The organism is Chroococcidiopsis sp. CCALA 051 (assembly GCF_003015105.1).
Lineage (GTDB): Bacteria > Cyanobacteriota > Cyanobacteriia > Cyanobacteriales > Chroococcidiopsidaceae > Chroococcidiopsis > Chroococcidiopsis thermalis.
The window spans coordinates 1-41,016 of sequence record NZ_PYCI01000052.1 but is presented as its reverse complement, the minus strand read 5'-3'; the positions used below and the strand labels follow the sequence as shown (position 1 = coordinate 41,016).

Genomic DNA, 41,016 nt, shown 5'->3' with positions numbered 1-41,016 from the left:
GTTTGAGCCAGTGGCAGAGGCGATCGAAGGTGTAGTGCAGATGATTACTATTCCCATTCAAAAGGTAAGACCCAAGAAGGCGACGGTGAAGTTTGGCATGGAGATGGCGGTTGAGTCTGGACAACTGGCAGCAGTGATTGTCAAAGGCTCCGGCAAAGCAAATCTCGAAATCACATTGGAATGGGAACCACAGGATAAGATTGAATTATGAGCCAGCTAGAGGATCTGTTGCGACAATGCACGGTCAAGATCGCCCTCTCCGAGCGATGGAGTATAGGTACAGGTTTCTTTGTGGCTCCTGAATGGATTCTCACATGCGCTCATGTGGTGCGAGAGGCGAACGGTGAAGCCGTCCAGGTACGGTGGCAAAACCAAGAGAACTGGATGCAAGCGGTGGTAGAGCGATCGCTACCCGATCCGCATGACTTAGCCCTACTGCGAGTGACGGACTCGACCGATGCCAACCTCCCTTGTGTTTATTTGGATGCAGCGATTCAATCCCGCGACCACCTTTATCTGTTTGGTTATCCCGATGACTTTCCCAATGGGTGTCCCGCGACGTTTGACTGTGAAGGTTTAACAGGGGACAATCCTGCATACATCAAATTTGCACTGGGGCAGGTGCGACCAGGAATGAGTGGTTCGCCGCTATTGAATCAGCGAACGGGTAAAGTGTGCGGCATCGTCAAGTTTACCCGCGATCGTTCGAGCGACCTAGGTGGAGGAGCAGTGCCTACCGCCGCGATTTTAACTCTGTTTCCAGATCTGGTGGAACGGCAGCGAAACTTCCATCAAAGCGATCGACGGTGGAGCGAACTGTTGAACTCGACTATTGTTGACGAGCGAATTCCACAGAATTTACCCTCAAATGGAACCTCAGCGTTTGTGGGACGCGAGGCAGATATGTCAGCACTGCATGAACAGTTCCAGCAACGTGAAAGGGTTGCCATTGCCTCAATTCATGGCATGGGAGGAATTGGGAAAACAGAATTAGCTTTACAGTATGCGTTGCGTCATTTAGCAAGGAAAGTCTATGTTGGGGGCGTGTGTTGGTTGCGCTCTCGCGAAGAAGTGGGAACGCAAATTGTATCGTTTGCGCGATCGCAGCTCGGTTTGGAGCTGCCAGAAAAAAGGGAGTTGCCAGAGCAAGTGAAATGGTGCTGGCGCAATTGGCAGGCAGGTGAAATTTTAGTAGTGTTTGATGACGTGCAGCAGTACGCTGATATCGAGCCGTATCTACCTCCGCCTGGAGAACCCCGCTTCAAGGTGTTAGTAACGACGCGCCTGTTCAAAATTGCGAAATCGGTTTGGAGTTTTGAAATTGAGGTACTGGACGAACTATCAGCGCTGAATTTGTTAAGAGCGATTGTCTCGGATGGACGAATTGATCGAGAATTAGAGATGGCAAAGCGTCTTTGTAAGTGGTTAGGCTATTTACCACTTGGATTGGAGTTAGTGGGTGAATATTTAGAGAACGATGCTGATGTAAAGTTATGGAGTGAAGATGAAGATTGTCTTGGTCTATGGCAGCGATTGCAAAAAGCGCGTCTAGACGCGATTGCTTTGAAAGAAACTTACTCAGGAATGACGGCAACCGAGGGAGTTGCAACGGCGTTTGAGTTGAGCTGGAAGCAACTAAGAGAATCAGAACGGCAACTTGCCGTACTTCTGAGTTTATTTGCGCTGGCAGAGATTCCGTGGGGACATGTCCGAGCGTGTTTGCCGGATTTGAGTTCGGATGAATTGGAGATTTTGCGGAAAAAGTTGTTAGGATTGCACTTGCTGCAACGGACGGGTGAGGGGTTGTACCAACTTCATCAATTACTGAAAGAGTTCTTTGCATCAAAGCGAGAGCAACGGGCAGATGCAGCGCAATTGAAGCGGAAGTTTTATGAAGTAGCGATCGCTGAGGCAGAAAAAGTTATCAATAAGCCAAGGCAATCGTTGTTGAAAGAATCAACTATGACGATTGCTCATTTGAAAGAAGCAGTCGAATTTCTAAAAGTACTGGAGCAAGAGATTGATGTAGCAACCTGCTTATTGTGGATAGGTGCGCTCTTTCACGCTCAGGGACAATATAGAGAAGCAGAGCCTTACTCGTTTCAAGCTTTCACAATTCGCCAACGGCTGTTAGGCAACGAACACCTTGATGTTGCAGAGAGCCTGAGCGATTTAGGAATCATCTATTGGTCGCAAGGACGATATAGCGAGGCAGAATCCCACATGCTCAAAGCTCTCAAAATTCGCCAACGGCGCTTAGGCGACGACGATCTCTTGGTAGCATCTAGTCTCAACAATCTAGCAGAAGTTTACAAATCGCAAAAGTGCTACAACCAGGCAGAACCTTGCTTGCATCAAGCTTTGCAAATCCGACAACGGAAATTAGCTAGCGACCATCCTCTAGTAGCACTCAGCCTCCACAATCTGGCGCAACTTTACTCTAAGCAAAAGCGCTACAACGAGGCAGAACCACTCTACCAACAAGCTTTTACGATTCGTCAACAGAAGTTGGGCGAAGAGCATCTCGATGTCGCACGCAGTCTCAACGATCTCGGCTTACTCTACTATTCGCAACAACGCCACAATGATGCAGAATCCCACTTGCTCAAAGCCCTTGCAATTCGTCAACAGAAGTTGGGCGAAGAGCATCCCGATGTCGCACCTACTCTTCACAATCTCGGCTTACTCTACTGTGCGCTACAACGCTACAATGATGCAGAATCGTACTACCTCAAAGCATTACAAATTTCCTTAAACAAGCTGGGAGAAGATCATGATTCCACGCAAAAGGTTAGAGGAAGCTTTCGGTCGCTCCTGCAAAAAGCCATTCAAGAGAATCGAACGGAAGGACTTTCAGACGATCCAATGACGCGATCTCTCCTCGACCAAATTCGATATGAAACAGACTAGAGGAACAGCAACAGTTTGGAGCAGGCGTAGCAGTAATAGGTGTGACTTGCAAGCTTATCCCTCTTTAATCACTTTAGTGATAGCAAATCCTGGAACCTGCTTTAGATAAGGATTTTGATAAAACTCCTACAAATAATGGGAAGTGTTAGGAAATCACGCACAAAAGCTCTACACAGCAAATGTTTCCAAGTTTTAGCAATATTTTTCCTTGTCTAGAGTGATATGAGAGGGATATGTAATTCTCAATGGGGTGAGCCGAGATATATGCAGGCATAGTACCACTGACATTGCAGACATTATGGGGGAACAGTAGCGACGCTGTTATGAGCCACCACTCTTGCGCTATTCAACCTTGTTATATCGGGCTGCCAGAAAAATTTTTCCTAACCTCAAACGAGTTTTCAATTGTAGGAGTTTGATGGCTAGAATCCATATCAGATATAGGTTTCAGTCTTAAGTGGCTCCAGGAGTGCAATGCACGCTACCCTTACGCCATGCACAAAGGTTTCTAACTAATCTTCACAATTCACCTCCAACCAAACCAATTGAAGCCAACAAAACACACCCTAGTGGCTCTGTGTGGTCGGTCGTGGGTCACTGAGTTTGCACAAAAGCACTATCGCTGCTTTGGTGCGCTTGTACAAGGCGTGACTGCTTGCCTACCCTCAGCCCTGAAAGAATGCGCTCGCGTACAGCTTCAAGGGAAGGCTGCTGCCCGTGCTGTTGCCTGAGATCGGAGTTTTCCGCACGAGAGGCGTTGGACTCCCCCAACAATTGGGTCTCCAGTTTTGTAAGACGCTGCAACACAGTATCTCGCACAAGATGAGATAACTATTCGACAGAATTTTCTAGCGCGGTAACAGTTTCCCTTGTCTCCATTAAATATAGAATCTAGTTTTTTGTGACACAGTTGCCGCAGGTTATCTGTAACTCTTAATCGTTCTAAGCAGATAAATAATTGCTAATTTATATTTAGTATAATTTCAAAAAATCAACTGAGTGCTACTGCAAATACTCCAATGGCTAACATAACTAATCTCAGCTTTGGAGAAGATTTTAGAGGTGGAAACAGTCCAAATGCTGGGACGATTGAAACCAAAGCTAATTCTGGTCTACCAACCATAAAATTGAGTAATGCTAGCAGAAGGAAGAAAGTGCTAAGCGCCCAATTTATTGCTATGTCAAACTGTTTATAATGATTCATAAAAATTAAGTATTTTAGCCGTACTAGTTATAGTAATACGGCTAACAGGTGCAAAAAGCAAGGGCTTGTTTAAAGCTACACCCTAAATCGATTCAATAGCTCCTCGCGGGATGATTGCAAAAGCAGGCGAGTAAATTCTTCTGGCTGTAACTCAAGCAGTTGGGTGATGATGGCGGATAGTTCATCATCTAAAGAACCAAAGCGGACTCTAAGCAGGTTTTCTATAGTAGCGCGGCGTTCTGTCTGTATGCCCTCCTGCCGAGCTTCTTCCATTCGTTGCAAAAAAGCTGGTGACAAGTCCATGATGTATAGTTAAGTATCTTTTAGAAAGTGTGCCAGCAGCTCATCAAACAAAAGTTCAAGTATTACTTATTAACTGGGGATTAGTAGGCTCGTAATGCAGAACGATTAGCTGAGCAGCGAGCAGAGGCAACATAGCATAAGTGCGTCCGTCGTCATCGCTGAATTCAACTAGAAAAGTATCCTCATCAAGCTTTTCGACAACAGTACCCACCTGACCGCGTGATAATCCCCGTTCAGACAAATTCTCACTCAACGCTACGACATCTAGCAGATTAATTGTATTGTTCATAGTTTCAGTCTCCCTTAGAGGACATAACAACTTGTTAATCGGGGAAAATCTTCGCCATGACGAACGATCCAACTACTGCGAACTATTACCTGTCCAGTAGATCCAATCATGGGAAAGTCTAGCACGTATAATTGACCGAATTCAGTTTCGTCAGTCGGTGTTGCGTCATAGCTTTGAGCAGCGTTTAACAAAGTAGCTTGGAGTTGTTCTGCATCTTCAGCAGTTAGACCAAGAGCTGCTGCAAAGACACGCGCTTTATGCCGACCGCGATGATGCGTTGTATTTAGGCAATAGTCTCTTAATTTCGCTATGTCTACGATAGCGCGATCGGAATTGGGAAGCTTCATTCGACAAATCTCTATATATTCTTGCCATGCTTAAAAGTTTGCGAGAGAGGAAAGCGCTCCTGGCTCGTACCAGTTTTCAAAGTTTTTTACGATCCACATCGAAAGTGACAAAAATGCTAGCATAAGTTGCTACAGAAACTCTTCATGGTAAGAGCTGGCGTTAGCCAGAAAATGTACTCAGTTGTGTAGCAGGCTATGGCGAGAGGTATTATTTTAGAGCTGTCAAATTATTTTGATTTTGACAATACATTCCCTTTGCAGCGTCATTTACAGAGCAAATAAGTGTTAATCTCCCTGCTCAATTTCTTTCTTCATCTTTTGTCTAATAGATTCATCAGACTGCTGGCTCAATAATCGCTCCTGCTGCTTTCGTTGTTGCATGGATGACTGTTGTAGAAACCCCCCTTTCTCGTCTTGGTTGAATTCGCAGATAGTAGCTTTATCTCCCTTTTTAGCTTTGTACAACGTGCCACGGTGGTTGTTTTCATCGACGATATGAAGAGTTTCAGTAGGGGCGTGGTAGATAGCTCTAAAGTTGGCATTAGCGAATGTAGCTGTTTGAATTTCTTCTGACATATTAGTAGAGCTAGCTTGCAGGCTTTGGAATGCCAGGGAAAGCATTTTCTGTTCCCAAGGTTGTCGTATTGCGGTTGAGGGTGATGTTGCAGTAGTGTCAAGCACTCGGACATTTTCAGGAATGCATTGCAAAAAGCCATCTTTGGGTTCAAACTGATAGCCGTTCTCGGCAAGAAATTGTTGAACGAGCCGATCCGTACCTCTAGCATCACCGACTACAAACGATGCACCAGCTGCTACAGCGCGTTCTAGCAGGGGGATGTATTGCTGGGCAAAGACTTCTTTAATCTTTTCTTCGGACGCGCCACGCCAGGGACCAGAACCACTGACCATAATCGTGTCGTTAGCCGAATACTCTCCTGTATTGGCGCGATCGCCCCAAGCTGTTTGATAATTGCGAGTAGAAGATGGTGTATCTGGTGGTGCGGCTGAAATACCGATGAATTGGGTTGCCACTTCTGCCATTGCGATATCTTTTGTCATGTGAGCGGCAACGGCAGAGTTGATTGGCGTTAACCCATCTAGTGGGTTTTTCGACTGTGTGAGTGGAGTTTTTGATTCTTCAGCGATCGGGAGTTTTCCCTGAGCGATCGCGGTCTTTGGCGTTGTTTGGTTGTCAACTGATACTGTAGTGCCATCGTTAGGAGCGATCGCGTTCTCTGGCTGGGTTGCCTGGTTGGATTGAGTCCACTTTTCGGGATACCTAACTGTTTGTGGATCGACAACTATATGGGCAATAGTGGCAGGGTTGTCTTTGAGAGTGGCAGTAAATTGGAATCCTTGAACTGGCACTCCTGTGGCTGTTAGCTTTTCCTTGAGGGCAGCGAATGATTCTTGAGCGATCGCCCCCAATACTTTGCCATCAACTAGAGCAATTGGAGTAGGCGATCTGCGCCCATTGGAGTTGCTCTTGAAGCCGATAGTTACTTTTACAGAGTCGTCGTTCCAACTATAACCAGCAAAGGCGTGTTTTTGGATTTGGGTAATTTTGAGTTGATTTCCCTTACTACTGGTGGCGATGGCGCTGGCACTGGGAGGGGAAGTAATTGTTGCTAGCGCCTCTGTCCCTGTTGGTAACTGCGGGGATTCGCTGCGAAACATAGCTAACTGCTTGCCCTCAACGAAGACGAATCGCTCTATCGAGTTAGAGTCTGTAGGGTGGGGCTGCTGTTGAATGCTGATGGGTACTGTCTCCCCCTGCCACTGTCTTCCCAGGTATTCGTTACTGGAGAAGTGCATCCCGACTACAGTAAGTGAGGTAAATTGTAATTCTTTGAGTTGTTCTATAACTCGTTCTGGAAAGGCAGCAAACGCGACGCTGGCTTTGCGCTTGCCTTGATAATTTTGATTCTCCTCAGTGTGGGTAATGTCGTGTAAAGCAGCTGCTAGCGGTAGCTCCTGGTCTTCTGGGGTAGACTGCCTCACGGTTTCTAAATACTCGCTGGCTTTGGCAAATGCTGCTTCGACCATGCTCTTGCTGACTCCTGGTTGGAATGCAACTTTGCCTTGCTTGATTGTCATTCCTGCCTGGAGATTGTGTTCTGTAACCGACGCTGTGCTAACCGTGCCAATAGTTTGACTAACTTTTTCACCTGTTTTTGGATCTACAAAGATGACGTTAGCTGCCACAGTGTAAGGCATCTTTTTACTAGGCTTGTGTCCTGTCAACTCAAGATCTAGCTCTTTAGCCTGCCAAAATTGTAGATTTTTAGACCCATCAAATTCATTTAAGTTAGTAATTTCTATCGAGCGTCCGCTTCTAGGCGAAGTCACAATTAAACTCAGTCCTGGTTCAGTTTGTCTTTTTTTCTCTAACCCAATAGCTTCTTTAATTAATTCGTTATAAGTATTCTTGATAGCAACTGCCTGGTTTTTCTGTTCTGCTGTAAACTCAATCCCAGGATACAAAGCCCTAAACTGCTCGGCAGGACGAGCGACGAGTTTATTTTCCTCAAAGTGTTGGTTAGTCTGCTTAATCATCAGATCGACGGAACTATAATTAGCAGTCTTCATCCCCCGCTCTAAAAAAGCTTCTTTACTTTTTTTGTCAACCAGCCAAGCTACAGATTTGTAGCTACTAATTTCCTGACAATATTTGAGGATAGATTCGTCAGGACGCAAGGCGCTTTTGGGACCATCCGCTGCTACTTGCAGTTCGTTAGATAGTTCGCCCATACAGCAGCGCAGTAGCTCTTTAACTTGTTCTAGCCCTCGTTCGACCTGTATTTCCCTCAGTTTTGCTGGCAGCAGGTTAGCAATAGAATTGACTTGCTCCAACACTTTTTCTGGTAGCCTTAGTTCGCCCTTATCGTGCCGAGCAGCTACTTCTTTCATATGTGCGGATATGCGTTTGAGATATCCAAATTTCTCTTCTTTGGGGATTAACTGGGTTTCCCATTGCAGTGCCACATTCTTCTGAATTTCGTTAGCAATAATGCCAATTTTATTTTCCATTGCACCCACAGCAATTTCTTCAAACGTGCCTGTATATGGAATTTTGGCTTTTTTGACGACATCAGGATAGCGATTTTCTGGTAGGTTGTATTCCTTAACTTCAACTGCCAGAGTGGGAAAATCTTTAGCAGGGGCAAATGCGAGGCGATCGCCATCAAAGTCGCATTGCATATTGTCCATCGCCGTTTTGGGATGGATGTGAACGCACCCTCGCAGCTTCATCGCTTCGGGTAAGTGGCGATTGGTAAGGACGATGACCCCGTTGGAGTTGATTAGGGGAGAGCGGGTGACGATGACTTCTTCACCTTCGGGAATGAAGGGGACGCAGATTTCATTTTCCCCAAGCTTGAGACTAGGTTGAGCTAGTCCTGCTGTAAATTTGATCGCGCGTCCGGTGGCTATGTCTACCCATTCGGAGCGGACGAACTCTTGCAACTCGGCAATAATTTTGGGGTGTTCTAGAATTTGATAGTGTCCTTCCAAGTCAGCTTTGAGCAGGCGATACACCAATTGGTCTTGCTGCTGGTGCTGTTGAGGGATCTCACCCTGCATCAGTTGGTCGAAAACAGCATCAAAATCTGCTAGGTCTTCTGCTGAAGAGGACTCTTGGGAATTCAGCAGTGCTTTGCGTCGTTCGTAAGTTTCTACATAATGCTGTGCGAGTTTGCGCGGGTCTGATTGAATAGAAGCTAGGATCAGCGCGTCCATTTCTAGCCGAGGCAGCACGTCAGCTTCCACCGCACGGGGGTAATTGACGAGAATTTGAGTACCAAGACTATGCTCCCCATACTCTGCCAGTGTTTTGACACCTAACCCGACTGTGAGGTTATGTTCCCCTGGCGCGATTGCGCTTTCGCCCTTCCTACCTTTAAATGAAGACGTGGCAAGGATCATGTCGTATCCAATCTTGCCATCGCGCAACAGTGCTTCTCCTACCTTGTCCAAAGCAGCAGGGGCTAGCGTACCTTTGGCAATCCGCGCTACGGGACTTTCCTCTTGTTCTTTAATGCCCAGCCGAAACTGGAAGGGTGTATTGATGCTAAGTGTAAGATCGGACGCTATGTCTAAATCGATTAAGCCTTTGCAATCCCCTACCAAATTTTTAGCCGTATCTTTAGGCAAGACTCCACCGTTTTCGCCCGTGACATCATCTATGACTAAAATTCGTAGATTTTGGAGTTCTCTAAAATCGCGACATGAAGTGAATAGTAAACTACCATAGGCTGCTCCATCAGATGCATTTGGATAGACTCGCTCTTTTGCATTGGTGTCGGAGGCGAAGAACATTCTTTCGCCAGAAGCAAACTGCAATGTTTTGCCTTCATGCTCGCCTAAGTCAGTAGCGGTAGTGATGCCAGGATAAACCGTACCAATGGCAAACTCGACATCTGGATATAAATATTCTGCTAGTGTATTATTTAGCTTTTCTTCCGCGCCTGTATTTTGCTTCAGCTTGGAATCAAAGTGCTTAAGTATTATGGTCACGCTTAATATACGAGATAAAATCTAATTTGGCTCTCCTCAATTCTTGAGCTATATTGATTGAATTAGGTTTTGGTTTTGCGAAAAAATACGGAAGTTTTATAAAGATATGACTAACTTTAATTCATCTAACTCAAATAACTCTTATGTTGTAAAAGCTTCCGTAAGAGATACAGAGATGATTGTTGACTTGCTAGCTGAAGGATTAGTGGATATTGACGATTTATACGATCCTTATGAAGAACAGCGAAAAGAGGAGCGTAGGCAAGCTGTAGAAGAAATTAAGCGTACTGCTAAGAAGCAACTTGAATCTATCAAGGAATGGGTAGAATTTTAGAAAATGGCAGCACGTTAACCTATCAGATTAGGACAATGCTAGTTGGGGTAGATGCTTTTATGGATGCGCGAGGCGCATCCTGCGTGCCTGGAAGCTAGGGGTTAAAATTAACTGATTTGAGGGATAGGGAGATAAACGATTTGATCTTGATATTCATCCTCAAAGGCGCATTCGGCAATCAGAATTAACTCATTAATTGTTTCGCCGATACTCATGTCAGGATTGAGGATAAAAATACCTGGGACGTGGCAATTTTGCGCGATATGTTCTGCTAAATGTACGGGCATGGAGGTACGATTATTGGTAACGAGAATAAAGTTATTTGCCTCGCACCACAGCAGAATCTCTGGATCTAACGTGCTTTTAGGGGGTGTGTTAGGTTCTCCTACTGCCCAGACAACTAGATCGGGGGACTGTCGCCGCAATTGTTTAGTATAAACTGGGTCAACATTTTCATCCATCAGATATTGAAGTGTCACAGGCTGTTTTGAGTGCTTCTTTGGTGGCTTTGATTTTCATCAATCTTTGAACAACTGGCGGCGGATTACGTCGTTGTTCTTCTCGCATTTTTCGCCCCCACTCTAACCAGTCTGCCATGTATTGACTAATTTTTTCTTTTTCATGTAGGTAATAGAGAATTGTGGCGTAGACTTGTTCTAAGGTAATAGTTGGGTAGGTTTGGGAGATTTCTTCTGGTGTACGAGCGCGATAAATATACTCGTACAAAACAGTTTCAATACCAATGCGAGAGCCTTTCAGCCTAATGTCATTAGGGGCGAGAAAATTGAAGTAATCTTCTAGTTGCATAATTTAATTCTCCTGTGCAATTAAGGGCTAGTTTGTTAGTCTTCCAGTCAGTAACTCTTCCAACATTGCTCGGAAGAGTTCGTCTAGGATTGATATTGCTTGATAGTGAGATTGAGAAATAGATGGATGTTTTAGTGCTTTATTCTTCCTTAAACAATGAGTAAAAGCTATCACTCTCCAATGAAGGGGTAAGTCTATCTCACTCATCCTTACCTCTCCCTTTCAAATCCAACAATTGCCAAAATCTTATATAGCAACGAACCATAAGCCATTCATAGATCGTCAGGCATGATGATAGCAAGCAATTGATTTTTATTCTTTCGGTAGATTCTAAAATCACTATCAAGAGTGAATACGGCACTTTCAGCAGATAATTCTGCTATTCGTACTAAACAAGCATCAGCCAAAGACATAGGTACAGATTGATACCGGACGAGCAGTTCTTTAACAGCAGCAGTTTCTTCATCTAAATGAAAGGGGATCTGAATCTTTCCAGTTTCTAGTAAAGAAATCAATGCCTCTTCACCTCCGTAAACATTTCGTAAGAGAAAACAAGCCTCTGTAATTACTGCTTCACAAGTTAGTAAAGGTTGATTAATGGTAGCTAACTCTGCATTCACCCACTTATGAAGCTGCTCCCGACGATTAATAAAAGCTACTAAAGGACCCGTATCAACTATGACCCTCTGCCTCATTCTGTACCTAATCCCTCAAGATGTTTTTTATTGGTAGCAAGATCTCCAGGACCACCATCAACACACCCAGCAAACTCTTGAGCTGCAACCAAAAATGAAACTGACTTCTGCTCATCTTTATTGATGTTTGGCTGTGGTACATTACTTTGTAAAACCTTGATGAACTCCAAAACTTCCTGCTGTTTGTCTAGCGGTAGTTTTTCTAGTTTTTCTATAATTACTTCCTTAATACTCATTGCACCTCCATAAATTTTTATGCTGCAAGCGAAACAATTCGCTTCACTTTCTACATTCTTTACTCGACACTAATGACTTGTTGCACAATCTTTTATTCAACTAATTCGATTGTATTGTAGATTCAATCTTGCCAATACCGAGAGCCAAATCCTTATCTGCCCATTCCCTTTCCTGCCGTGCCACAGCCAAATCCGCCAAAATATCCTGTATTGGGCGGCGTGTAACCTTATCATTTACCTCCACAAACTGCGACAGGCTGAGATTGTAGTCAATCATCCTCGGACTCCTCCTCAAGATCTTTGAGCTTCCTCTCAAAGGCATCCTCCACCCATTGAGTCAGAGTTATTCCCTTAGCCTTGATGCTATCTCTAATTGCTTTGTCCATATCTAAGGTGACGCGGACGCTGAGCGTCTTGGTACGCTCCCCCGTACCAGCCTTGTCTACATATTGATTCTTCCCAATCGGATTACCTACAAATCCTTTGGGCTGTCCTTTTCCTGCCATTCTCTGTGTGAGTCTGAAGATGCTTCATCTTTATTTTGTCATACGAGGTTAGATTATACTATTATAGCAAGTATTACATGCTATAATAAAACTACCAATAGCAATTAATTGCAGATTGGACAGCACTTGATTAAAGGGGAAAGGAAACCCCCTGTTGATGCGATGGCTCAGACAGAAGATGATTCACGCGCTCCAGAGTCGCTACCTATCTCGTACTTGGTACTTGACGAAATCCGCCGCGATGGTGGAACCCAGCCTAGAGCTGCTATCGACTTGAAGCACGTTAAGCTGCTGGAAGAGCAAATGGAGGATGGCAAAGAACTAGAACCTGTCACCGTATTTTACGATGGTACAGATTATTGGCTGGCTGATGGATTTCACCGCTTTTCGGCTCACAGCAATCAAGGTGCATTGGCGATCGCCTGTGTCATTTATCAGGGATCTCGTCGAGATGCAGTTCTGTACTCCGTCGGGGCTAATGCTGACCATAAACCCGCTTTGCCCCGCAGTCGCGAAGATAAGCGCCGTGCAGTTATGACTTTACTTTGCGACCAGGAGTGGCAGGAGTGGAGTAACTATAAGATTGCTGCGGCTTGCCGAGTTAATGAAAAGACGGTGCGGAATATCCGCTCCTCTCTCACTACGGATTTCCGCAGTGAGAAATCTACTCGGATTTACAAGACCAAACATGGCGCTGTTGCCAAGATGAACACTGCTAACATTGGTAAGACGACTCTTACACAACCAGAGAAGCTACAAAGTGGCGATCGCGTAATTGTTACCATCGCTCATCCCCTCTTCCCCAGTCAGTCTGGTACAATCTGGGAGCTACCTAACCCTGACTCTGCCATTGTGGAATTTAACACAGGAGAACGAGAGTTAATTAATCTCAAGCATTTGAAACCTGCTACTGCCCCGCAGTTGCATTTACATGAAGGTGGACTGGTAGAGATCGATTCGCTTGATAACAAAAGGATTCATGGATATAGGGGGCGGATTGCTGCTGTTGGGGAAAGCACTGTTGAAGTTTGGGTGAGGAATATAGATAGGATGATGATGCACAACCATATTCTCAAACATCAGCAGGTTCAGCCTTTGCCATTGGAAGAGGAACCACAGTTAAAGGAAATATGCGATCGCCTCTCCAAGTTGCGTTCGTGTAGTCTAGACCCGTTTGAGGTGGAGATCCTGAATCTGCTGGAGCGACCTGTAGTGTTTACGCCGACTGAGCTAGAATACCTAGCTCACATCGAGAAGCGTCATGGAATTGTGCAGGATTGATTGTTAATATGCTTTCAAAGCAACTGATAGCGAGTCAACGCCTCCAAAGCTAAAGCATCCAAGTACTCGCAAGTATGTTGCAGTTCAAAAGTATTGTCAGTCGCCTTTATTGCTGTTGCACTGCCAACACATAATTTGCAAGTTGCTATAATCAAACATTTTCTCTGGATAACGAGCTTTATTAGTCTTGTGGTCTAGAGTGACATAGTTCGGGTGAAAGTAAACCGTACCAGCTCGATCGGTAACTTTCTTGCCCCATTTGTCCATATATTCATAGCTGGTGGTGGAGTAAACGAATTAAGCAAACGTTCTGTACAGTAAGTGTTAATATTTATGTGTTCAAATTTTTTCTATCCACTTTTCTAGAGCAATATTTACTAAATATTCTACAGGAGAAACTTCAAAATGAGAGTTTTCTTGTATTATTACATTCGTTCTTTTTTGGATAAAATCAACCGTATAGTAAGTTTTAAAATACATAATCTTGTTAGGATTTTGGATCAACCATGTATAAGCTAAAAAATCATAGCCATCGACAACAGAAGAAAGTCTAATTGATGAAACATTAATCCAGTCTTCAGTTTCTACCCACATCCAAAAATTAGCTTTTCTCTTATCTGGTGGTAGCAATGGTAGTTTCAGAAATAATCTAGTTCGTTTACCACCAAAGCGAAAGCTATGTACATTTTTAGTAGCAATTTCAATACAAGACTTACTTTTGCCGTTTCCATAACTAGCAATTCCTGTACTAACTGTTTCTCTCACTCGTGGATGAAAAGATAAAATTTTTTCTCTTAGCTTTAGAATTATATTTCTGTTATCATTAGAGCAATCACTCAGTAGGTTCAAGAATGCTCTAGATGGGCTGTTAATCCTCTTTTGACTAGTTTCTACAGAGTTATATGGAATAATAATTTGCCTAACAATAGAATTATCAATATCTTTTAACTGCAAGTAGTAAGTTTCGTTTTTAATAACTATTGAGTATTTTAAAAACTGAATAAATAGAGTATTGTACTTACGGTCGATAAAATTATGCTTATGAAAAGAAGGGGCTATAGCAATCAAATTTATTTTTTGATTGTAGTTTATTTGCTGACTAAAGGGTTTTTCGTATTGGATACCATCGTAGTAGCGAGTAAGTTGGTGAACGATATATCTGTCTTCACTATTTTTTAACTCAATGATTGTTAATTGTCGATCGTTAGAAGTAGCTAAGATATCACAAATTTCATTATTGACATAATATTGTCGTTTCAATGGCGTAAGTTCTAGTAACTCATTTAGCCTTGACCAAACAAACTCTTCCAAAGCCAATTCACTCTCGAACTCAAATCCTAATCCCGACTTTCTCAACATGGTGTTCGTCTAGCTGTGAACAGTGCCATCCGGCATGATAGTACCGCTTAGGTTTGCCCCATCTAAATCAGCTCCACGGAGATTTGCTTCCTTTAAATTAGCTTTTTCTAGGTTTGCACCACCTAAGTCTGCCCCGCGCAGGTCAGCTGAAGTTAAGTTAGCTTCACTGAAATTGGAAAAACACAACCAAGCTCCGCAGAGACTAGCATGGCTCATGTTAACTCCACTCAGGTTTATTTTCTGAAGATCCTGCCCAGTTAGATTTACCGAACTTAGGTTAGCACCGATGAGTTTTGTCTTTTCACTAAACACTGCCTTCCTCAAATCACTTCCACTGAGATCTGCGGCAGCTAAATTTGTTCCCTTCAAAGAAGCTTCCATTAGGTTCACACTTCTTAAGTTTGCCGCAGTCAGGTTTGTATAATCCAAATTGGACTGACTCAAGTTAGCTCCATTCAGATTTGCTTGAATCAAGGCTGCACCATTTAGATTAGCTCCAACTAGGTTTATACCACTCAAGTTAGCTCCACTTAATTCTGCACTTATTAGGTTACTACCAGCTAGGTTCTTATTTTGCAGTGAGACGTTATGAGCAATCAAATAAGCACCAGCTAAAGCTGGTTCAAAACCATTTGGGAAGACAGTTCTTGTGTTGTAGAGTGCTTCTTGCAGCTTGGCATTCTGAAGATTTGCTCCTTCAAGGTTTGCCCCTAATAAGTTGGCTTTACTTAGATCGACATGACTTAAGTCCATATTCATTAGCTTTGCTGCTCTTAAATCTGCCCCACTCAAGTTAGTTGCAGTGAGGTTAGCTCCACTCAGGTTTATATCTGACGACAGGCTAGCCCTGCTGAGATTTGCTCCACTCAGGTTAGCTCCACTCAGGTTTGTACCATGCAATCTGGCTCTGCTTAAGTTTGCCTTTCTTAGCTTTGCTTTTCTTAAATCGGCTTGGTAGAGATTTGACTGAGAAATGTTTGCATTGTCTAGGTTTGCTTCTTCTAATTTTGCATTAGTTAAGTTTGCCTGACTGAGATCTGCTCCCTTGAGATTTGCTCCATTTAACTGTGCCTGATTTAGGTCAGCACAATTCAGATTGGCTTGACTTAGGATTGCTTTACTCCAGTTGACACCTCTATAAACCGAATTTTCCCCACTGAGATTAGCTCCACTCAAGTTAATTCCAGTGAAATCCCGTTCTTTATTGTTATATCGCCTCAAAAATTCTTCAGGAGTGACTAGTGGTTCCTGACTATCTTCATTTGAAGCATCAGTATCTCTGTCAGTTTCCCTATCATCAGGATTCACCAAAATAGCATCAGGTTCCTCGCCTATATCCTGCACGTTTAGTGAAGCTTCCACATCTACAAGAGCCACCCAACCTCCTGTAATACTCTCATCCATAACCTGTGTATCCTGCACTTGGGCAGCGTCAAAGCGGTCAATCAAGCCCTGGACTATGTAGGGATCTGTAGTGCGAATTCCCACTTCCCGTTCTGTACTCTGGACGCTGGAGGTCAGCATATTATGGCTACCTAACATGGCAAAGGTAGAATCGCATACCAAGAACTTTTCGTGGGTTCCTAACAGCTTGAGGTTGAAAAAGCCAGGATAATCCCGCTCCAGTTGTCTCAGGTCTGGAAGGGCATTGTACCGCCAGCCAATACCTATCCGATTGCGATCGCTCAAATGCCCCCAACCAATGAAGATCTGACAATTGCGGTTTAGGCAATCCCTAAACTTCTGTATTAATTCGTTGTCAATGCTGTTGCGGTTGAGCCAGGGGCAAACAATAATTAGCCGCTCTTGGGCTTGCGAGAGTGCTTCGAGCAGTACGGCTCGGCTACCAGCTCTGTCAAACACCAGCTGATATTCACTCGAAGGCGCTTGTGTGTGCTGTTGCTGGATCTGCTCTTGGGGACGCGCCAGACTTGAAGAACGCCGTCGCCGTCGCCGATGGATAATTGAATCGGGTTTTTGTTGACTTTCTGGCTGAGCGCGATTCTCCTGTATCGATCTGTCAACCACTTCTACTGGCACTGACGATGAAGCTTCATAGCGGAGTTGCTGGCGTAGCTGGGCTAAGGCATCCTCTAGCACGGCTAGTTGTTCTAGATCGGGTCGATTGTTGAATTGTTCGCCTAGCTCATCTAATTGGCGCTTCGTTGTAGCGATGTATCTGGCTAGAACTTGTTGCTGCCGTTCTAATTGTTCAATTTTAGAGACAAGGGAATCACGCTCTAGGTTCGACATATTCTCGCGCTAACTTTTGCGATCACCCTATCCACGAGAGTTAGTAGTTTGAGATAGGGGCTTCTCCATGCTGACAGTAGGAATAACAAATAGGGTTTAGAGACGATAAAGAGTTGCATGAAGAGTTGGCGATCGTCTCTGTCGAGCGCATCAAATCTTAACTAGTTGCTTCTCGATCCGTGCTGCCAGCTTTTCTCTTGCCAGTTAATAGTTCTAGATCTAGTTGCAAACGAGCTTTTTTCTGAGGATCTGAAGTGTTAGCAATTTCTTGCGGCAGCTCTCTTATCCTAGCTTCAAGCTTCGAGCGCATCCTTTTCCGGAACTCACCTGTGGCAATTTCTCGAATTCGCCGCAGTTGCTCCTCTTCTGACATGACGGGACCAGTTGTGCAACTGCACTCCAGCTCGTATAGTTCTTCTTGCCATTTGGCAATCTCTTCGTCAGTCATTTACGTTTCCTCAAACTGTTTTTACCGCCGCTTGGGAGCCATTACTGTTGCTAATGCAGCCTGTTTGTAAGTCTAATGTCAAACTATATCCCTCTAAAAAACGGATCTCCAATTTATTATCATTTATCAATATTTCTTCCGTAATATCGGGAAAATCTTCATCAACTAAAATCGAGAAATCTGGATTGAAAAGCAAGACTTCTGTTTCGGCACGGACAGCAATGAACTTCTGGGCTGCTATGATTTCGAGAAGATTGGAGCGAAGTTTGAGTGCAACTCTCTTCTGCCCTGTAGAACGATCGATCGCTACCAAGTATTGATCGACTCCTACCCAAACAGTCTGCCCATCTGCTGATACAACTATTTCTGGATTGATCGGTTGGCTATTCCAGCCCAGCCCGTAAACCCCAACTCGTTCGCCTAGATCGAGCGAGGCAAATCTACGGGGGTGTTCGTCTACAAATACCTGTCGGGAGCCATCGATTTGACTAAACTCTGCTCCTGAAATATTTCGTATTTTCATGAAAAATCTCTAAAATATCCGACCATAGCTTTGCTTAGGTAGGGTAGTTGAATTACTTTTGAAATGATATTTCTTTATCAATAGGTTGGTGATGTAGAACCATCAACTGCACTGCTCGTAGTGTTGCAAATGCGTAGGCACGACCATTTATATCGCGCTTACTCAACCTCAAACACCCCAGGCTCGTATTCCTCAACAATCGTTCCTACCTGTCCCCGATACAATCCTAGTTCCGGTTTGTCTTCTAACAATGCAACCACATCGAGTAACTTCATCAGTCCTTTATCCCATGCATTTCTCTAAGAGCAGCTAAATGCTCGTCAGACCTTTTCCAGGCAAGTTCAAGCTCAAATAACTTCTGTTGAAGAAGTTCTTTGTAGTCAGGACTATTAGCCTCAGCTATTTGAGCTATGACTTTATCTTTTCGAGTCTGCCACTTTTGTCGATGGCGTTCAAGGTTTGGATCGAAAGTATCGAAACCCATTTCTTCAGCTTGGGCTAACTTTTCTCTAAATCTTGCCTTTTCTTCAGCAGTCATGATGAGGCAATGTACAACTCAACAAATCTTAATAACCAGTCAATAGCTCTAGCCTTAGCTCCAGCTTCGCCTTTTTCTCTGAGTCAGTTGTAGTGGCTATTTCTCGCCTTAATTCTTCCCTTCGGGCAGCCGCTGCTTCACGTCGCTTTTGCCGATGATCGCCAGCTAAAAACTCCTTAATCCGCGTCTTTTGTTCTTCTTCTGTCATTCCCAACCGACCAGCCATCGCGCTCGACTCCAATTCATACAACCTTTCTTGTTTTTTAATGATTTCCTCATCACTTAACTTATCAGTCATAGTTGTTTCCCTGTTTCTCCACCATGTAATTAACCTTACCTTGATCTCCGACCCGTTTCCCAAAATAGCCTTTGTTCTTCCAGAAACCTAAGAGCCGCGTCCTCAGTCAACTCCCAATCTCCTTCATCACTTTCTACAAAACCTATATCTGCATAGAACTGTTTGGCTCGTTGGAGTGGATACAACCTGATGCGACCCGAAAAACCTAATTCAAAGCTTTCCTTTATTAGTTCTTCCATGAGGGATGTAGCAGCACCTTTTAGCGTTTCGGGCTGGTTTTTCAAGACATTCCAAGGCGCATTCGTCAGTGCATCAACGTCCAAATAATCGAAATATGGTTCCACAATTGCTCCAGCTTGTAGCCTACCCAATTCATCCCTGACTCCCCGAAAAATTTCTGGTTCAGCAACAGCCCGATCGGAGATATAAATAACTTTCACGATACAGTCGCCAAATTCTGTACCAAGCGGTCGCTCAATGTCATTCTCAAATAACTCGCGCACGTAGCTTTTGATTTTGTCGCTCCAACCGTCAATGTCTCGTTGAACAGTTGCATCTGCTCTGTTTACCAAAGTGAATTTATTCATTGTTTGCGTCTAACTAAAGCAGTATATATATACGCGGTAGTGTTGCCCAGATACGGAGGTGTTGTATCTGGGCTTTGACATCAAGCAGTGAGTCGAGCGAGCATTTCATTTTTGGTCAGGTGCAAACCCTTACCGTGAGCGTTCCGCCATTTGATATTGCGTTCTGTGCAAAGCTTTCGTAGCCGCATAGCTGTCATTTCAGCTAGTACAGCCGGAGCCGCTTCGACTTGCGATCTCGCCCACTCTTTCTTGGACTTCGCTTTACTTGATTTTGTGTCCATCACGGGTTGAAGCGTTGCAACTGGAGTTGTGGCAATCGGCGCGGGAACTGCACCCTTTGGAGCTGTCAATTCTGGCTCGGACATTGGCATCAGCTGGGGGGTGAGTGCAGCGTGTTCCCAGCAGTCAAACAGACAGGCGTATAGATCCAGGGCGAAGATTGCGATCGAGGCGATAGCGACAGTTTGGATCAGAACAGTCAATAAATCTTGCATTTGAGTCTCCTTGTACTGCTGGCGTTGTGTGTAGAGAATTGCCAGCTTATAGTGCGCCTTGGGAGTCGAACCCAAGCGGAGCGGTCAACCGGACGCGCCTCAAAGGTATTTCTTTTTGCCTTCTTCGTAACCTTTGCAATAGAAAGGATTTTCCGACCGAGGGGGGAAACCAAAATCTGCGTGTTGAAAACCCATATTGTAATAATGCCAGTCTATGCCTTCCCACAAATCCCGATCGGCAAGCCGCTCGCATAAAGGACGGGGTTCTCGCACGGCTGGTTCGCGGTCTTCTTGGATGTAGTGGAAGCCTTCGATAAATTCTGGTTGCATGGGGAGAGATTGCTATACTTCTCTCCCCCTCAAGCGTTAGCTTGGTTCTTATGCGAATGGCACTAAGTTAAGTGCAAACTTCAGCCATAGCAGCTTTCAACTGGCGGCAGAGTAACTTGCAAGGCTTAAAGCTAGAGAATCATATTGGTGCTATTTGGTACTTTATTCATCATTAAAATACTGCTTACAGGCTTAAGCTAGCGATCGCTACATATTTACCACTACGGTTCTCCTCAACAAAATACTACCTATAAATTATCCATTGATTAATTAGTAGATTTTGAGCAGCTCATTTTGAGCAACCTTGAGTTGATTTGTCGTTGGTTACACCTCTGGGAGGTTAGCTCAGAAAAATGCTCATCCGTCTCTATTGATCGACAAACCACAAATCTTACATCGCTTAGTTTATTGGGAAATCTTGCTGCTGTAACGCAACGCTTCGCTTATTTTTAGCTACAACTAAAAGCGATCGCTTTTCCTAGCTTCCGAGCTGTTGTGCTTTTTCAGCATTTCATGTACAACAACGCAGCAATATTGCTTGAGTAGCTGATTATAAAAGCACAGAACTGCGATCGCCTACACTCATCTTGAACCGGATATGATTCAAAATGTGGGCGCGAACTGCACCCACACTCATCTTTAAAGAATTAAGTTCAGATCTCCAAATTCATGCCATAAATATCCGTGTTGTACCGCAGAGGTGTAAGCTTGCCCGATCGCTTGTGGCGGCAAAAAGGCAGTCAGCAAGTCTAGATGACTGGCTTCGGGTTCGTGCAGCCCCGTTAACAATCCGTCTACAGCTTTCAATTGATGAAGAGCCGTGATGTGCAATCGAGTATAACCGTGTTGGGGCGAAATTCTTCCCTTAGCATCAGCGACAGACTCCAAGGCACGTACTACGGTTGTTCCTACTGCAATTACCCGTCGATCGTTTGCATGAGCTTGATTGATTTTCTCGGCTGCTGACTCACTCACGATATACTCTTCTTCAGATGCCGGATGTCGTGCATCTAACTCGTCATCTTGCATACGAGGACAAGCCCGTATGCAAGATGATGTGAGCAGTGTCGATCCCCTGTCGCTTCAGCTCGAACAACCGTTGCCAGGTAAATGCTCGACCCGCAGAGGGCATTTCTGCCGAGCCAGGTACGTTGGCATACACCGTTTGGTACTCATCTAACGCCCACTGCTCCGAAACATAGTCGTAGCGAATTGGTTGTCCTAAACGGTAGAGACGATCGATCAGCTCAGTGCCAGCGTGCGAAAACCGCAGTTTCCACAAACGCGGGATACGTGAGTCGCGATCGCCCACAACCGCACTCAAATTTTGACCGAACTGAATTTGCATCTCATTGCTAAAGAGGACTATTACTAGGTCGTCAATTGTACGATCGCTCAAGGAGTAGTTGCGTTTGCCGAGAGTGCCTGTGCGATCGTGAGGGTGTCTGCACTTTGTCGAAACTGCACAATCTTACCGTTGCTCAATTTCCAGATGTGAACAAACGGGCAGGTAAATGCTGTGCCAGTGAGCTTTGCGCGTCCACTGTAATGCCCCAATGCTACAATACAGTTGCCAGCATCTAACATTTCGCTGACCTTGCTTTCCCATTCACTAAAATAACTATGCAACTGAGGAAAAAATTTCTCAAAAATTGCTGGTAGACCAACATATCGTCCGCCAGCTGGAAAGCTTTCGGTAATCAACCACTCAGCATTGGGGGCAACACTATCTCGATTTGGAGCTTCATACCAGCTGCGAATGATTTCGATATTGGTTAACATTGCTACCCTCATGCCTGATAATTAGGTAGGTCGATTGCTGAAAGTCCCTCTAGTGCAAGTCCGTAGCCAACCCCTACATCCATCAATTGTCTAAGTTGCATAGTCAGAAGGGTACGGGCATATCGCAATGCTAGTGGTGGCAATTTCGCAATTCTAGCAGCGATTTCACGCGCTCTTGGCATCAGCTGCTCCGGTGGCAACACTTCATTGACTAATCCCAAGTCAAGTGCCTCGGTTGCAGAAAGATTTTGTTCTGTAAGGAAGAAGTAACGTCCTCGATTCAAACCCATTAGTAACAGCATCGCAACTTGAATACCGTCACCAGGAGCAACGCCATTACCGAAATGAGAAGCATCCTGAAATACAGCAGTGTCTGAAGACAATACAATGTCACATAACAGTGGTAACTCGCAGTGAACAGTCGCTGGACCATTAACTACACCAATCATGGGAACAGGAACGTCTAGCAAATTACGCATGTTGTGCCGACCGCGCCAGATTGTTCGATCCCAGCCACTAGCGGTAATGTTATCTCCCAAGCCGTTGAAACTCTTAAAACTCTCTGGGTCAAAGTCGGTGCAAAATCTATCACCTGTACCAGTCAAGACAACAACTTTATTTTCGCGATCGGCGGCAATATCGGCAAAGGCAAAGCCAAGCTCATCATGCACGGTCTTGCTAAAGATCATGGGGTTACCGTTCGTATGCAGAGCAACCTCCAGAATGCCATCATGCCGCTCCATGCGGAGTGACTCATATTTGTCTGTGTAATTATCTAGGCTGATAGTCTTCACGATCTTCTCCTTTAATTACTTCCAACCGAATGCACTAAATCTTCACTCGCTCTCGCCGTGACCCTAACAATGCTCACACGTCCTTCCCTCAGCAGATCGGCATATAAAGCGTATTCATCTACGAGGTACGGCTCAATTACCGCTCTCTCGTTCCTTATGTATTTTGGGATTTAACTGATGAAACTATGGAAAGTCCCTCTAAACCCATGTCAAAAGGAAGCTCGTCAATCACTTTCCTTTTGAGTTTTCTAGTAAACATCAAGCGCGTGTAGCGACGGGTAAACGGGTCAAGGCGAAGAAGTTGCTCCGCTAACTCTGTTGCTCTAGCAATCAGTTTGCCGCGTGGATGAACCTCATTAACCATGCCAATTTGTAACGCTTCTTGAGCTGTAAGCTTTTGCATCGTCAAGAGAAAGTAATGTCCCCGAACGTCACCCATTGCAGCTGGATAAAGAATCTGCACTCCGTCTGCTGGCACAACCCCACCACCTACTGATAGATGCTGGTTGTCTTGGAAATAGGCATCCTCAGCAGCCAAGATAATATCCGCCATTAAAGCATACTCACCGTGAATTGGAGCCGGACCGTTGACGGCTGAGATTACAGGAACGCTGATGTCAAGAAAATTGTAGAGCAACTGGCGAGCTTCTGTTAGTATTGCATACCAACCAATAGGTTTAGTAATGTCGTCCACAGTGGAAAAGTCAATGTGGGTGATCCAGCTATCGCCAGCACCTGTAAAGATCACCACTTCATTGAGTCGATCGCGGGCAATCTCACCAAAGGCTTCGGAAAATTCTCGATGAGCTTTGCCCGTATGGATATGAGAACCACCATTCGTGTGCATTGTGACCGTGAGAATGCCAGAGTCGGTGCGCTCCATCATCAAGTTGTCATACTTATTCTTGTATTCGTGAAAACTCGTCATGTTCTTTAAACCTCCATAGTAGGACGATCGGTATTTCGTTGACCTGAACGCACGGATGTTGCGTAACCAATAGCCAGTTTAAAAAATTGGCTTACAGTCGCTCATCCGGTGTAAAGCGGTTATGCTATCCAAACTTCTAAGCTTTGACTATAGAAAGCTCCCACCGTCCACGCGAAAGTTGGCTGCATTGATGTAATCTGCAAGAGGACTCACCACAAATGCCACTAAGTTAGCAACATCTTCCACCTTCCCCAAATGACCTGTTAGAGTGCCTACCCACTCTGACAACACATATTTTTCAATATCTACCCAATCTGTTCCCCATCCTCTCTGCTTGGCAACATCCAAGAAAAATTTCTTGATGTTGTCATTAACGATGATTCCTGGTGAGATAGTGTTGACCGTAATCCCAGTATGGGCAAGTTCTTTGGCAAGGCTCACCGTCATATTGACGTTCGCCGCTTTTGTCGCTGCATAATCAGGCATCTGTGGGAAAGGTTGCATCGCCTCGCCACTGGCAATTTGAATAATGCGCCCCCAGCCTAGTTGTTTCATCCTCGGCACGAGATGACGAATTAAGCGCACCATTGAAATCACGTTGACGTTGTAGATGTGCGCCCAATCCTTTGCTGTAGTATCTATCCACCCGCTATTGCCGTAAATCCCCGCGTTGTTGACCAGAATATCTACGTCACTCAATGCTGCTACCGCTAGGTCAGCAACCTGTTGTGCGCCTTCATCGGTTGCAAGGTCTCCAGTGACGGCAAAAGCTTTACCCCCATTAGCAACGATTCCCTCAGCAACGCCATTCGTTCGCTCTCGCTCTCGACCGTGTACGGCGACAAGCGCACCTTCTCGCGCCAGTACTTGAGCAATGCACTCGCCAATTCCTGTACTGCTGCCAGTTACGAGAACACGCTTGCCTTCAAGTTGTAGATCCATCCCTACCCTCCTAGTTGGAATAAGCGATCCTTTCCTGCTACGGGTGTAATGCTGCCATCAGCGTTGTTCCTGCTCGAAGCCTGCTGCCTCAATGGTCTCCATCAATTCGTCAAACCGACACACTCCCTGGTATTGCACTCCGTTAATAAAGAATGTTGGGGTCTGACGCACATTGCTGCATAGTCCACTAAGGATGTCTTCCTGCACCTGCTGTTGATAGCGGTGTTGTACGATGTCCTGTATCAACTGCTGCGGGTCAAGCCCTAAAGAAGTTAGATTTGTGACTGTCAAAACATCAAGCCATAACTCTGACGGCTGCTCGAATAGATAGCGATGCATCTGCCAAAACTGCCCTTGCGCTCCAGCTGCTTCTGCGAGTTCTGCCGCTTGCCACGCCCACAAATGATTATCCGAAGCCGGAAAGTGGCGAAAGACAAAGCAGAGATGGACACCCAGCCAGTGTTTGATTTGGGTGATGACCGGATAAACGGCTCGACAGTGCCGACAAGCGAAATCACCATATTCAACCAACTGCACAGCTGCATCAATCGGTCCAAGCTGATAATCGTTCTGATGCACGGGAAGCAATAGCACACTGCCTGACCTCGCTAGTTGCCTAAATGCCTAGAAGTCTCTTCGTTGCTCATACTTCTAAGCCTATCCGAGGGGTTCACGAGCTTCTATCATCGATTTGCGAAAATTGTTGTAATCTTGCGAAAACTTTGGCAGCTGGTCATCAAATTCAAACTTATCAACGGTTGACGCTGATAAGTTTGAATTTGATGCTCAAAGCGATCGACGAAACGCGCTTGGCGTTGTCCCCGTTAGCTTACGGAACTGAGTGGTAAAGTGGCTTTGATGCGTGAAACCTAACCGTAAGCCAATGTCTGCAATGGATTCATCGCCCTGACTCAGCAACGCCTTAGCACGCTCGATGCGCTGCTGAGTGTGATATTGATGCGGTGCGACTCCGGTTGATTGCTTGAATTGGCGTGCGAAATAATAGGGACTCATGCCGACTTGCACTGCGATGTCTGCCAGGGTGATGTCGGTTTCTAGGTGATTTTGAATGTAATCAATTGCCTGTTGCAGCTTATACGGAGGCAATCCCAGTGTGGGCTGTTCTTGTACATGCGGGGCGGCAGAATAATGTTTGAGCAGATGCGCCACCAAAACGTTGGTGAGCGAGTCAACGTAAAGCCGTCCGCTCGGATGCTCGGATAATAGTTCCATTAATAACGCTCGCCCTAGCTGCTCGATCATCGGGTCTGGTACGCTAAAGTGATGGACGAGTTCGACGTGATTCGGGTCGATTCCCAGCACTCGATCTGCAACGGTATTGACAAAGGTCGGCTCCAGCCGCAGGTGTAGAACATTCACGTTGTTTTGCCAATGCCATTCGGTTGCCCGACCTGCTGGCGTGAGGATCGTGTTGCCTTTAACCACTCGTGCCTGCCGCGTTCGCCCATCGAACTGTTGAATTAGCGTGTAAGGACTACCAAAGTTTAAGGTGACTAAGTGTTGGTGAAGCTGAGGTGAAATTAAACTGTTTGGGCGATGATGGTACTGTTGGGCAACAATGCCCGTCCAGTTATACGCCTGACTCGAAACCGTTGGTTGCTCAGGCAGAACCTCGAAAAGCTCAACGGCACTAGTAAGTTCTGGGATTGTAGATTTCGCTTCGGTCACAGCACTTGCCTCAATTTATTTCGATTTATTTCTAGGTCTGAAGGTTCATTTCTAAAATAAGATTGAATGCGTGCAACAGGATTGCCATCTAGACAAAGGCAGAGGTTTGTTGAAACACTAAGGCTGTACTCCCCCAACCACGCTTATGCGCCCCCTCGGTAGTTCTTGGCTTTTATACATAGTAATTAAATGCTTAGTAAATAAGGATTACAAGCAAGTGCGTTGGTTTTTGTCCGATTGCTAAAAAATGCTATACCCTAAATATTAAACATTGTTCGTGTTGGTTGGTGGCACTTTTCCCAAATATACCGAACGGTGTTTGCCACCACTCCAATAGCGCAAGTACAAGTAGGGACCGCAACCATTAATCGTTTTACGTTCGTAATACCCCCTACCACCTTTAGGACCGCGATGCTGCAAACGAGTTTCAACGGGCTTTGAGCCTGTTGCCTGCTCGTTCTCCTCAGCTTCCAGCATAGCTTGTAGAATTATCAGTAATTCCTCTTTCTCCGAACGACGCAACTGCGCGATAGCTGGGATGACTGCCTCTAAGGTGAGGAGATCTTTGGCACGGCGGCGTTTGGTCATAAATTGGTAATTGCGTTTTAGGGTACGGTTAAAACTTATTTGATGGCTATTTCATCAGTCTTCCTCCCTGGATACCTCGCCCATGTACTCATGGGCGGGGAGGAAAGGGAGGGCAGGATCTAATACTGCAACCGATTGACTTGAAATACATATATGAAATAAGCTGTAAATATGACAGGACAAGTACTTACAGTTAGTTGCAAGCTTGGGGTTGAAGAAGTTTTGGCACAAGAGATTGATGCCACACTTCAAGGTTTTGCTGATTGTTGTAACTGGATCAACTCTATAGTTGACCCAAAGGTTACAGGTAGATTGGCTATCCATAAAGAGACTTACCACTTTTGTAAACAAACTTTTGAGTTGCCAGCTAACTTGGTCTGTCAGGCGATTTCTAGAGTCTCTAGTAATCGCAAAACAGCGAAACTTAAAAATGCGCGCCTTAAAAAGTTCAAACCTACTAGCGCCGGATACGATGCGCGAATATTTAGTTTTAACGAACATGGCTGGACGGTTAAACTGACATTGAAAAACGGAAGATACTCTTTCCCATTGCTGATAGGTAATTACCAGAAGCACTTGTTGAGTGGAGAAACACCAACTTCTGCCACATTGATTAAACGGCAATCGGGGGAGTATTACATTCAAATTCAAGTTAAGCCTAAACCACTCGAAGTTACGGAATCGGAGGAGTGTTTAGGTGTCGATCTGGGTAGAAAATCTATCGCTTATACCAGTGAAGGAGAAAACTGGGATGCCGACGCAATAAACAAGTTGCGCGACCATTATGCCAATTTGAGAAAAACACTTCAACAAAAAGCTAGTAAAGGCACGCGCAGTTCTCGCCGTAGGTGCAGAGAATTGCTGAAACGGCTGTCTGGCAAAGAGAGAAGATTTCAAACTTGGCTCAACCATACAATCAGTTACCGCATTGTCAAATCTGCTGCTAATAACAAAAAGATAGTAGCTATAGAAGATTTGACTGGCATTAGGGACGACTTGAATCAACAGCCGCGTAACGCATATGAACGACGCAGAACTAATAGCTGGGCGTTCTATCAATTGCGTGTCTTTTTGACTTACAAGTGCTTGAAATTTGGAATCAAACTGATTACCGTTCCTCCTGCTTACACCTCTGTTTCTTGTGCTTCCTGCCTCCGAATTGGAAACAGAAACGGCAAGTCTTTTTCTTGTAAGTGCGGTTGGAAGTGCGATGCAGACCATAATGCAAGTATTGTAATTTCTAGGCTTGGGGGCGTAGTAAACCGCCCTGAAGGTTCGGGTCTTTTCTGTCTTCTAGATAGGGATGACTCAGGGCTATTGAAAGCCTCGTCCATGCCTCAAGCATGGGCGGGGTAGTTTACGCAATATGTACCCTAAACCGAGGTGGCAGTTTTACTTTTGAGTAAAGTATTTAGGGTATGGTTAACCAACGTATTTGCGGCATTAAGCTCGTATCCATACCCTAAACTGGGAAGTGAATGGCACGTTGCAGCGGACTACGCAGCTATAATGCCGAAGCCATTTGGGACACGCCGCTTACCAAGCGGGCTTTTCGCTTGCGAGTAAATAGTCTATCGGTGTGTTACCAATAGACTATTCTGCGTGTAAAAAGTGACTAGCACTTAATATGGGATTTCATCCTCATCAACGGGTAAAGCAGTTGTTTCAACCGTTTGCGGTGGCAAGCTTTCAGTTACTCGATGAGTAGGTGCGATAAGTGGAGGAGTTTCATCGTCTGCTGTCTTGAGGATGTTGTTGGCAAAGCCGTTAGCCGAGGCAGCAATCCCCCATAGTTCCTGGCTTTTCTCTAAGCAGATAAACTTCTCTAGTTCTGGCGATGATGGCATAGCAACGGTTTCTGGAATCGCTACCCATGACTTTTTCGCACCGTTGGGTGGTTCTAAGGATGGCTTAAAGGTAGGATTGAAGGCGCAAAGGCAATGGAATCGTTTGTTAAGGCTGCGATAGCCGCAGTTAAACCGTTGGGCATAAGCGATCTCCATTTTGACTTTAAATGAGTTGACAGCTTCGCCAAATTTAGCAGCAGCAACGCCATGAATCGAAAGGACGAGCGGAACTTTGTGTAGATTCTGGTTCTGCTTACCCAATAGGTAAATCATGTAAAAGCTACGCAAGGTTGCTTTGTCACCAAGTTCGAGATATTGCTTGCGCCCCTCTGGAGTTTCGTAATTTCCGACTATTTCCTTGCTCTCCCGCAATTCGATAAATCGGGGAGATGTAGCTAAAATGTGTATTTTGGGAGACTTATAGAGTATCCCTTTCTCTACTGCACCGCTGGAGAAGGTGTGTTCGTAGTTGGGCGACTCTCCTTCCCAACCGATCAGTTCTAGGGTACTAGCCTTGACAAATAGACCAACGGTTGTCGGAGATTTGTCATTGAGGATTTGACAGATTTGCATTCCAGCGATGGAGCCAGTAAACTCTGGGTTTTGGAAATCTTGAAGTTCCATGAGGAGCATGAGAAAAACATCACCCCCAAGCGGCGCGTAAGCGCATGGGTGTATGGTTAGGACTAATGCGATCGCAGCATTGATCGGTTACTACTCCCCTGGCTCAATTTGCTGCTGCTTCTGTTTAGATGAAGTGGGCGGTTGAAGATTAGATTTGTTTTGTTGCGATCGCTGTTGTAGAAACCGCTCTTTCTCTTGGGCTGTAAACTCGTCGATCGTAGCAGCTTCACCTTTACGAGTTTTGTATAGCGTGCCGCGATGTTGGTTTTCATCTACAACACTCAAAGTTTCAGTAGGGGCGTGCAGGATAGCTCTAAACTTTCCATTGGCAAACGTGGCTGTTTGAATCCCATCAACAATATTGGTATCTTGTAGGCTTTTGAGTGCTTGGGAAAGCATAACCTTCTCCCACTCTTCTCTTTTAGGAGAAGACTGAACTGAGCGTTGCTCCACATCTTTAGCATCTACCTGCATCCGAGCGGCGAGATCGATCGGTTTAGAAGAATCCGCTAGGAGATTTGCCTGCCTGGAGCGTTGCGAACGCTGAAATTCCAGCTTTGCTAGTTGGATAAAGCTTTCTAGATCTTCTATTGCGTCTTTCAAATAAGTTCTAACTACCGTTCGAACCTGTTTTAAAGTACTTTCATCTGCTACTCCCAAAACTTTGCTGAGATCTTCCGCATCTTGGAAACGACTAGCCTCTAGTTTCATTAAAACTAGATAGGGTAAGGAAATAATAGGTAATCCATCTAGACTGCGATTGGGTTTTTGGATTGCCTCTTTTACCCAAGGTTTGTTGGATTCAATTACATCTAAATAAGTTCCATCTGGTAGCTGCCAAGCACTACCGCCAATAGCTAAACTGCCAATTTTTCTACTACCAGCTCGGTCTAGTTCCCGTTCGATTGGGGAAGCATTCTGGGTTAGTACTAGAATGTCTATATCTTGCGTCTGGCGCTGCGGTACGTAATATTGAGTTGCCACTCCGCCTACAATTACAAAGGGAGTTTGCTTGATAATGTCTTCGATCCCTGCCAAAAACTTTCTCCTAAGTTTCTCATGTCGCTGTAGATTCTGTGGTAAATTTTCTCGCTTAAATTTTGAGACATAGAGCTTATATCTTCGTTTTATTCTCGCTCTGCAAGTAGTGCAGTTGCAACTTGATACTCCATTTTTCCGGCTTCGATTAGAGCCTCTAAATCTTCTACTGCATCACTTGCATAAGTTTTAACTGCATTCCTGACTTGCTGTAAAACTTCTGACTCCGCTCCCCCTAGCATTCGGCTAATATCTGCAAGGTCTTGACTGCGACTGGCTTGTAGTTTAGTAATAACGAGATATGGTAATGAAATGACGGGCAGACCATTTGGGCTGTAGTTTGGATTTTGAATTGCATCTTTAGCCCAAGGTTCTCCCGATTCGATGACATCCAAAGAACTGCCGTCCGGTAGTTGCCAGCTAGTCCCGCCAAAATTTAAGCTTCCTGAGAATTTAGCACCAGCAGCCTTCAATTCTCGTTCCGCACGAGTTGCGTTTTCCTTTAATACAAGAATGTCTAAGTCTGAAGTACTTCGCTCTACCATATACAGTCGCGTGGCTACTCCACCAATGATGACAAATGGAGTTAGCGCCAAGTAGCTCTTAATATCTGTCACGGGATTGTTCCACGTTCTCGACTTTAGAAACTCCAGGCTACTACCACTACCTGGTTTAATTCTTTTCATGACTAGAGCAATGAATTGCTTGCGCCAAGCAGCAGCATCATAACTTAAATTTTGGTTCATCAGAACTTTCTCTCAATTTAAGAATAGGTACTGGAAATCTGAGTGGATTATATAAGGACATTTTCTTTAGCATAGTTTATAGCTAACTGAAGATTTTGCCAGTCCAGGTTTCTGCTGACTGATTTCAATTAAGTTTCTCAAAGAAGAGAGCGACTCAACCGCTCTTGACCGCAATCGGCAATCGCTTCAAATAAAGAGTCAGCAGCAATAAAAACATCCCAAAAATCCTTACCTGTTTGTTTGGCGATCGCGTCGATAATCTTTGCTTCTAACTCCTGTTTCCTACATCCCTTCCACAAGGTATCAGCTAGGGCTACTAACCAATCCTCAGTTGTGGCATCTATAGAGTGCCATTGGGCATGAGTGCGACAAAATCTAGCAATTTCTGGCAGTAGATCGAGGGAGAGTAGCAGTTTTTCTCCATCGCGCTCGTGATGGTTTCCCGAACCACTAATTTCGTTTTTATGTTGAATTTTTCCTACGTCATGCAAAGCTGCTCCTACCAGCACAAGCTGACGATTAAATGCGAATTCGGGAAATAGATGGTGCAGTTGTTTTACTAACTCCAAAGCTGCTTCAGCTACTAAACGATGGTGCTGCACGAGTTGGGCTGGTGCAGACAATGATTCCAGCAGTGCGATTGCATCTTCAACAGTTTCAAACATCACTTGCTAGCCATGAATCATATTGCTGAATTAGTTGTTTGATGAACTGTAGTTCTTCCGAGCTTGGCTCTCCTAGTACGCCTAAATAGTGCCAGCCATCTTCATACGATCCTAGCATTTCTTTAAAATCTAGACGTTTCACATCCCGAATTTGCCAGCATATAGCTTTAAGAAAAGGCAATTCTTCTGGAACTTCAATCTTAGGATCGTTTGTTTTTTCAACCGCCATACTATTATAATTCCTGTCATTCTTCATAACTACAGTACTGCAATAGTGCGCGAACTTATTTTGTCATTCTTACTACCAAACGGCAATTTATTGCTAATGCTGTTTAGAGTTACCCTCCTTTGAATATTATCTTGACCATACAAAATATTTTTAATTTTTTCTAGAATAGAACAAAAACAATCTTTTCTTCTCCATTATGTAGTTAAGGTTGGTTTTAGCCCTAGCATCTAGGAGGTAATTCTTGGATAATTTCTTCTGTTCCGTCTTCTTGCCGTCGATACTCATAGCAACGACCATTTCAACTACTAAACGATGGTGCTACACGAGTTGGGCTGATAATGATTTCAGCAGTGCGATCGCATCTTCAACAGTTTCAATCTTTTGGCTCATCCTACTTTTGAATTAGCCTCCCTGCTCGCTCTACTTCTTCTAAAGATGCACCATGAGATCGATGCTTTCTGCGATCGCGCGATTGGCTCTAATTTTCTTCGATAAATTCTGGCAATAAAGTTTTGATCCATTCAGGTAGTTCGCGGACTTGTTCGACAACTCTTCCATTTTCGACAATCGCTATTGGTTGATGCCCTGCTGCTGTGGAATTATCGAGGATGGTAGCACGGTCTGCTAGCTCGATCGCTATTGGCAAGTTAGCGAGACTGCGTGTATATCTTCGGCGGATGTCTTCTTCCGGTACGTTGTGTCCGCCTTGTGCAACTCTTTGGGCTACGCGGTCTATACTAGTTTCGACGCTAGCAACACCGACATAGATCAAGTTGATGAGCCATCCATTTTGTTTCGCCTCTGCCATCATCCGCAGGTATGTCTTACCAGCTAGTGTGGTTTCTGCTGCAAAACTCTGGTTATTTACCAGATAAGCACGAGCGCGTTTGATGGCTTGCTTGCCGCCTTCTACGGCTGCTGCTTGGGGGGCATCAGGTCGAACCAATCGCGCTTCCCAGTCTGGGTCAATGACTGGAACCCCCAAAGATTCGCGAATAGCACGAGTATAAGTACTCTTGCCCGAACCGTTAGGTCCGGCAACTATGGTCAAGGTAGGTTTTAGCTCTAGCATCTAGGGGGTAGTTCTTGGATGATTTCTCGCGTTCCATCTTCTTGCCGTCGATATTCATAGCAACGACCATCTGCTAATTCCATCACAAGTTTGCCGTTTCTTGAATAAAAGATTGGATTGCCTGCTGCTTTATGGAGGGCAATTTCCTTCTTGACTTCTTCTTGTGCTAGTCGTGCCGTCTCCTTGACCCACTGAGAAAATTCACTCGTTCCATCTGCTATTTTAGTGGACATTTTATTTTCTCCTGGTGGGGAGCTGTCTTTGGTTTCCATAGTTAATAGTTCCTACTTCTTTACTTTTATCTTATGATAATCTAATTTACCTAGACGCAGGCAAATTAATATTTTATTAAAGTCTAAATTCAATTGTTCTGATTAAAGTATTTAGAACTTATAGATTTATTTGTTTCAAAGTCATGTCTAACTCTTAACACTCATAGATAACATTTAGCTATATTATCTATTTGTGGTCATTTGCTTTCTCAATTTCATCTGAAAATTGAACGTAATCGAGCGTAGGATCTTCTCCAAAGACGAAAGATTTTTGAATAGATGGGCTAGTTTACAGCTAGCCCAGTTAGGTTAAGAAATTAACTTTACTTTGAAATTCCACACTCTCTTGAGGTAGACTACAATTACCATTGGTAAAAGTAACAGTTTGCACTTCACGCTGTAACTGATTCAGTTCTCGATTAAGGAAAGCAAGTCTGTCTGCCTGTTGCTGCGATTCAATGGCTTTTAGCTCAGCAATCAATTTTTCTAACACGTTAACGTGTTGTGGTGAAAACTGAATTGAGACGGTTTGGGTAGTGCTACTCAATACTAAACTAGCAAATGGCTCTGATTCATACCTGTTGCTATATGTATGAGTGCTATTGTCTAAAACAATAGTGGTAAAAGTTCTGGTCTGCATAATTTTATGACTTGTGCTGGGATTGAATTGATTTTTGATAGCGAAAACGGACGTGTTTTCGGGTGACAATTTCGGCAAAATCGTTGATATCTTCACCTGCTTTATAAGCTGCCAGAATATCCTTGGAACGGGCAGAATACTCGCTCTGTTTGAACTTTTCGGGAAATTCCTGATGGCTGGGGTCAACTTTTAGCACTATGCTAGGTGGGTTGTTTTGGAAGTCAATTCTTCGCTCTTTGCCCGCTACTCGTTCGGGTAGCAATCCTAGCTCGTGCAGTCGGAGCAGATAGCTCTTGAGTTGCTCTAGCTGACGGCGACGACGCTCGATAATTGGGGTATGCAGTGCTACGATACTGGCAAGACGTGCTTCCCAAGTCTTTAAATCGACTTGAAGTTGATCGGCAACGTAGGCGATCGCATCTACCTTAGATTCTGTAGCATTCTGCACGTCTAATTGTCGTTCGAGCAACTCGGTCAATTCAATTTCCGAGTCGCAGTTGTCAATGACTTCCCAAAGTTCGGCAGCCGCAACTGACAGCTGAGCAAGGCTAGCACGATTAATCTCAGTAATTTGGCTCATCTGATGTTCTGTTCCATAAATCTCTACCCCATCTGCAAGTTAATTGACGGGGTAGATGGTGTTATCAATAGCGTTCGGTATTAAGGTAGGCGTGATGGTAGTACTCGCGTTTTGATTCCCAATCTGCTTCAGCTTGGGCTAGAGCTAGAGCTTCAGGGGATTCTGGTATTGCAATTGCTTTGAGCCATTGCTGCTGTTGCCAATCGTACCAATCGTTGAGAGCGGTAATGACGAGTGGATCGGTGAGTAAGTCATCCATAAAGGTGAAGGCAATTCATCACCGCAAAAGGGCGCGTCAGCGCTGCATCAGTTAACTCAATCGAAGCAGCAGATTTTTTCAAACCAGCAATGCAGAGAGTATGTTACTATCCATCATCTGGAATACCTTTCGTGCCGACGAGTGTACATAGCATCGCTGGCTTTCGCTACCAGTGGTTTCTTTGTCTTTGGTGTTTCTAAATAGATGCGATCGCCATCAATTTGTAGAAGTTTCCAAGTACATCCTCGATTAGCCCACGCTAGATGTATTTGCTTACCAATAAAATTAGAAAGTTGTTCTTTTGGAATTGGTATCATTACGAATTGTGCTTTTTGTTTTTGGGGTTGTTTCATAGCTAATTACCTGTAAAAATAACGCCCTCCTAGCAGGTGTAGGAGGGGAGAAAACTGTCTGTTATGTTTGCTTTTCTTAGTAGGAGGGCAAGTTTGTTCGCGAGTTTATCCAGTCGTTCGCTTCTTGCAGGGATGGGAATGACCAAGCGTCCGCATCTGCCCAGGCATCCCAAATATTCATCCGCTTGTCGTATGCTAAGCCACAAGTCTGCCACGGATAGGTTTCACAGCGACTAACAATCCATGCGGAAGCTTCCTCGTAGGTAGGAAAACTTTGAGTTTCTATTCCAATTATTTCCTCACCTACAAGGGCATCCCAACAATTTGTTCGATTGTTAAAGTTGATATCAGTCATTTTTTATCTCCATAGATTCACTTTTATACTTGTTAGGATTAATGAAAGATTGTCAGATGGCTGTCTTTAACCTTCGACAATTTTTTCAGAGATCGTTTTTTAGTCCTTCCTAACCCGTAGCCTTTGGGTTAGCGTATTGGGAATTGCTTCCAAGCGATAGGCACAACAACACGACTTACGCACAAATGCTGCGTTCTAAGACTTTACTCGCCTCACAAAAGAACTTGTTTTAACTAGCTTCGCCGTTAGGCGCTAGTTTCGGGAGTGGAAAACTAGCGCGAACTTGCAAAAACTGCTAAATGTTTTTAAGCGTCCTCTTCTGGTTTATCAATGACGAGCATCCGCGTATTTACATTTGTCCGGCGCTCGCTCTGGAGGAAAGAGCCAGGGGGATTATCAAACTCTGTTGCTTGGAGATGGCGCAGCCAACGGCGAAATTGTTGATATTTCTGTCTAGTGCCGTAGGTGTAGCAGCAACTAGTAATGCCTACTAGCCTGCCGCCAGGAATTAACCATTTGAACGCCTGCTGGATGTGGTAAATGTCGTTACCGAGACTGAATGGTGGATTCATGATGACGCGGTGATAGATCGGTTGTGGAGTTGCTTGCATGAAGTCGTCACCGATCGAGTTGAATCCTTGGCGTTTCAAAAGAGAGCGTAGGGTGGGCGATACCTCGAAGCAATCAGGCTCAATGTCCGCTGCCCTAAGATATTCGCAGATCGACCCAGAGCCAGCAGAAGGCTCCAACACTCGCATTTTCGGTTCGAGTGCGGCAAGCGAAAGCATTTGTTCGATTAAATGCCTGGGTGTAGGAAAGTAATCGGGTATCCCTTGCCACACTGCCTCTCGTTTGAGTTGGGCGATCTCTTGGGCTGCTGTTTCTTCAGGGCTGCAAGTGCTAAAATCGCATAGCTCTTTGAGTGCGGCGATCGCTCTCAGGCATTGTTTTGGCGTATGAATGCCCGCGCTCTTTAGCTTTTTCACCCACTGGGCGTACCGCTCGGTTGAAGAGAATACGCCTTCTATGTCCTGGTTGCTCCAACTGTCATTGCTCATAGCTGCTAGGACTTCCAGTTGGGTTTTAGCATTGATTCCATCCAGAATGCGGGGCAAATCTCCAAGTTCGGCACGGTCTGCCATAGCGTAAAGCCACGACTGAATTCGCTCTAACCTCACTCCCTCTTGATACATGGAATTGGCAATCCCAGCGCGGCGATGGGTAGGGTTAAGTTGGGCGATGGGTGGATTTTTCTTCGCAGCGATCGCATCGTTCATTGCATCGGCTAAAGAGCGAAGTTTTTGAGCCTTGCGCGGGTTAGGAAAGAGTAGGGGACTGTCGGCTTCAGTACAAGTTAAGTCCCAAATTTCTAATTGCTGCATGAGCGTTAGAGCGAGAATAAATTGCCTCTTTCTAACGCCGTGAGGCGAATATTTATAAAAATAAATCAGCGGGATTTTCTCTGACAAAGTAAGCCAGAAAATCCCGCCGATCGGATTAGAATTCAACGTTAGCAACAGCAGGTTCAACGTCAGGATCGGCAGTGCGCGATTGAGGCTTACTCAAATACTCAATCTGTTCTGCTCGAATTGCAGTGCAGTTGCGGTAAGAACCATTCTCTAAACGAATGTTTCCACCAGATAGTTGTCCTGCAACTGCTACCTGCTGTCCCTGCACTAAGAATTTGCCAGCATTGACAGCACTGCGACCGAAGGTTTCTACCCAAAAGAATTCGGCTTTCTCCTGTTGCTGTCCGCTGCGGTCAGTATAGTAGCTGTTGTAAGCTAGCAAGAAACTAACCTTAACAGTGCCAGAAGGCAATACTTCTTGGCGAGGAGCAGTAGCGAGGTTGCCGAGAATAGAAACTTGATTAATCATAAGTTATGGCTCCAATTCAGTTTCAATGGTTTCGCCGCGTCAGCGGTTGGGAATTGTGAGAAAATGCAGAATAATAGTTCAACACTTTTCTTGGTGTTTTCGCCTCGTCAGAGGCTTGTACAGAAAATAAAGTTAAGCAAATTCTTAAATTTTTCTCTCATCTGATTTGGTAAAAGAATGAGAAAATTAGCGTCCTTTCCGTGAAGGGGAGTAGGACGCTATTCAAGGCTAAATTCTAAGGGCGATCGACCGTTGCTGGCGTGGAGGAATTTGCTACTTGTTGCACGTTGGATTGAGCATTAAAAGCCTTGCGTCTTGCCCAAGACCGCTCGTTGATTTCTTGCAAATCCTCCAGAGATTTACCGAATTTGCGTTGTGCGTACTCTAGAAGCTGTTCTAGTGAATAGCGCCTTGATTCAACAGTGCCAAATACTTCAGTAAAACGAGCTTTGAGTTCGTTCCAGGAGAAGGAATCCCCCACTGATTTCTTAGCTGCTAATCCCTGCAATTCTCGCAGTGTATAGTACACCAAGGAGTAAAGCTTTTCATTATAGTCACTAGTAGCGTATTCTTCCAGTGCTGCATCGTCAATCGGCATAATTGTAGGAGCAGATGTTTTGCGAGTAGCCATAATAATAAGAGATAAACTTCACTATTATCATTGCGTTAGCAGCTCTTAATTTATCGGTAAAAAAATTCACTTCTTTGTGAAGTGAAAGATATAAATAAATCTATTTTGGCAACAAAGCCGCAATATTTGGTGCGAGTGTAAAGCCTGGATATTTGTCTAAATTGTTGCGAATAGTCCAAATATTTAGACTAAATCTACCAGGTTCGTGTCCTACAACTGCGTGCTGATGCTTGCAGTTGAACTGATAGATCAGTCCTGGCTCTAGATGATAGTATTCAACGGTAGTAGCAGTAAAGTTATTACCTCTACGGTCGGTATTGTATCCAAATGTTGCACTTGCACCGAAGTTGACACCATATGCTAGTTCTTGAGCATAAGTGTCATCTCGATGTGGCAAGATTTTGCCATTACTTTTAATGCCATGTGCTTCACCACCAAACGTGAGTAAGGCGATGTTGCTGCCAGGGTAAATTCGCTGACAGAATTGCCATAACCTTCCGTCAAAGTAAGCTGGGATGACTCGCTTTTTAGTAAGCAATGCTTCATGAAACAACCAAAGCCTATATCTGCCTTTGGCGTAGTTACTAACATCTGGAGTCATTTGTGGAATCAAATCCGTGCAGTGTTGAGTAAGTTCTGATTCAGTTGAGTCACTAACTTTCTTTATAATTTTGAACATGAAACATATCGATGAATGTCACTAATTAGGCTACGTTAGTAGGTGTTCAAAGTAGAAACTATTTGAAAAATTTAGTTGTCGGCAATTTATAGCGTATAGTGCTACTGTAATGCAGCTTTTTAAAAACTAAGGAGTTTAGACTTTTTCTAAAAAGGTGAAAATTGAAATTATTTAGAGACTGAAATGGTTTCTAATAAAAATTCTCTGCTTTTAGCAGAGATATTATCGAGCTTATGCTGCTGGCGTTTGAGAAGAATCTTTGTTGGCTAGATAGTATAAGGTGTTGATACTAATTTTAGTTGGGTTGAATGTAGCCCATTTAGAGGCGCACTCTCCTGGTTTGTATTTACTCGATCGCCTGCTCCAATCATCCCACAGGGGTAGTAGTGCTGGCGAATGAGAGTACAGTGCCATTCCTACTCGTATCCACTCGTGGTAATCATCGGCACGACTGGGATGAAGCCGTGACAGCAGAGCAGCAACTCGATTAAGCTGGGAAGGACACATGGAAAAGCGCGATTCGTTTCCTTGATGACAATGCTTAGAAGCTATCGAGCGCGAACGCTGGTTAGATGACGAGTGCGATTGCCGTCTCGCCATCAGCCCAACTAACCAATCTGGAGCTATGGCGATCGCGCTCTCGTGAGGGGAATGACCTGGTAGCCACTGATAGGGCAGCTTCGTTAAGGGATGAATTGAAGGTGGTAGTACCGATATCATGCTAGTCCAACGTAATTCTAGCCCCACATTTAGTTTGCGAGACTCGATTGATGCTGCGATAGTTATTGGCACTCTGAGTAGATACTGACAGCGCCCTGGTCTGCCAGATGTCAAAGTAACTGTCTGAGGCAGCGGTTTACCTCGTGCAAGAGCTGCTAATGCAGTACCAGCTGCATCACCGTCTTGGTCAACTGCTAGAATGCAATCGTCCTGACCGATAGGTGTGCCAGTCAGCAGTCCGAAGCCCGTGCAGGTGTGTCCAGTTTCTATCCACTCAATAAGTTGTGCCGGAGAGTAAGGGTGCTTGTTCCACCCCTTACCGATGGGTTGCTTACCGCGAACAGGAACTAATTTCCAGTCGGGAGGGAGCGACCAGAGCTGTTTAATGAGCGATCGCATGATTCTCCCCTGAAAAGCCAGCAAGTTGACTGCGTAATAGCGAACGCGATTTGCAGCAAATCGGACAAAAGCGCCGACTATTTTTTTGCTGTTTTAACTTTCGTTCTAGGGAACGATCGCCTTTCCAGACTTCTGCAACACTAAAGCTAATGCCCCGCTCGAATGCCACTTGGCAGAAGCGCGATCCCTTGCCTCGCCTGTGAGCGCGGATGCGTTCGTCTAAGTCTGTTGTCCAACCTAAGTAGTGCTGTGGGGGGCGGGATGGGTTAATTGGCTTTTTGAAATGCAGTAGATAAACTGTCATGGCAAGCGAGAATTGAGCCGATCGCTTGCCACATCTGCGTAAGCAGGTAGTTTTATGGCTTATCTAGACTTGCTGCTAGCAATACCTGTCTTTGGTTTTGCTCCGTTTTCGCTGGTATTCGTCACGCTCTCATTGCTTGACATATTTACAGCAGCGACTGTAGGCATCATCTCATCTGCGAAAGCAGGTGGATCGGTTTCTTTACCCTGATGCTTGGTAGAGGATAACTCTGTCAAAATGTACTCCGCGCCCATTTCTTTAGCTTGTGTTTCTATCAAAGTTTGTATCTGCTCGGCAGTCAGCCCAGGAATGCGCTTTAATTGCTGAGTTTTGACAAATTTCCAGATTTCTAAGGCTTCTGTTGGAGTAGCCGATTGCACCAATTTACGCGCAGCCATAATTAGCTTTTCCGTAGCAATTTTAGTTTTATTTTCTAGAGAATTATCCTTAGTTCTAACCATTGAATTGCCCCAAATCTATAGTTTATATCACTCCTTGTTGGCGTTAGCCAAAAGCAAGTCTTGACATTTTTGCAAGACATAATGATAGTGATAAAAAACCTTGTTAGGATATGTTAAATGTCGAACCTAACTTTGCAGTTCGGAGTGAGATTTTAAAGAGTATGATTCAGTTGATTAGAGTTGAACTCCAGTTATTCAAATCTTTATTTGAAAGTTAAAAAGTGCTAAAATATTGTTTCAATTTAAGGATAAATAAGATAAATTCATAGAGTGTATTATTAAAT

55 protein-coding genes and 1 pseudogene are annotated in these 41,016 nt (G+C 44.6%); 6 read left to right on the top strand and 50 right to left on the bottom strand.

Annotated elements, in window-relative coordinates; all coding sequences use genetic code 11:
* The 3 genes from C7Y66_RS14690 to C7Y66_RS30545 form a co-directional block, all read left to right on the top strand.
* A partial coding sequence (locus C7Y66_RS14690) for a CU044_2847 family protein (RefSeq protein ID WP_199197442.1) occupies positions 1–211 on the top strand: 211 nt, incomplete at its 5' end.
* Positions 208–2,910, top strand: a complete 2,703-nt coding sequence (locus C7Y66_RS14685) for a tetratricopeptide repeat protein (RefSeq protein ID WP_106546161.1) — start codon at positions 208–210, stop codon at positions 2,908–2,910. The genes C7Y66_RS14690 and C7Y66_RS14685, both read left to right, overlap by 4 nt.
* A gap of 545 nt (positions 2,911–3,455) precedes the next feature.
* The gene (locus tag C7Y66_RS30545) at positions 3,456–3,641 is read left to right on the top strand and encodes a hypothetical protein (RefSeq protein ID WP_146149796.1); all 186 of its coding nucleotides are present in this window, start codon (positions 3,456–3,458) and stop codon (positions 3,639–3,641) included.
* 260 nt (positions 3,642–3,901) lie between these two features.
* Here the strand turns inward: C7Y66_RS30545 and C7Y66_RS14675 are convergent, their stop codons facing one another.
* From C7Y66_RS14675 to C7Y66_RS14655, 5 genes are all read right to left on the bottom strand, one after another.
* On the bottom strand, positions 3,902–4,114 hold the full coding sequence (locus C7Y66_RS14675; protein ID WP_106546159.1) for a hypothetical protein: 213 nt from the start codon (positions 4,112–4,114) through the stop codon (positions 3,902–3,904).
* Between the two features lie 75 nt (positions 4,115–4,189).
* Complete coding sequence (locus C7Y66_RS14670) at positions 4,190–4,417, bottom strand: hypothetical protein (RefSeq protein WP_106546158.1); 228 nt, start codon at positions 4,415–4,417, stop codon at positions 4,190–4,192.
* Positions 4,418–4,472: 55 nt separating this feature from the next.
* Entirely contained in the window at positions 4,473–4,706 is a 234-nt protein-coding gene (locus C7Y66_RS14665; RefSeq protein ID WP_106546157.1) for a DUF4926 domain-containing protein, read from the bottom strand.
* 14 nt (positions 4,707–4,720) lie between these two features.
* Entirely contained in the window at positions 4,721–5,053 is a 333-nt protein-coding gene (locus C7Y66_RS14660; protein ID WP_106546156.1) for a DUF6883 domain-containing protein, read from the bottom strand.
* Between the two features lie 285 nt (positions 5,054–5,338).
* Positions 5,339–9,568, bottom strand: a complete 4,230-nt coding sequence (locus C7Y66_RS14655; RefSeq protein ID WP_106546155.1) for a hypothetical protein — start codon at positions 9,566–9,568, stop codon at positions 5,339–5,341.
* A 175-nt stretch (positions 9,569–9,743) separates the two neighbouring features.
* On the opposite strand from C7Y66_RS14655, the gene C7Y66_RS31115 reads away from it, so the two are divergent.
* Complete coding sequence (locus C7Y66_RS31115; protein ID WP_158265932.1) at positions 9,744–9,902, top strand: hypothetical protein; 159 nt, start codon at positions 9,744–9,746, stop codon at positions 9,900–9,902.
* A gap of 107 nt (positions 9,903–10,009) precedes the next feature.
* On the opposite strand, the gene C7Y66_RS14650 is transcribed toward C7Y66_RS31115, so the two are convergent.
* The 6 genes from C7Y66_RS14650 to C7Y66_RS14630 all read right to left on the bottom strand — a co-directional run bounded on the left by C7Y66_RS14650 (position 10,010) and on the right by C7Y66_RS14630 (position 12,146).
* Complete coding sequence (locus C7Y66_RS14650) at positions 10,010–10,381, bottom strand: DUF5615 family PIN-like protein (RefSeq protein ID WP_106546154.1); 372 nt, start codon at positions 10,379–10,381, stop codon at positions 10,010–10,012.
* Entirely contained in the window at positions 10,356–10,709 is a 354-nt protein-coding gene (locus C7Y66_RS14645) for a DUF433 domain-containing protein (protein ID WP_106546153.1), read from the bottom strand. Before C7Y66_RS14645 ends, C7Y66_RS14650 begins: the two co-directional genes overlap by 26 nt.
* Positions 10,710–10,981: 272 nt before the next feature.
* On the bottom strand, positions 10,982–11,404 hold the full coding sequence (locus tag C7Y66_RS14640) for a type II toxin-antitoxin system VapC family toxin (protein WP_106546152.1): 423 nt from the start codon (positions 11,402–11,404) through the stop codon (positions 10,982–10,984).
* Positions 11,401–11,640, bottom strand: a complete 240-nt coding sequence (locus tag C7Y66_RS14635) for a DUF2281 domain-containing protein (protein ID WP_106546151.1) — start codon at positions 11,638–11,640, stop codon at positions 11,401–11,403. The genes C7Y66_RS14640 and C7Y66_RS14635 overlap by 4 nt, the downstream gene beginning before the upstream one ends.
* A gap of 100 nt (positions 11,641–11,740) precedes the next feature.
* Positions 11,741–11,917 carry a hypothetical protein gene (locus C7Y66_RS31870; RefSeq protein WP_199197441.1) on the bottom strand — a complete coding sequence of 59 codons (177 nt, stop codon included), beginning with the start codon at positions 11,915–11,917 and terminating at the stop codon, positions 11,741–11,743.
* The gene (locus tag C7Y66_RS14630; RefSeq protein ID WP_106546150.1) at positions 11,910–12,146 is read right to left on the bottom strand and encodes a hypothetical protein; all 237 of its coding nucleotides are present in this window, start codon (positions 12,144–12,146) and stop codon (positions 11,910–11,912) included. The genes C7Y66_RS31870 and C7Y66_RS14630 overlap by 8 nt, the downstream gene beginning before the upstream one ends.
* A 162-nt stretch (positions 12,147–12,308) precedes the next feature.
* Between C7Y66_RS14630 and C7Y66_RS14625 the strand changes: the two genes are divergently transcribed.
* Positions 12,309–13,427 (top strand): ParB N-terminal domain-containing protein, encoded by a 1,119-nt coding sequence (locus C7Y66_RS14625; protein ID WP_106546164.1) that lies wholly within the window; start codon positions 12,309–12,311, stop codon positions 13,425–13,427.
* 96 nt (positions 13,428–13,523) lie between these two features.
* Here the strand turns inward: C7Y66_RS14625 and C7Y66_RS33425 are convergent, their stop codons facing one another.
* From C7Y66_RS33425 to C7Y66_RS14530, 20 genes and pseudogenes are all read right to left on the bottom strand, one after another.
* Entirely contained in the window at positions 13,524–13,694 is a 171-nt protein-coding gene (locus C7Y66_RS33425; RefSeq protein ID WP_199197440.1) for an HNH endonuclease, read from the bottom strand.
* Between the two features lie 72 nt (positions 13,695–13,766).
* Positions 13,767–14,744 (bottom strand): endonuclease NucS domain-containing protein, encoded by a 978-nt coding sequence (locus tag C7Y66_RS14615; protein WP_158265931.1) that lies wholly within the window; start codon positions 14,742–14,744, stop codon positions 13,767–13,769.
* Between the two features lie 51 nt (positions 14,745–14,795).
* A complete protein-coding gene (locus tag C7Y66_RS14610) occupies positions 14,796–17,039 on the bottom strand; it encodes a pentapeptide repeat-containing protein (RefSeq protein WP_106546148.1) in 2,244 nt (747 codons plus the stop codon).
* A 157-nt stretch (positions 17,040–17,196) separates the two neighbouring features.
* The gene (locus C7Y66_RS14605; RefSeq protein ID WP_106546147.1) at positions 17,197–17,487 is read right to left on the bottom strand and encodes a hypothetical protein; all 291 of its coding nucleotides are present in this window, start codon (positions 17,485–17,487) and stop codon (positions 17,197–17,199) included.
* 10 nt (positions 17,488–17,497) lie between these two features.
* On the bottom strand, positions 17,498–18,010 hold the full coding sequence (locus C7Y66_RS14600) for a hypothetical protein (RefSeq protein WP_106546146.1): 513 nt from the start codon (positions 18,008–18,010) through the stop codon (positions 17,498–17,500).
* A 52-nt stretch (positions 18,011–18,062) separates the two neighbouring features.
* Positions 18,063–18,285 (bottom strand): annotated as a pseudogene (locus C7Y66_RS33420) (DUF4926 domain-containing protein).
* Complete coding sequence (locus C7Y66_RS14590) at positions 18,285–18,548, bottom strand: hypothetical protein (protein WP_106546145.1); 264 nt, start codon at positions 18,546–18,548, stop codon at positions 18,285–18,287. Before C7Y66_RS14590 ends, C7Y66_RS33420 begins: the two are co-directional and overlap by 1 nt.
* A gap of 28 nt (positions 18,549–18,576) precedes the next feature.
* Complete coding sequence (locus C7Y66_RS14585) at positions 18,577–18,846, bottom strand: hypothetical protein (protein WP_106546144.1); 270 nt, start codon at positions 18,844–18,846, stop codon at positions 18,577–18,579.
* 35 nt (positions 18,847–18,881) lie between these two features.
* Positions 18,882–19,433 (bottom strand): hypothetical protein, encoded by a 552-nt coding sequence (locus C7Y66_RS14580; protein ID WP_106546143.1) that lies wholly within the window; start codon positions 19,431–19,433, stop codon positions 18,882–18,884.
* Positions 19,434–19,513: 80 nt separating this feature from the next.
* Positions 19,514–19,927 carry a hypothetical protein gene (locus C7Y66_RS14575; RefSeq protein ID WP_146149795.1) on the bottom strand — a complete coding sequence of 138 codons (414 nt, stop codon included), beginning with the start codon at positions 19,925–19,927 and terminating at the stop codon, positions 19,514–19,516.
* A 99-nt stretch (positions 19,928–20,026) separates the two neighbouring features.
* Complete coding sequence (locus tag C7Y66_RS14570) at positions 20,027–20,257, bottom strand: hypothetical protein (RefSeq protein WP_106546141.1); 231 nt, start codon at positions 20,255–20,257, stop codon at positions 20,027–20,029.
* Positions 20,258–20,896: 639 nt separating this feature from the next.
* On the bottom strand, positions 20,897–21,286 hold the full coding sequence (locus C7Y66_RS32965; protein ID WP_199197438.1) for an S-adenosylmethionine:tRNA ribosyltransferase-isomerase: 390 nt from the start codon (positions 21,284–21,286) through the stop codon (positions 20,897–20,899).
* The gene (locus tag C7Y66_RS32960; protein WP_199197437.1) at positions 21,276–21,605 is read right to left on the bottom strand and encodes an S-adenosylmethionine:tRNA ribosyltransferase-isomerase; all 330 of its coding nucleotides are present in this window, start codon (positions 21,603–21,605) and stop codon (positions 21,276–21,278) included. Before C7Y66_RS32960 ends, C7Y66_RS32965 begins: the two co-directional genes overlap by 11 nt.
* 47 nt (positions 21,606–21,652) lie before the next feature.
* Positions 21,653–22,039, bottom strand: coding sequence for a nuclear transport factor 2 family protein (locus C7Y66_RS14560; RefSeq protein WP_158265930.1), 387 nt, complete (start codon positions 22,037–22,039; stop codon positions 21,653–21,655).
* An 8-nt stretch (positions 22,040–22,047) separates the two neighbouring features.
* On the bottom strand, positions 22,048–22,833 hold the full coding sequence (locus tag C7Y66_RS14555) for an enoyl-CoA hydratase/isomerase family protein (protein WP_199197436.1): 786 nt from the start codon (positions 22,831–22,833) through the stop codon (positions 22,048–22,050).
* Between the two features lie 154 nt (positions 22,834–22,987).
* Complete coding sequence (locus C7Y66_RS14550; protein ID WP_106546138.1) at positions 22,988–23,761, bottom strand: enoyl-CoA hydratase/isomerase family protein; 774 nt, start codon at positions 23,759–23,761, stop codon at positions 22,988–22,990.
* Between the two features lie 147 nt (positions 23,762–23,908).
* Positions 23,909–24,703 (bottom strand): SDR family NAD(P)-dependent oxidoreductase, encoded by a 795-nt coding sequence (locus tag C7Y66_RS14545; protein ID WP_106546137.1) that lies wholly within the window; start codon positions 24,701–24,703, stop codon positions 23,909–23,911.
* 57 nt (positions 24,704–24,760) lie between these two features.
* The gene (locus C7Y66_RS14540) at positions 24,761–25,297 is read right to left on the bottom strand and encodes a thioredoxin domain-containing protein (protein ID WP_106546136.1); all 537 of its coding nucleotides are present in this window, start codon (positions 25,295–25,297) and stop codon (positions 24,761–24,763) included.
* A 192-nt stretch (positions 25,298–25,489) separates the two neighbouring features.
* Positions 25,490–26,392, bottom strand: a complete 903-nt coding sequence (locus tag C7Y66_RS14535) for an AraC family transcriptional regulator (protein ID WP_106546135.1) — start codon at positions 26,390–26,392, stop codon at positions 25,490–25,492.
* A gap of 264 nt (positions 26,393–26,656) precedes the next feature.
* Positions 26,657–26,980 (bottom strand): hypothetical protein, encoded by a 324-nt coding sequence (locus C7Y66_RS14530; protein ID WP_199197435.1) that lies wholly within the window; start codon positions 26,978–26,980, stop codon positions 26,657–26,659.
* 171 nt (positions 26,981–27,151) lie between these two features.
* Here C7Y66_RS14530 and C7Y66_RS14525 point away from each other — a divergent pair, with 171 nt between their 5' ends.
* The gene (locus C7Y66_RS14525; RefSeq protein ID WP_106546134.1) at positions 27,152–28,336 is read left to right on the top strand and encodes an RNA-guided endonuclease TnpB family protein; all 1,185 of its coding nucleotides are present in this window, start codon (positions 27,152–27,154) and stop codon (positions 28,334–28,336) included.
* Positions 28,337–28,602: 266 nt separating this feature from the next.
* Here C7Y66_RS14525 and C7Y66_RS14520 read toward each other — a convergent pair whose 3' ends face one another.
* From C7Y66_RS14520 to C7Y66_RS14430, 19 genes are all read right to left on the bottom strand, one after another.
* The gene (locus C7Y66_RS14520; RefSeq protein WP_106546133.1) at positions 28,603–29,451 is read right to left on the bottom strand and encodes a DUF5895 domain-containing protein; all 849 of its coding nucleotides are present in this window, start codon (positions 29,449–29,451) and stop codon (positions 28,603–28,605) included.
* Between the two features lie 90 nt (positions 29,452–29,541).
* Positions 29,542–30,489 carry a hypothetical protein gene (locus C7Y66_RS31850; protein ID WP_199197434.1) on the bottom strand — a complete coding sequence of 316 codons (948 nt, stop codon included), beginning with the start codon at positions 30,487–30,489 and terminating at the stop codon, positions 29,542–29,544.
* Between the two features lie 89 nt (positions 30,490–30,578).
* Positions 30,579–31,235 carry a hypothetical protein gene (locus C7Y66_RS14510; protein ID WP_106546132.1) on the bottom strand — a complete coding sequence of 219 codons (657 nt, stop codon included), beginning with the start codon at positions 31,233–31,235 and terminating at the stop codon, positions 30,579–30,581.
* Between the two features lie 137 nt (positions 31,236–31,372).
* Complete coding sequence (locus C7Y66_RS14505; RefSeq protein WP_106546131.1) at positions 31,373–31,900, bottom strand: HD domain-containing protein; 528 nt, start codon at positions 31,898–31,900, stop codon at positions 31,373–31,375.
* Positions 31,893–32,129 (bottom strand): hypothetical protein, encoded by a 237-nt coding sequence (locus C7Y66_RS14500; RefSeq protein ID WP_106546130.1) that lies wholly within the window; start codon positions 32,127–32,129, stop codon positions 31,893–31,895. The genes C7Y66_RS14505 and C7Y66_RS14500 overlap by 8 nt, the downstream gene beginning before the upstream one ends.
* 478 nt (positions 32,130–32,607) lie before the next feature.
* Positions 32,608–33,201 (bottom strand): AAA family ATPase, encoded by a 594-nt coding sequence (locus C7Y66_RS14495; protein WP_106546129.1) that lies wholly within the window; start codon positions 33,199–33,201, stop codon positions 32,608–32,610.
* On the bottom strand, positions 33,195–33,434 hold the full coding sequence (locus C7Y66_RS14490) for an MmgE/PrpD family protein (protein WP_106546162.1): 240 nt from the start codon (positions 33,432–33,434) through the stop codon (positions 33,195–33,197). The genes C7Y66_RS14495 and C7Y66_RS14490 overlap by 7 nt, the downstream gene beginning before the upstream one ends.
* Before the next feature lie 343 nt (positions 33,435–33,777).
* Positions 33,778–34,113 carry a hypothetical protein gene (locus C7Y66_RS14485; RefSeq protein ID WP_106546128.1) on the bottom strand — a complete coding sequence of 112 codons (336 nt, stop codon included), beginning with the start codon at positions 34,111–34,113 and terminating at the stop codon, positions 33,778–33,780.
* 4 nt (positions 34,114–34,117) lie between these two features.
* A complete protein-coding gene (locus C7Y66_RS14480) occupies positions 34,118–34,693 on the bottom strand; it encodes a siphovirus Gp157 family protein (RefSeq protein ID WP_106546127.1) in 576 nt (191 codons plus the stop codon).
* 64 nt (positions 34,694–34,757) lie between these two features.
* Positions 34,758–34,952, bottom strand: a complete 195-nt coding sequence (locus C7Y66_RS14475; protein ID WP_106546126.1) for a hypothetical protein — start codon at positions 34,950–34,952, stop codon at positions 34,758–34,760.
* A gap of 113 nt (positions 34,953–35,065) precedes the next feature.
* Positions 35,066–35,305: a hypothetical protein gene (locus C7Y66_RS14470; RefSeq protein WP_106546125.1), complete on the bottom strand. Its 240-nt coding sequence runs from the start codon at positions 35,303–35,305 to the stop codon at positions 35,066–35,068.
* Between the two features lie 76 nt (positions 35,306–35,381).
* Positions 35,382–35,660: a hypothetical protein gene (locus C7Y66_RS14465; RefSeq protein ID WP_106546124.1), complete on the bottom strand. Its 279-nt coding sequence runs from the start codon at positions 35,658–35,660 to the stop codon at positions 35,382–35,384.
* 305 nt (positions 35,661–35,965) lie between these two features.
* Entirely contained in the window at positions 35,966–37,168 is a 1,203-nt protein-coding gene (locus tag C7Y66_RS14460) for a class I SAM-dependent methyltransferase (protein ID WP_146149794.1), read from the bottom strand.
* Positions 37,158–37,538, bottom strand: coding sequence for a single-stranded DNA-binding protein (locus tag C7Y66_RS14455; RefSeq protein WP_106546122.1), 381 nt, complete (start codon positions 37,536–37,538; stop codon positions 37,158–37,160). The genes C7Y66_RS14460 and C7Y66_RS14455 overlap by 11 nt, the downstream gene beginning before the upstream one ends.
* A gap of 235 nt (positions 37,539–37,773) precedes the next feature.
* Positions 37,774–38,169, bottom strand: a complete 396-nt coding sequence (locus tag C7Y66_RS14450) for a hypothetical protein (protein ID WP_106546121.1) — start codon at positions 38,167–38,169, stop codon at positions 37,774–37,776.
* 100 nt (positions 38,170–38,269) lie between these two features.
* On the bottom strand, positions 38,270–38,848 hold the full coding sequence (locus C7Y66_RS14445; RefSeq protein WP_233222681.1) for a hypothetical protein: 579 nt from the start codon (positions 38,846–38,848) through the stop codon (positions 38,270–38,272).
* 231 nt (positions 38,849–39,079) lie between these two features.
* Positions 39,080–39,967: a bifunctional DNA primase/polymerase gene (locus tag C7Y66_RS14440; RefSeq protein ID WP_106546119.1), complete on the bottom strand. Its 888-nt coding sequence runs from the start codon at positions 39,965–39,967 to the stop codon at positions 39,080–39,082.
* Positions 39,951–40,271: an endonuclease gene (locus C7Y66_RS14435; protein ID WP_106546118.1), complete on the bottom strand. Its 321-nt coding sequence runs from the start codon at positions 40,269–40,271 to the stop codon at positions 39,951–39,953. The genes C7Y66_RS14440 and C7Y66_RS14435 overlap by 17 nt, the downstream gene beginning before the upstream one ends.
* Positions 40,272–40,330: 59 nt before the next feature.
* Positions 40,331–40,732: a hypothetical protein gene (locus C7Y66_RS14430; RefSeq protein ID WP_106546117.1), complete on the bottom strand. Its 402-nt coding sequence runs from the start codon at positions 40,730–40,732 to the stop codon at positions 40,331–40,333.
* Positions 40,733–41,016 lie beyond the last annotated feature (284 nt).

What these genes read in the sequence shown, in the direction of transcription:
- C7Y66_RS32965 (WP_199197438.1), bottom strand. Translation starts at nt 21,286, where the DNA reads ATGCAAGATGACGAGTTAGATGCACGACATCCGGCATCTGAAGAAGAG.
- C7Y66_RS14500 (WP_106546130.1), bottom strand. Translation starts at nt 32,129, where the DNA reads ATGGCGGTTGAAAAAACAAACGATCCTAAGATTGAAGTTCCAGAAGAA.
- C7Y66_RS14560 (WP_158265930.1), bottom strand. Translation starts at nt 22,039, where the DNA reads ATGTTAACCAATATCGAAATCATTCGCAGCTGGTATGAAGCTCCAAAT.
- C7Y66_RS14430 (WP_106546117.1), bottom strand. Translation starts at nt 40,732, where the DNA reads ATGGTTAGAACTAAGGATAATTCTCTAGAAAATAAAACTAAAATTGCT.
- C7Y66_RS14475 (WP_106546126.1), bottom strand. Translation starts at nt 34,952, where the DNA reads ATGGATGACTTACTCACCGATCCACTCGTCATTACCGCTCTCAACGAT.
- C7Y66_RS14450 (WP_106546121.1), bottom strand. Translation starts at nt 38,169, where the DNA reads ATGGCTACTCGCAAAACATCTGCTCCTACAATTATGCCGATTGACGAT.
- C7Y66_RS14685 (WP_106546161.1), top strand. Translation starts at nt 208, where the DNA reads ATGAGCCAGCTAGAGGATCTGTTGCGACAATGCACGGTCAAGATCGCC.
- C7Y66_RS14645 (WP_106546153.1), bottom strand. Translation starts at nt 10,709, where the DNA reads ATGCAACTAGAAGATTACTTCAATTTTCTCGCCCCTAATGACATTAGG.
- C7Y66_RS31870 (WP_199197441.1), bottom strand. Translation starts at nt 11,917, where the DNA reads ATGATTGACTACAATCTCAGCCTGTCGCAGTTTGTGGAGGTAAATGAT.
- C7Y66_RS14580 (WP_106546143.1), bottom strand. Translation starts at nt 19,433, where the DNA reads ATGAATAAATTCACTTTGGTAAACAGAGCAGATGCAACTGTTCAACGA.
- C7Y66_RS14605 (WP_106546147.1), bottom strand. Translation starts at nt 17,487, where the DNA reads ATGACTGACGAAGAGATTGCCAAATGGCAAGAAGAACTATACGAGCTG.
- C7Y66_RS14455 (WP_106546122.1), bottom strand. Translation starts at nt 37,538, where the DNA reads ATGATTAATCAAGTTTCTATTCTCGGCAACCTCGCTACTGCTCCTCGC.
- C7Y66_RS14600 (WP_106546146.1), bottom strand. Translation starts at nt 18,010, where the DNA reads ATGAAAATACGAAATATTTCAGGAGCAGAGTTTAGTCAAATCGATGGC.
- C7Y66_RS14640 (WP_106546152.1), bottom strand. Translation starts at nt 11,404, where the DNA reads ATGAGGCAGAGGGTCATAGTTGATACGGGTCCTTTAGTAGCTTTTATT.
- C7Y66_RS14665 (WP_106546157.1), bottom strand. Translation starts at nt 4,706, where the DNA reads ATGAACAATACAATTAATCTGCTAGATGTCGTAGCGTTGAGTGAGAAT.
- C7Y66_RS14510 (WP_106546132.1), bottom strand. Translation starts at nt 31,235, where the DNA reads ATGAACCAAAATTTAAGTTATGATGCTGCTGCTTGGCGCAAGCAATTC.
- C7Y66_RS14670 (WP_106546158.1), bottom strand. Translation starts at nt 4,417, where the DNA reads ATGGACTTGTCACCAGCTTTTTTGCAACGAATGGAAGAAGCTCGGCAG.
- C7Y66_RS14570 (WP_106546141.1), bottom strand. Translation starts at nt 20,257, where the DNA reads ATGCAACCAGAATTTATCGAAGGCTTCCACTACATCCAAGAAGACCGC.
- C7Y66_RS14585 (WP_106546144.1), bottom strand. Translation starts at nt 18,846, where the DNA reads ATGACTGATAAGTTAAGTGATGAGGAAATCATTAAAAAACAAGAAAGG.
- C7Y66_RS14660 (WP_106546156.1), bottom strand. Translation starts at nt 5,053, where the DNA reads ATGAAGCTTCCCAATTCCGATCGCGCTATCGTAGACATAGCGAAATTA.
- C7Y66_RS14505 (WP_106546131.1), bottom strand. Translation starts at nt 31,900, where the DNA reads ATGTTTGAAACTGTTGAAGATGCAATCGCACTGCTGGAATCATTGTCT.
- C7Y66_RS31115 (WP_158265932.1), top strand. Translation starts at nt 9,744, where the DNA reads ATGATTGTTGACTTGCTAGCTGAAGGATTAGTGGATATTGACGATTTA.
- C7Y66_RS14530 (WP_199197435.1), bottom strand. Translation starts at nt 26,980, where the DNA reads ATGACCAAACGCCGCCGTGCCAAAGATCTCCTCACCTTAGAGGCAGTC.
- C7Y66_RS14520 (WP_106546133.1), bottom strand. Translation starts at nt 29,451, where the DNA reads ATGGAACTTCAAGATTTCCAAAACCCAGAGTTTACTGGCTCCATCGCT.
- C7Y66_RS14590 (WP_106546145.1), bottom strand. Translation starts at nt 18,548, where the DNA reads ATGACTGCTGAAGAAAAGGCAAGATTTAGAGAAAAGTTAGCCCAAGCT.
- C7Y66_RS14480 (WP_106546127.1), bottom strand. Translation starts at nt 34,693, where the DNA reads ATGAGCCAAATTACTGAGATTAATCGTGCTAGCCTTGCTCAGCTGTCA.
- C7Y66_RS14465 (WP_106546124.1), bottom strand. Translation starts at nt 35,660, where the DNA reads ATGACTGATATCAACTTTAACAATCGAACAAATTGTTGGGATGCCCTT.
- C7Y66_RS14440 (WP_106546119.1), bottom strand. Translation starts at nt 39,967, where the DNA reads ATGCGATCGCTCATTAAACAGCTCTGGTCGCTCCCTCCCGACTGGAAA.
- C7Y66_RS32960 (WP_199197437.1), bottom strand. Translation starts at nt 21,605, where the DNA reads ATGCAAATTCAGTTCGGTCAAAATTTGAGTGCGGTTGTGGGCGATCGC.
- C7Y66_RS14470 (WP_106546125.1), bottom strand. Translation starts at nt 35,305, where the DNA reads ATGAAACAACCCCAAAAACAAAAAGCACAATTCGTAATGATACCAATT.
- C7Y66_RS14485 (WP_106546128.1), bottom strand. Translation starts at nt 34,113, where the DNA reads ATGCAGACCAGAACTTTTACCACTATTGTTTTAGACAATAGCACTCAT.
- C7Y66_RS14435 (WP_106546118.1), bottom strand. Translation starts at nt 40,271, where the DNA reads ATGACAGTTTATCTACTGCATTTCAAAAAGCCAATTAACCCATCCCGC.
- C7Y66_RS14495 (WP_106546129.1), bottom strand. Translation starts at nt 33,201, where the DNA reads ATGCTAGAGCTAAAACCTACCTTGACCATAGTTGCCGGACCTAACGGT.
- C7Y66_RS14675 (WP_106546159.1), bottom strand. Translation starts at nt 4,114, where the DNA reads ATGAATCATTATAAACAGTTTGACATAGCAATAAATTGGGCGCTTAGC.
- C7Y66_RS14625 (WP_106546164.1), top strand. Translation starts at nt 12,309, where the DNA reads ATGGCTCAGACAGAAGATGATTCACGCGCTCCAGAGTCGCTACCTATC.
- C7Y66_RS14635 (WP_106546151.1), bottom strand. Translation starts at nt 11,640, where the DNA reads ATGAGTATTAAGGAAGTAATTATAGAAAAACTAGAAAAACTACCGCTA.
- C7Y66_RS14575 (WP_146149795.1), bottom strand. Translation starts at nt 19,927, where the DNA reads ATGCAAGATTTATTGACTGTTCTGATCCAAACTGTCGCTATCGCCTCG.
- C7Y66_RS33425 (WP_199197440.1), bottom strand. Translation starts at nt 13,694, where the DNA reads ATGGACAAATGGGGCAAGAAAGTTACCGATCGAGCTGGTACGGTTTAC.
- C7Y66_RS14630 (WP_106546150.1), bottom strand. Translation starts at nt 12,146, where the DNA reads ATGGCAGGAAAAGGACAGCCCAAAGGATTTGTAGGTAATCCGATTGGG.
- C7Y66_RS14545 (WP_106546137.1), bottom strand. Translation starts at nt 24,703, where the DNA reads ATGGATCTACAACTTGAAGGCAAGCGTGTTCTCGTAACTGGCAGCAGT.
- C7Y66_RS14610 (WP_106546148.1), bottom strand. Translation starts at nt 17,039, where the DNA reads ATGTCGAACCTAGAGCGTGATTCCCTTGTCTCTAAAATTGAACAATTA.
- C7Y66_RS14525 (WP_106546134.1), top strand. Translation starts at nt 27,152, where the DNA reads ATGACAGGACAAGTACTTACAGTTAGTTGCAAGCTTGGGGTTGAAGAA.
- C7Y66_RS14445 (WP_233222681.1), bottom strand. Translation starts at nt 38,848, where the DNA reads ATGTTCAAAATTATAAAGAAAGTTAGTGACTCAACTGAATCAGAACTT.
- C7Y66_RS14550 (WP_106546138.1), bottom strand. Translation starts at nt 23,761, where the DNA reads ATGACGAGTTTTCACGAATACAAGAATAAGTATGACAACTTGATGATG.
- C7Y66_RS14490 (WP_106546162.1), bottom strand. Translation starts at nt 33,434, where the DNA reads ATGTCCACTAAAATAGCAGATGGAACGAGTGAATTTTCTCAGTGGGTC.